Below are 46,654 nucleotides of genomic sequence, written 5' to 3'. Positions count from 1 at the left end.
CGGAGCGCCTCAACGCGCAGCGCGTCACCGAGCCGGAAGACAACCCCTTCCTGGGCGCGTTCTACGACGGCGAGCCCGGCGCGGCCTTCCAGGCGCAGTTTTCCTTCCTCATCCAGCGTTTCGAGCAGCTGCGCGCGCTCGAGGTCGGCCCCAACACCCGCAAGGTCGTGGTCGCCGACTACATCATCGAGAAGGACAAGCTGTTCGCCAACATCAACCTCTCGGACGAGGAGCTGCGCGTCTACGACCAGTACTACCGCTACTTCCGCTCGCAGCTCCCAACGCCCGACCTCGTCATCTACCTGCAAGCGACGCCCGAGGTCCTGAAGAAGCGGCTGAAGAAAAAAGGCGCGGCCAACGAAGTGCAGATCTCGGAGGATTACATCGAGGAAGTCGCCAAGGCCTACGAGCACTTCTTCTTTCACTACACCTCGAGCGACCTGCTGATCGTGAACACCAACGAGATCGACTTCGTCGACCGCCACGAAGACCTGCAGGAGCTGCTGCGGCGCGTCTCCGAGCCCATCAAGGGGACGCAGTACTTCCTGCCACTCGGCGCCGACGCCGCCAGCGCGTAACGCCACCGCCCACGAAATGAAAACAGGAGGAGGGGAGGAGAGGAGGGATTCTTGTTCTTTCCCTCACTTCCCTCTTCGTTCCGCGGGTGGATGGCGCTCCTCTCTCCTCCTGTTGTCACTGGCAGATTTCGGTTGCGCCGGCGGAAATGGGAGTTGAAGATTGTGGTGTCGCTCCCCAGCCGTCTTGAGGTCGGCCCGTGCCGGCGGCGGCAGCTCCCGAAACAGTCGCCAAGCTGATCCAGGACTTCCTCGGAGAAGCCCCGCGGGCCGTGGTGCGCGAGGACGGCGAGGTCGTCTTCGACTTCGCGAGCGCCCGCTACTCGCTCTCCACCGAGCACGGCAAGTGCGTGCTGCACCTCTGGTCGCAGGAGCGCAACGCCGTCCGGCGCGTGCTCGACGCCGAGCAAAAGGAGGGCACGCTACGACTCGAGGTCCTGCGCTTTGGCCGCTCGGCGCCCGACCGGCTCGAGCTCTGCCGCGACCGCGACGAGCGCACCCCCAGCGCCCGCCGCGCCGCCCGCACCCGCTACCAGAAGCTGCTCGAGCGCGCCTTGCTGAGGCATTTCCCCGGCGCCAGGCCGGAGCGCTTCACCACCGCGATGGACCTGGAGCGCTCGTTCGGCCCCATCCACACGCGCGGCCTGCTGCGCCACGGCAACTCGTCGTTCGCCGTGCTGGGCGTCAACGCCGGCGAGATGCAGGCTGCGGTGGACGCCTCGCTCACCTTCGGGCTGCTGTGGCTCGACCACTGCCGCCGCGACGCGCGCGCGCTCGTCGAGGGACTCGCGCTGTTCGTTCCCCCGCAAAGCTCGGCCGTGCTGCGCGAGCGCATGGCGCAGCTCGACCACGCCGCCGCCAAGTTCCGCCTCTACGAATTCCACGAGGGCGACCTCGCGCTCGAAGAGCTCGACTGCCGCGACCGCGGCAACATCGCCACCCGGCTGGTGCGCTGTCCCGACCAGGTGGCGGTGCGCGACCGCTTCGGCGCGCAGATCGAGCAGGTGCGCGCCATCGTGCCGGACTGCGAGGTCGCCGTCCTCAGCTCCTACGAGCTCTCGTTCCGGCTGCGCGGCCTGGAGTTCGCCTGCGCGCGCCTCGCCGCCGACCCGCATGCCTTCCGCAACCCGGCGCAGCTCGTCTTCGGCGCGCCGCCCCAGGAGACCGTCGTCAGCGAAGAGAACCTCGGCGACTTCCGCGCGTTCGCCCGCATGTTGAGCGCCGCGCGCTGTTCCGGCGCCGACCAATCCAACGCGCTCTTCCGCATGCATCCCGAGCGCTGGCTGGAATCGCTCGTCATCCAGGACCTCTCGCGGCTCGACCACCGCCTGCTGCCCGCGCCGGTCTACTCGCAGGTGCCGGCATTCTCCGCCAGCGACCGCGCCATGATCGACGTCCTCGGCCTCACGCATGACAAGCGCCTGGCCGTCATCGAACTGAAGGCCGACGAAGACATCCACCTGCCGCTGCAGGGGATCGACTACTGGGCGCGCGTGGCGTGGCACCACCAGCGCCGCGAGTTCCGCCAGTTCGGCTACTTCGCCGGCTGTGAGCTCTCCGCGGAACCGCCGCTGCTGCTGCTGGTCGCGCCCGCGCTGCGCGTCCATCCCGCCACCGACGCCCTGCTCCGCTACATCTCGCCGGAGATCGAATGCGAGCTGCTGGGCATCGACGAACGCTGGCGCGAGGAGTTGAAGGTCGTGTTCCGGAAGCGGCCGCAACCTCTGTAGCGCGGCTCCCTATCCCCCCGCGGCGTCGTTGGTCAGCGCGGTCTCGAGCGAATCGAGTTCCTGGCGCAGCTCGTCCACCTGCGACTGCAGCAGGTTGCGGATCGACAGGATGCCCAGCAGGCGCGTCTGGTCGTCGACCACCGGCAGGTGCCGGATGTGCTTATCGACCATCACCTCCAGCGCCTCGCCCGCCGAGGTGTGCACCGTGGCCATCATCACCGGGGTGTTCATGAACTCGCGGATCTCGGTCTTCTGCGGGTTCTTCCCGCTGAGCGCGAACTTCTTCAGGACGTCGCGCTCGGTGAAGATGCCGGCGACCTTGTTGTCCCTGTCGACTACCGCGACCGCGCCCACGCGGCTCGCGATCATCAGGTTGATGGCGTCGGCGATGGTGGTCTCGGGATTGACCTTGGCCGGAACTTCGTCGCAAAGGTGCAGAATGCTCATCGCTCGCTCCTGCGCCGGCCCGCTCCGATAGCCGGCGGCCTGCGGAATGGCCCGCCATTATGTACGCCGGACGAACGATGTCAACCCCTATCGGTACAATCCTCGGAGCATGCGCTGGCGCATCCTCCTCGCTCTCGCCCTGGCCGAGCTGCTCGCCATCTCGCCCTGGTTCAGCGGGACGGCGGCCGCTTCTGAGCTGCGCCTGCTCTGGGGGTGGGACCCGCTGCGCGCCTCCTGGATCACCGTCGCCGTGCAGCTCGGATTCGTGGCCGGCGCGCTGGTTTCCGCCTGGTGCAATCTTTCCGACGTCTTCCCCGCGCCGCGCGTGATGCTCGTCTCCGCGCTGCTCGCTGCCGCGGCCAACTGGAGCTTCGGCGCGCTGGTCGCGCACGGCCCGGCCGCCGCGCTCACCGCCCGTTTCTTCACCGGCGTCTTCCTGGCGGGCGTCTACCCGGCCGGCATGAAGATCCTCGCCGGCTGGTTCCGCGAAGGGCGCGGCACCGCGCTCGGCGTGATGGTCGGCGCGCTGACCATCGGCACCGCCTCGCCCTACGCGCTGCGCGCGCTCGCCGCCGGTGAGCGGCTGCCGTGGCAGCCCGTCATCCAGTCGTCGACCGTGGGGACTCTGCTGGGCGCTGCCATCATCGCGCTGTTCATCAAGGAAGGCCCGTTCGCCGCGCCCGCCGCGCGCTTCGACATCCACCAGGCCGGCGAGACCTTCCGCAACCGCCGCCTCCTGCTCGCTAACGCCGGCTACTGGGGACACATGTGGGAGCTCTACGCGATGTGGGCGTACCTGGGGATCCTGATGGTCCCGCGTTACGATGCGTCTCACTCCGGATTCATCGAACTCCTGAGTCGGACGCAATGGTGGGCCTTTGCCGCGATCGCGATGGGCGCCTTCGGCTGCCTGGCGGCGGGAGTGTGGGCTGACCGCGACGCCATTTCCCGGCTGAGACAACGCTCCAACGTCACCATTGCAGCGATGGTGATCAGCGGCTTGTGCTGTCTGGTAGGCGCCGCGCTGGTGCACCGCACCGATTGGTTCGCGGCCGTGGCCCTGGTCTGGGGCTTCAGCGTCGTCGCCGACTCCGCCCAGTTCTCGGCCATCGTGAGCGAGGTCTCCGACCCGCGCTACGTCGGCACCGCGCTCACCATGCAGACCGCCACCGGCTTCGCGCTGACCGCCGTATCGCTGCAAGCTTTCGGTTGGATGCTCGGCCGCGGGCACATTCGCGAGGCCATCGCCTCGCTCGCCCTCGGCCCCGTCGTCGGCATCTGGGCGATGTGGCGGCTCAAACAGCTCAGCGCCGCTGAGACCTCAGCCTAGCGCTGCTCGTTCCGCCACACCTTCCCGTCTTTCATCACGAACTTCACGTTGCCGAGCGCTTTCACGTCCTTGGTCGGATCGCCCGCCACCGCGACGACGTCCGCGTACGCCCCCGGCGCGACCACGCCGATCAGCCCCTGCATGTCGAGCATCTCCGCCGGCCGCGAGGTCGCCGACACCATCGCCTCCTGCGGCGACATCCCGAACTCCACCATGCGCGGGAACTCCTGCGCGATGGGCTCCTTCCAGTCGAAGCCTCCGACGTCGGTGCCGAACACGATCTTCACCCCCGCCTTCAGGGCCCTGGTGAAGCTCGGACCGTGCAGCTCCACGCGCTTGCGGTCGCGCATGCCGGCCGGGGTGTTCGCCGGCGCCCAGTGCCCGTAGTAGACGCTGAGCGTCGGGCAATACCAGGTTCCCTGCCGCACCATCTGCGCGATGTTGGCGTCGGTGAGCTCCAAGCCGTGCTCGATGGAATCACACTTGCCGTCGAGCGCGCGCTGCATCCCGACGCCGTTGTAGGCGTGGCACGCCACCTTCTTGCTCCAGCCGTGCGCCTCGTCCACGATGGCCGCCAGCTCCTCGACCGTGAGCGTGGGCTGCGAGAACAGGTTGCCGTCGCGGTCGAGCCACGAGCGGTGCGTCATGTAGACCTTGATCCAGTCAGCGCCGTTCTCCAGCTGCTCGCGCACCGCCTTGCGCGCCTCAACGGGCCCGTCGATGATCTGCGCGCCCTTCGGCAGCCCAGGCTGGATCTCCGGCGCGTAGCCCTCCAGGTTGTAGCCGCCGGTGGTCGAGATCGCGCGCGTCGACGCGAAAATGCGCGGCCCGGGAATGTATCCCTTCTCCACCGCGAGCTTCAGCTCGGCGTCGCCGTAGCCGGCGCCTTCGGTCTCGACGTCGCGGATGGTGGTGAACCCCTGGTCGAGCGCGCGCCGCAGCGACATGGTCGCGCGCGCCGCGCGGTAGTACAGCCCGCCGTACAGCAGGTTCGCGTCGTAGCCGCCGTCTTCCGGCGCCTCGCCCTGCAAAAAGATGTGGGTATGCGACTCGATCATGCCGGGCATCACCGTGACCTCGGGCCCGAAGGCGATGCGCGTCTTTGCGCCCTTCACGTCGGGATGGTCGAGCCCGGCGACCGCCACGATCTTGTTGCCGCGGATGAGGATGGCGCGGTTGTGCGTGACCGCCTTACCGTCGAACAGGTTCGCCGCCGTGATCACGGTCAGCGGCGCGACGTCGACCGTCGCGGTCTGTGCCGCCGCGCAGCCGAGCAGCAGTAGAAAAGAGATCAGGAACTTGCGCATTCTCTGTGCCTCTGTGTTGGGTTCTAGTCCTGGATGTACGCGTCGGCCTCGATCTCCACCAGCATCGCGGGGTCGATGAGCGCTTGGACCTCGACCATCGAGGTCGCGGGGCGGATCTGGCCGAAGAACTCGCCGTGCGCGCGCCCGACATCTTCCCACTGCGAGATGTCGGTCACGTACATGCGCGTGCGCACCACGTCCGCCAGCGTGGCGCCAGCTTTTTCGAGCGCGTCCTGGATGTTGCGCAGCGCCTGGACGGTCTGGCGGTAGGCGTCGCCGCGCACCAGCTTGCCGTCCTTGCCGGTCGCGGTCGTCCCCGAGACCCACACCATGTTGCCGACGCGCACCGCGCGCGAATATCCGACCACCGGCTCCCACGGAGTTCCGCTGGAGATGTTCTGGCGTGTCATGAGGCTGCCGATTGTAGTCGCGGCGGAAGCGCGCCTCAAAAGAAAAGCGGCGAGCCGAGGCTCGCCGCTTGAAACGACTGACCGGCTACGGCTTCTCGCCCGCCTGCACGTTGGCTTCGCGGAAGCTCTGCCGCACGCTGGCCAGGAACGGCTGCGCGTCCGCCGGCACCGGCTTGGCGCCCTGCAGGATCGAGCCGAAGCTCACGTTCTTCCCATAGAAGGCGTCCTGCGACTCGTCGTCCTGCTGCACGACCGCGCCGTTCAGGTCCAAGCCCGCGAACAGCCCGCGCGAACGCGAGTAGGTCAGGATGCCCGACTTCATGGAGATGTCGGTGTTCGCGGAGGCCTCACGGCCGACCGGTCCGGCCGCGACCGAACCCGACGCGCCCAGCTTGAACTTCGAGCTCATCAGGTCCTTCATGCCTTGGTCGTTCATGACCAGCATCACGACGTCGACCGCTTCGGCGCCGATCTGCGCGCCCCAGCTTCCGCCCGACAGCGTGAAGAACGCCGGCGCGCTCCAGGAGTTGCCGTTGCGGCAAGTCGCCACGCCGCGCCCGTGCTGGCCGCCGAAGACGAACCCGCCCTTGATCATCGAAGGCACGATGGCCACGCACTTCGCGTCTTTCAGCACGCTCTCCGGGATCTCGGCGTCCTGGGCTCCGGTGAGCTCTTTGAGGATCTGCGCCGAGTCGTTGAGGCGGTCGATCGCCTCCGCCTTCGGCCCCTGCGCCACACCCTGCGCCGCCGCGCCACCCGTCGAGGCGCTGTTCTCGCGCTGCGAGCAGCCCGCGACCGCGAGCAGGCCGGCCAAAATGAGAATTGCCACCAGTTTCTTCATGTCCAATGCACCCTTTCCCCATGCCGCGGCGTCCGCCGCTGGAATCCGGGACTACGGCTGCTTGGATGCCTCTCCCCGGGCGGGGTTTGGCAGCCGGAATGCCCCTTTCCAGCAGCTCCGGCCTGAGCTCCTGAAGGTATAAACCTGTGGCGCGCCGCCCTCGGCCGCGGCCTTCCGACCCCTGCCGACGACCTGTCCTGAGCGGGCTTCGGCCCGCGAAGGGACCTATGCATCCCCGCACTGGGCCCTGTTTTCCACCTCATCCACAACAAATCCCCGAATCGCACAGGGCCTCGCGGATTCACCCGATTGCTTCCTCCGCCCGGCGGCGGTACAGTCCGAAGCAGACACTCTCGTGAGCGCAAGCCCACAAACCTGCCCGCTCTGCCAGGGCACCGGCTGGAAGCCGGTGGCCAACGGTGGCGCCCGCAAGGTCGCGCGCTGCGACTGCCAGACCGCCGCCCGCGCCGAGCGCCTGCTTGCCGCCGCGCACATCCCGGCGCGCTACGAGCACTGCGAGCTCGAGAACTTCGAGACGCTCGGCCGCCAGCCCCTCGCCTCCGGGCTGCTCGCCGCGCGCCGCTTCGTCGAAGAGTACCCCGTGCATCGCGAGGGCCTGCTGATCGTCGGCGACATCGGCGTCGGCAAGACGCACCTCGCCGTCGGCATCTTGAAGCTGCTCATGCGCGACAAGAGCATCGGCTGCCTGTTCTACGACTACCGCGAGCTGCTCAAGGACATCCAGAACTCGTTCAACCCCTCCGTCGCCGAGACCGAGATGGACATCCTCCGCCCGGTGTTCGAGACCGAGGTGCTGCTGATCGACGAGCTCGGCGCCGTCAAGCCCACCGACTGGAAGTGGGACACCATCTCCGACATCATCAACCGCCGCTACAACGCGCAGAAGACCACGCTCTTCACCACCAACTTCCCCGACGAGGCCGAGTCCGGCATCAGCGGCAGCCACGACCTGCGCGGCCGCTCCGCCGCCGAGCGCGCCGCCCGCCGCGAGACCCTGGGCGACCGCATCACCGAGCGCATGCGCTCCCGCCTGCACGAGATGTGCAAGCTGGTCGAGATGCACGGCGACGACTTCCGCGTGAAGGTGAAGTCCGCCAGCTTCCGGTAACCCCTTTTTCACCACGGAGACACGGAGAACACGGAGATTTTTCTTTTCGCATTTCTCCGTGGATCTCCGTGCCTCCGTGGTGAAATGAGGCCGTGGAAGCCGTCCACATCGAGTTCTCGCCCGAGCGCGACGCCGCCATCTTCGAGGCGCTGCCCGCCAAGCCCGCCGTCTTCACGCTGCGCGGCGAGGAAGGGAGCGAGCCCTACGTCTCGAAGACCGCCGACCTGCGCCGCCGCCTCAAGCGCTTGCTTGCTCCGCCCGAAGGCCAGTCCAAGCGCCTGAACCTGCGCGACCGCGTCCGGACGATCGACTACCAGCTCACCGGCTCCGATTTCGAGTCGCGCTGGGCGCTCTACCAGGCGCTGCGCCGCGAGTTCCCCAAGGACTACGCCGACCGGCTGAAGCTGCGCCCCGCACCGCTGGTGAAGCTGAACCTCGACAACCCCTACCCGCGCGCCTATGTCACGCGCCGCATCACCAACCTGAAAGGCAAGTCGCAGTTCTACGGGCCGTTCCAGTCGCGCGCCGCCGCCGAGAAGTTCCTCAACGACTCGCTCGACCTCTTCAAGATGCGCCGCTGCGACTTCGACCTCAACCCCGACCCGCAGTTCCCCGGCTGCATTTATTCCGAGATGAAGATGTGCCTGGCGCCCTGCTTCCAGGGTTGCACCGACGAGGCCTACGTGGAAGAGGTCGCGCGCGTGCGCCGGTTCCTCGATACCGCCGGCGAGTCGCTCACTCGCGAACTCGAGGCCGAGCGCGAGAAAGCCTCGGCCGAGCTGGCCTTCGAGCAGGCCGCCGCGCTCCACGCCAGGCTCGAGAAAGTCCACGCCGCCGCGCACCAGCGCCCCGAGATCGCACGCCGCCTCGACCTGCTTCGCGGCCTCATCATCCAGCCGTCGTCGGAAAGCGGCTGCGTCGCGTTCTTCCTGCTCGAAGCCGGACGCCTGGCCGGCCCGACGCCGTTCCCCGTGCAGGACCAGGGCGAGGGCAAGCACCTCTCGATGGAGTCGCGCATCCTCGCCGCGCTCGACGCCGCGCCGCATCCCGCCGCCGGCCCGGCGAGCGAACTGGTCGAGCACCTCGCGTTGCTCAAGCGCTGGGTCTTCCGCACGCAGCGCGTCGGCGAACTCTTCCTCGCCGACGACTCCGGCGAGCTGCCCATGCGGCGCATCGTTCGCGGCGTCTCGCGCGTGTTTCGTGGCGAGAAGGAAGGCTCGTGGTCGGTGCCCGCCGGCCAGCTCCGCATCGAGCCGACGCTGGAAGAGCCGCAATAGGGCTTCCTCGACTCGCGCTTCGCGCTCGCTCGGAATGACAACCCGATTGAACTGTCATTCCGACCGACACGCGAGTCCCGCAGGGCGGGATGAGCGTGAGCGGAGGAAGCCCTATATAATCGCGGATTGTCCTCATGCGAACGAACCGTCTAGTCCGCTCCACCACCGTGCTGGCGGTGCGCCGCAACGGCAGCGTCGTCATGGCCGCCGACGGCCAGGTCACGCTCGGCGACAGCGTCATCAAGCACTCCGCCAAGAAGATCCGCCGGTTGCACAACGAGAAGATCATCGCCGGCTTCGCCGGCTCCACCGCCGACGCCTTCTCGCTCTTCGCCCGCTTCGAGAGCAAGCTCGACCAGTACCACGGCAACCTCGGCCGCGCCGCCGTCGAGCTCGCCAAGGAGTGGCGCACTGACAAGGTGCTGCGCCATCTCGAGGCGCTGCTGCTCATCGCCGACAAGGAATCCATGTACCTGGTCTCGGGCCAGGGCGACGTCATCGAGCCCGACTCCGACGCCTCGGCCATCGGCTCCGGCGGGCAGTACGCGCTCGCCGCCGCCCGCGCCCTGCTCGACAACACCGACCTCCCCGCCCGCAAGATCGCCGAAGAGGCCATGCGCATCGCCGGCAAGATCTGCATCTACACCAACGACACGCTGACGGTGGAGGAGCTGTGAGTTGAACGCCGTGACCAACGGCGCCGCCTGATTTTTATTACACTCTCTTGAGCCCGGCCACTGTGGACCGTGGACTGTGGACTGTGGACTAAGCATGGCCATCTACCTGCCCGCCACCGCCGAAGAGCAGCACGTCACGCTCGACGAGCTGACGCCGCGCGAGATCGTCGCCGAGCTCGACAAGTACGTCGTCGGGCAGAAGGACGCGAAGCGCGCCGTCGCCATCGCCTTGCGCAACCGCATGCGCCGCCAGAAGCTCACGCCCGAGCTCGCCGAAGAGATCATGCCGAAGAACATCATCATGATCGGCCCCACCGGCGTCGGCAAGACGGAGATCGCGCGCCGCCTGGCCAAGCTCGCGAGCTCGCCCTTCCTCAAGGTGGAAGCCTCGAAGTTCACCGAGGTCGGCTACGTGGGCCGCGACGTCGAGAGCATGATCCGCGACCTCATCGAGATCGCCATCGACATGGTGCGCGAAGAGAAACTGGAAGAGGTCGAGGACAAGGCCGAGCTCAACGCCGAGGAGCGCCTGCTCGACCTGCTCTTGCCCGGCTCGCGTGCCGGCGAGACCGGTGCCTCGGCCGTGTTCCTCGAGGGACAGGTCGAGCCGCAATCGCGCACCCGCGAGAAGCTCCGCCAGCAACTGCGGGAGGGCAAGCTCGACGACCGCATGGTCGAGCTCGACGTCCGCGAAAAATCCTTCCCCGCCTTCGAGATCATCTCCAACCAGGGCGTCGAGGAGATGGACATCAACGTCAAGGACATGCTGCCCAACCTCTTCGGCCAGCGCACCAAGAAGCGCAAGATGAAGGTCTCGGAAGCGTTCGAGTACCTCATCCAGGAAGAGGAGCAGCGCCTGATCGACATGGACCAGGTGCAGCGCACCGCGGTCGAGCGCGCCGAGAACTCCGGCATCATCTTCCTCGACGAGATCGACAAGATCGCCGGCCGCGAATCCGGCCACGGGCCTGACGTCTCGCGCGAAGGCGTGCAGCGCGACATCCTGCCCATCGTCGAAGGCACCACCGTCAACACGCGCTACGGCATGGTGCGCACCGACCACATCCTGTTCATCGCCGCCGGCGCGTTCCACGTCTCCAAGCCGAGCGACCTCATCCCCGAGCTCCAGGGCCGCTTCCCCATCCGCGTGGAGCTGCAGTCGCTCACCATGGAGGACTTCGTCCGCATCCTCACCGAGCCCAAGCTCTCCATCGTGAAGCAATCGACCGCGCTGCTCGAGACCGAAGGCCTGAAGCTGGAGTTCACCGAAGAAGCGCTCTCCGAGATCGCGCGCTTCGCCTTCCGCGTGAACGAAGGCACCGAGAACATCGGCGCGCGCCGCCTGCACACCATCATGGAGCGCGTGCTCGACGAGATCAGCTTCAACGCCCCCGACATGAAGGAAAAAGACGTCAAGGTCGACGGTGACTACGTCCGCAAGATGCTCGCCGACATCGTCAAGGACCAGGACCTCTCCCGCTACATCCTGTAGCGCCCAACGAAGTTGTCGCCCGGCCGCCCTCGGCCGGGCATTTGTTTCGGGTTACAATGCAACCGTCTCCCAAGGCTGCGCCCGTCGGTGCGCCTCTCCTCCAACCTCTCCATTTTTTGGCTGCGCTCGCGTGCAAATTCCCCTGCCTCCCTCGTTCTTAGACAGGGCCGGCTGCGCAAACCGGCACGGAGGAGAAAGTGGAAAGCATTCCGCAAGCAGCAGTGAATCCCCCTGTCCCGCACAAACGGAACTATCTCGTCGGAGCTCTTGTCGGGCTCGCCTTGCTGGCGGTCCTGGTCGCCATCTCAGTACCGAACCTGCTCAGCGCGCGCCATTCAGCCAATTCCTCGTTCGCCTTGGGGCGCATGCGCACGACACAAGAAATGGCGGCTGCCGACCTGCCGAGCGCCGGAAGGGCCGAATTCAGGAAAGTCATCCAAACGGTCTCGCTCGACATGCGGGTGGAGGACCCGGCCAGGACCCTCGACCGCATCGAGGAACTGGTGGCCTCGGCCGGCGGGTACATCGAGAAGTCGGAGCTGCTCGGCTGGGAATCGAGCGCTCGCAGCGCCAACGTCGTCCTCCGCGTGCCCGCGGCGCGGCTCGATGCGATGCGGCGCAGCCTGCGCGCGCTCGGTCTGCGCGTTGAGAGCGAGAGCGTCCAGAGCACGGACGTCACCGCGCAATACGTCGACCTCGAAGCCTCGCTGCGCAACTTCCGCGCGGAGGAGGAAAGCTACCGCACCATCATGCAGCGTTCGGGCGCTATCAAGGACACGCTCGCAGTGGCCCAACAGCTCGCCGACGTGCGTGGCCGCATCGAGCGCACCCAGGCGGAGCTGGCATTGCTTTCGAAACGCGTCGAGATGGCGACTATCTCGGTCTCGCTGCGCCCCGAGCTGCCCATCATGGAGCGCGCTTTTCGCTGGCATCCGCTTCAGGTCGTGAAGGAGTCGTTCTACGACGGCCTCGAGGGCTTGGCGGGATACGCCGACACGATGATCGCCATCCTCTTCCGCCTGCCGGCGATCCTGCTGTGGCTCGGCACGTGGCTGCTGGCTGGCTGGGTGGCGTGGCGCCTCGTGCGCTGGGCGTGGCGGCGCTTCTTCGGCCCGGCGGCTCCCGCGCCTGCGGCGGCGTGATTCCGGGTCGTGTGGGCGCGGAAGCTGTCCCGCGCCCATACTTCGTCTCACGCGGCGCTTCTGATACGCTGTTGCGCTTCCCATGCGAGTCTCTGTCGTCGTCCTCATGCTCGCTGCTGCTGCGCTGCTCGCCGGATGCGGCGTGCCGGGCGCGCCGCTGCCGCCCTCGCTCGACCTGCCCCAGCCGCCCGCCGACCTCAAGGCCACGCGCAAGGGCGACAAGGTCACGCTCACCTGGACCGCGCCCGCCAAGACCACCGACGGCGCCCTGGTGAAGCACGTCGGCGAGATCAAGGTCTGCCGCTCGCTCCAGCCCGCGATGGACAAGTGCTCCGAAGCCGTCGGCGACCTGCAGCCCGGCTTCTTCAAGCCCGGCGCGGAGGCCTCCTACATCCACACGCTCGCGCCCGACCAGCAGAGCGAGGCCTTCGCCACCTACGCGGTCGAAGTCCTGAACTCCCGCGGCCGCTCCGCCGGCCTCTCCAACCAGGTCCGCGTGCCGCTCGCGCGCACCTTCCCGGCGCCGCAGGTAAGTGGCCGCGTCACGCCCGACGGCCCCGAGCTGCGCTGGCGCCCGATGCAGGGCTGCGCCGCGCCTGATTGCGTCTTCCGCGTCCGCCGCCGCCTGAAGGATGATCCGCCCGCGAAGGAAGCCGTGCTCACCGACGTCGAAGACCGGCGCGCGGACTCGCGGCCCGACGTCGACTACGACCTCAAGCTCACCGACCAGCTCGCCGAGTGGGAGAAGACCTACGTCTACCGCGTCACGCCCATCACGCGCGTCCAGCAGTCCTCGGGCGCGGTCGAGGTGGAAGGCGAGGACTCGCAGCCGGTCGAGGTCTTCGCGCACGACAGCTTCCCGCCAGCGGCGCCCTCGGGCGTGCAGGCCGTCTACTCCGGCCTGGCACAGCAGAAGTTCATCGACCTGACCTGGGCGCCCAACACCGACCCCGACCTCGCCGGCTATCACGTCTATCGCCGCGAGGAAGGCGGCCAGCTCCGGAAGATCTCGACCGAGGTGGTGAAGACGCCCGCCTTCCGCGACGGCGACCTCCAGCCCGGCCGCACCTACTTCTACAGCGTGACCGCGGTCGACCTGCGCGGCAACGAGAGCGCGAAGTCGCCGGAGGCGAGCGAGCAGGTTCCGCAATGAGATACTGTCGTTTCCAATCGCCGAGTGGCCCCGCCTGGGGGATGATCGAGCGCCTCGAAGGCAAGGACGTCATCACACGCCTGCTCACCATGCCGGAAGACGTGGCGAGCTTCAGCGTGGCCACCAACGGCGCCCACCTCACCGCCATCCCGCTCGACCAGGCCAGGCTGCTCGCGCCCGTCATGCCGTCGAAGATCATCGGCGTGGGCCGCAATTACAAAGACCACGCCAAGGAGCTCGGCAACGAACCGCCCGCCGAGCTGCTGACGTTCCTCAAGGCGCCCTCGACCGTGATCGCGCCGGGCGCCACCATCGTGCTGCCGAAAATATCGGAGCGCGTGGACTACGAAGGCGAGCTGGGGGTGATCATCGGCCGCCGCTGCCGCAACCTCGCCGACGACGAGGACGTGAAGCCCTACATCCGCGGCTACACCTGCGTGAACGACGTCACCGCCCGCGACCTCCAGCACAAGGACGCGCAGTGGACCCGCGCCAAGGGCTTCGACACCTTCTGTCCGGTCGGCCCCATCGTCACCGACGACCTCGACCCCACCGCCGTCCAAGTCACTACCAAGCTGAACGGCGAGACTAAACAGTCCGGAAACACGAAAGATTTCATCTTCCCGGTCGCGCTCGTGATCCGCGCCGTCAGCCGCGTGATGACGCTGCTCCCCGGCGATCTCATCACCACCGGCACGCCCGCCGGCGTCGGCCCCATGAAGCCCGGCGACGTGGTCGAGGTCACCATCCCGGGCGTCGGGACGCTGAAAAATCCCGTCGCCGCCGAGTGAAGCGCCGCGCGCGAGTCGTGCGACAATAAGGGCACTCCCATGAAATTCTTCATCGACACCGCCAACCTGGACGAGATCCGGAATGCCGCCGCCATGGGCATCCTCGACGGCGTGACCACCAACCCGTCGCTGATGGCCAAGGAAGGCAAGCCCAACAACAAGGAAACCATCCGCGAGATCTGCGAGGTCGTCGGCGGGCCCGTCTCGGTCGAGGTCCTCGCCACCGACTCCGGCGCGATGTGCCGCGAGGGCCAGGAGTACGCCTCGTGGCACAAGCACGTCGTCGTGAAGCTCCCCACGACCAAGGACGGCGTGAAGGCGTGCAAGTGCCTCGCCGGCCAGGGCATCAAGGTCAACATGACGCTCTGCTTCTCGCCCAACCAGGCGCTCATCGTCGCGAAAGCGGGCGCGGCCTACGTCAGCCCCTTCATCGGCCGCCTCGACGACATCAGCGAGAACGGCATGGAGCTCATCCGCCAGATCCTCACCATCTACCGCAACTACGGCTTCCAGACCGAGGTCCTGGCCGCCAGCATCCGCCATCCCATGCACGTGGTCGAGTCGGCCATGGCCGGCGCGCACGTCGCCACCATCCCCTTCAAGGTGCTCGACATGATGTTCAACCATCCCTTGACCGATAAGGGGCTGGCGGCGTTCTTGAAGGATTATGAGAAAGTGAAGAAGTAGGGTTATCGCCGGATACCAGCCGACCGGCGTCTCGCATACAGTTTCTGGGCCCCAGCACCTGGCAGCTATGACCTCCCTTCGTCTGCTTCCCTATTACCTCGGCGGCGCCGCCGCGATCGCGGCCATCGCCGGCTACACCATCGCGCGCATGCGGCGCAAGACGCCGGAACAGCGCGAGCGCGAGCGCCGCACGCGCATCGCGCAGCTCGGCCGCATCACCGACGGCACCGTGATCGACGTCAGCGAACTCCAGCACAACGGCTCCGGCGCGCTCCAGTTGCTCATCTACCAGTACGACGTGGCCGGCGTGTCGTATGAAGCCTCGCAGGACGTCACGCACCTCCGTCCCTTCGTCGACCTTCACACCTGCCGCATCGGCGTGCCCGCATCGGTGAAGTACGACCCGCAGAACCCCGGCAACTCCATCGTCATCGCGGAGAGCTGGAGCGGCCTGCGCAACGCCGCCGCCTCCCCCCGCGGCGTGTAGCGCCCTCGACGCCACCGGATTGCCGGCGTCTCGCCGGCAGGGCGGCGGCATCCTGCCGCCGCTCGCATCCCGAGCTGCGCGATTGGTCGCCAACCTGCACCACGCGCGGGGCGTCTCTAGTTACAGGGAGGACTCCCACAGGAGGTTCCATGGCACGCAAGAAAGGCAGCAGCCGCAGGTATGGCAAGAAGGCCGCGAGCGAGGTGCGCACCGAGATGCGCCACTACAAGCGCGGCAAGCATGGCAGCCGCGTAAAGAGCCGCAAGCAGGCCATCGCGATCGGTCTCTCCAAGGCGCGCAAGAAGGGCGCCAAGGTCCCGCGCAAGAAGGCGGCCTAGGCTTCTACATCATTCGGATGTGTAGCGCCCTCGACCCGAGGGCGCTTGTTTTTTTCGGTCACCTCCCAAAGTAACGCCGCAATTCTTACCTGCTCTCATTCCTTTTGACGGGTGCGGCTCGCCGGCCGGCCTCGATAACCCGCCACTTTCCAGCTACTTACGATTGGAACCCAAGCTGCTCCTCTTCCTACGGACCCCAGGGCAACTTCATGTCTTCCGGTAGCGGAGGAGAACCATGCAGTCCCGCAACAGATCTCTGTTCGTTTCTGTAGTGACTCTTATCACCGCCGCGCTGGTGCTTGCCGGCTGCGGCGGCGGCAAGGCCACCGTCAACGGCTCGCTCCCCATGGGCACCGTCAACACCAGCATCAGCGACCCGCCGACCTGCTCGAGCGCAAGCGGCGGCCCCTACCAGCACGTCTATGTCACCGTCCGTTCCGTGATGGTGCACCAGAGCGCGACCGCCGATGCGAACGCCGGCGGCTGGCAGGAGTTGGCCCCCGGCCTGGCGAACGCGCCCAGGCAGATCGACCTGCTCGGCAATCCTTCGAACCAGTGTTTCCTGGCGCAGCTCGGCGCGCAGCAGATCGCGGCCGGCAGCTACCAGCAGATCCGCATCATCCTGCTGGGCAACAACCAGGCCAGCCAGCTCACCACCAACGCCTGCGGAGCGAACGCGGCGAACTGCGTGGTGCTGAACCCGAGCGGCTCGGTGCAGCCGCTGCAGCTTTCGAGCGAAGCCAATACTGGCATCAAGATCCCGTCGGGCCAGATCGCCGGCGGGCGCTTCACCGTTCCGGACGGCGGCGTGGTCGACCTCAACGTCGATTTCGACGCCTGCGCTTCCATCGTGGCGCAGCCCAACGGGCAGTTCCGGCTGAAGCCGGTGCTGCATGCGGGCGAGGTCTCGTTGCAGACCAACATCATTAGCGGCAAGGTGGTGGACTCCGCGACGTCGCAGCCCATCACCGGCACCACCATCGTCGCGCTCGAGCAGCGTGACGCCGCCACCGGCGTCGACCGCGTCATCATGCAGACGCTCGCCGACGCCCAGGGCAACTTCAGCTTCTGCCCCGTGCCGGAAGGCGCCTACGACCTTGTCGCCGTCTCCATCAGCGACACCGGCGTCGCCTACGCGGCCACGGTCACGACCGGCGTCACGGTCGGCACTGCGATGGGGAATATTCCCATGGTCGCGCAGACAGGAGCGAACACCACGCAGGGCTCGATCACCGGCCAGGTCAGCACGGCGGGCGCATCGGGCGGCGTGGCGGCCGACATCACGCTCGCGGCCACCCAGCCGCTGACCATCGGCGGCTCCTCGACGCTCGTCACCATCCCGCTGGTGCAGCAGTCGTCGTCCACCGCAACCTTGACGACGGCGAGCGACGCGGCCTGCCCCGCAGGCACGTTCTGCGCCACCTACACCGTCAGCGTGCCGGCGGCGAACCCGAACGTCGGCGCCTTCAGCGCCGGCGGCACCACCTACACGCAGGACACCGCCAACCCGGTGAACTACACGATGGACGCGCTGGCGTTCGTGCCGCTCTCCGGCTCGACGCCTGACTGCTCGCCGTCTGACGTACAGGTCAACACGCTCCAGGGCGGAGGCGCGCTCGCGGTCACCGCCGGCAGCAGCGTGACGGCAGCGACCCTCGCCTTCACCGGCTGTTCGTAGTCTGTGGGAGCGCCGGCTTCAGCCGGCAGGAGCGGCGGCATCTTGCCGCCGCTTCTGTTTTCGGAGGGGCGGCGTTCAGCGCCGCCTTCCAGCCCGCAAAAGAAGACAGGGCGCGACCGAGCGCCCGCCGCGGACGCGAAGGAGCACCCGAGAAAGCTATTTCTTGTGCTTCTTCTCCGGCTTGTGGTCGGGCTTGGCGTCCGGCTTCGAGTCAAGCTTCGCCTCGCCCTTCGTCTCTTTGGACGATTCCGCGGACGACTCCCCGCCCTTCGCGCCCTTGCGCGCGTAGTCTGTCACGTACCAGCCCTCGCCCTTGAAGTGCGCGGCGGGCGCCGTAAGCAGTTTCTCCACCGCGCCGCCGCATTCCGGGCACTTCTTGATCGCAGGGTCGGAGAACTTCTGGATCTTCTCGAAGCGGTGCCCGCACTTCTTGCACTGGTATTCGTAGATCGGCATCGCATGGGATTTTAAAGCATGGGTGGGCGCCGGCGACTCGCCGGCGCAAGGTGTATCCTGCGCTCGATGGCTGCTTCGTCCAGCAACGGCCGCGGCGTGCTCTACATCGTCGCCACGCCCATCGGCAACCTCGAGGACATCACCCTGCGCGCCCTCCGCGTGCTCAAGGAGTGCGACCTGGTCGCCTGCGAGGACACGCGCCAGACTCAGAAGCTCCTCAACCACTACGGCATCGAGAAGAAGACGGTCAGCTACCACGAGCACAACGAGCTGACCCGCGCCGCCGAGCTGGTCAAAGACCTGGAAGAGGGCATGTCCATCGCCGTGGTCTCCGACGCCGGCATGCCCGGCATCTCCGATCCCGGCTATCGCCTGATCTCGCTCGCCATCCGGCACCACATCCCGGTCATCCCGATCCCGGGCGCGTCGGCGTTCGTGGCCGCGCTCGCCGCGAGCGGCCTGCCCACCGATTCTTTCCGCTTCTCCGGCTTCCTGCCGGCCAAGCAGGGACAGCGGCGCTCGCTGCTGGAGGAGATCAAGGCCTCGCCGCGCACGCAGGTCTTCTACGAGGCGCCGCACCGCATCGTCGAGACGCTCGCCGACGTGGTCGAGCTGCTGGGCGCGTCGCGCCCGGTGGTGGTCGCCCGCGAGGTCACCAAGCTCCACGAGGAGTTCCTGCGCGGCCGCGCCGACGAAGTGCTCGAGCAGCTTCGCGCCAAGGGCGACGTGAAGGGCGAGATCACCCTGATGCTCGGTCGCGCGTCCGAAGTGGTCGACGTCCTGCCGGAGAAGAAGAGCATCGCCGCGCGCGTCCGCGAATTGCAGTCGGCCGAGCAGCTCGACGAGAAAGACGCCCTCAAGCGCGCCGCCAGGGAGTTCGGCGTCTCCAAGAGCGAGGCGTACCGGGAACTACAACGGACCAAGTAGCCGTGTCATGCTGAGCGCCCGCAGGCGCGAAGCATCTCACCGGTGAGATCCTTCCCCTCGACTTCGCTCGGGGTCAGGATGACACGGGCAACATTCCTGCATCCGCCATCGCACCCTGCCAATCAAACGCTGCATGGAACACGACCTCTCGCTCACCATCGCCGTCATCTGCCGCACGCCCGCTGCCCTCAACGCCCTGCTGCGCGACCTGCCCGAGCCCTGGACCCACGCCAACGAAGGCGGCAACACCTGGACCGCCTACGACGTCGTCGGCCACCTGATCCACGGCGAGCGCACCGACTGGATCCCGCGCGCACAGCGCATCCTCCAGCACGGCGAGTCCAGACCCTTCGACAAGTTCGACCGCACCGCGCAGGAGCGCGAGAGCAAGGGCAAGCCGCTCGCGCAGCTGCTCGACGAGTTCGCCGCGCTGCGCGCCGAGAACATCCAGAAGTTGCGCGGGATGAAGCTGAAGCCGGAAGACTTCGAGCGCCGCGGCACGCATCCCGCGCTCGGTCCGGTCACGCTCGGCCAGCTCATCGCGGGCTGGCCGGTGCACGACCTCACGCACCTGCACCAGCTCTCCCGCATCCTCGCGCACCAGTACCGCGAGGCCATCGGTCCGTGGGTGGTTTACATGGGCGTGATGCGCTGCGCCGGGCACAGCGACTGACGAGTGTCATGCTGAGCGCCGTCCGGCGCGAAGCATCTCACCGGCTGAGATCCTTCGCCCGCGACGGGCTCAGGATGACACCTGGTCAGGGTTTTACCGCCGCCAGCACTTCCTCCGCGTGCCCGTCGGCCTTCACGTTCTCGAACACTCGGACGATCTTCCCGTCGGGTCCGATGACGAACGTCGTGCGCGCGATTCCCTTCACCTTCTTGCCGTACATGTTCTTCTCTTTGATCACGCCGAAGGCGTTCGCGACCTTCTTGTCGGAATCGGCGAGCAGCGGGTAGTTCAACTCGTACTTCTGCTTGAATTTCATTTGCGCGGCCGGCGTGTCGCCGGAGATGCCGTACACGGTGAGCCCGGCCTTCTGGAGCTTTTGGAATGCGTCGCGGAACCCGCACGCTTCGATGGTTCAACCGGGGGTGTCGGCCTTGGGGTAGAAGAACAGCACCACGTTCTTCCCTTTCAGGTCTTTCAGGCGTACGTCAGCGCCGGTCTCGTCCGGCACGGTAAAATCAGGAGCCTTGTCGCCCGCTTCCAGCATGACTGGTTTCTCCTCAGCTCGCCGGTTATACCGCAAAGCCGCCGTCGCCGTCATCTGCGGCGCGCTTCTTACGGCCGCGTGCGCCCAGATGAAGCGCTCGCACCAGCTGCGCGCGCTCGCCATCGTCGAGCTCTACGGGCCGAAGGCCAGCCCGACCGGCGGCCGCCTCATCCCGGTCGCCATCCTGGTGGGCGACAAGTGGTACGACGCCGGCACGTACAGCGCGACGCCGCGTCCGCTGGCGCTCGACTACGGCACCGTCTACGAGGCGCTGCGCGACGGCACGCCGGAAGGCTTCTTCACCGTCGGCGCCGCCAAGCAGCAGAAGGGCGAGTGGTACGGACTGGGAAAGTGGGAGTCGCGCGCGCAGCTCGAGGCCGCGGAAAAGGCGCGCTCCGCCGCCGAGCGCGAGCGCACCCGCACGCTCAACGACGACGACGGCCCGCCCAGGCTCCGCAAGCCCGGCTCCTCCGACACGGCGAAGCCCGCGCCGGAAGCGCCCGTTTCCAGCGAGCCCGGCGGCAAGCCCAGCTCGCCGCGCGCCGAGGCCGAGCGCGTCCACCCGGTGCAGCCCGAGCAGCCCATCACGCCGCACGATCTCGACCCCGACCGCCCCACGCTGCGCCGCGGTGGCTCCAGCTCCGCCAGGCAGACGCTCGAGCTTCCCGCCCAAACCCCGGCGAGCACAGCCGGTGCCCCGAATGCCCCGGCCCGCGAAGTCCTCATCGGCGTCTCCGACCCCGACGGCACCGGCAACACCCGCGACTACCGCTTCCCATGGAAGCCCGAGGAAGAGAAGGCGCTCAAGGCCAAGGCCGTCACGCTCGCCGAAGCCGAGCTGAACAAGTACCTGGCAGCGCGCGCGCCGGCGGCGAAGGCGATAAAGAACCCGAAGTCAAAGGCCGCGGGCGCGGGCGCCCGCGCTGCCCATTTCTCGCGCGTCGAGGTCGCCGCCTACGACTTGAACCTCGACAACAACGCCGAGCTGGTCGTGACCGGCGTCTCCGGCGACACCTACGTGACCTTCATCGCGCGCACCGACCTCAGCTTCGTGCCGCAGAAGGTCTTCGCCAACGTCACCGACAAGGACCACCTCGACGCCGTCCCGCGCATGGAGCTGGTCGGCCCCATCGACGCCGAGGGCCGCGGCCGCGCCGAGCTGCTCTTCCGCCTCGTCTCCGACGCCGGCTACCGCTACGCCCTCTATACCGTCTTCCGCGAAGAAGCGTTCCCCATCTGGAAAAGCAGCCTCTACAGCTCCGAATGATGTGGCGCGCTCGCCCTCGAGCGCGCGGCGCGGCCTAGCTCATCCAGTCGCGGAACGTCTGCGCCAGCAGCCACACGTTCAGCGACGCGATGAACACCGCGACCGTCCACGCCAGCGCCTTGATCCAGGCCGGGTTCACGAAGCGGCCCATCTTCTCCTTGTCGCTGGTGAACATCACCAGCGGGAAGACCGCGAAGCTCAGCTGCATGCTCAGGATGACCTGGCTCAGGATCAGCAGCTTGGCGGTGCCGCTCTGCCCGTAGAGCGCGGTCACGATCACCGCCGGCACGATGGCGATGCCGCGCGTGATCAGCCGCCGTGCCCACGGCTTCAGCCGGATGTTCAGGAAGCCTTCCATCACCACCTGGCCGGCGAGCGTGCCGGTGAGCGTGGAGTTCTGCCCGGAGGCGAGCAGCGCGATGGCGAACAGCGCGCTCGCGCCCGTCACCCCCAGCAGCGGCGTCAGCAACTGGTAGGCCTCCTGGATCTCGGCCACCTCGTTGTGCCCGCCGCGGTGGAAGACCGCCGCGGACAGGATGAGGATGGCGGCGTTCACGAACAGCGCGAAGGTGAGCGCGACCGCCGAGTCGATGTTGTGGAACTTGATGGCCTCGCGCTTCGATTCGTCGTCCGGCAGCACCTGCCGCGTCTGCACCACCGCGGAGTGCAGGTAGAGGTTATGCGGCATCACCGTCGCCCCCAGGATGCCGATGGCGATGTACAGCATCTCGCGGTTGGAGAAGATCTCCGGCGTCGGCACCAGGAAGCCGCGCGCGATGCCCGCCAGCTCCGGCCGCGAGAAGAAGATCTCCAGCGCGAAGCACGTCCCGATGATCGCGGTCAGCGCGATCACGAACGCCTCGATGTACCGAAACCCCTTGTTCTGCAGGAACAGGATGATCATCACGTCGAGCGCCGTCAGGCACACGCCCACGATCAGCGGGATGTCGAACAGCAGCTGCAGCGCGATGGCCGAGCCGATGACCTCCGCCAGGTCGCACGCCGCGATCGCGACCTCGCACAGCACCCACAGGCCGAACGAGACCGGCTTGGAGTAGTGGTCGCGGCAGGCCTGCGCCAGGTCGCGCCCGCTCACCACCCCCAGCTTCACCGACAGGCTCTGCAGCAGGATCGCCATCAGGTTCGACAGCATGATCACGAACAGCAGCGAGTAGTTGTAGCGCGAGCCCGCCGCCAGGTCGGTGGCCCAGTTGCCCGGGTCCATGTAGCCGACCGCCACCAGGAACCCCGGGCCCGCGAACGCGAGCATCTTGCGCCAGAAGCGCGCGTCCTTCGGGATCGGCATGGAGGCGTAGACCTCCGGCAGCGACGGCGAGGCCGCCGGGTAACGCCATCCGTTGATGCGGGCCGCGGGTGTGCTCATGAGATCGGGAACGTGCAGCAGCTTAGGCTGGGTATAGTAACACGAGTAAACTATAGTTAACTAGCGGCGCGTGCGGGCGCCGTTCTCCGCCGGGCCGGCCACCCACACCTTCTCCGCCACCGGCTTGCCCACCGAGACCTGCCCCGAGTCGGTCGCCACCGTGACCGTCTGGTCGTAGTTGGTGGCCACCACGCGCAGCCGGCTGCCCGGCCGCAGCTTGCGGTGCTCCAGGAACTCCAGCAGCTTGCGGTCGCGCTCGTACACGCTCCCGATGCGGTAGGTGCGGCCCGCTTCCGCCTCCGCCAGCGGGATGAGCCCGCGCTTGCGCCGCGCGGGCGCGCTTTCCGGCACCGTCAGGTTGCCGTGCGGGCACAGGCCTCCCGGCCCAAGCTTTTCCGCCAGCTTCTGCTCGAAGGCCGCCGAGACGGCGTGCTCCAGCCGCTCGGCTTCGTCGTGCACCTTGAACCACTCCATCCCGAAGATCTCCGAGAGCATGCGCTCGATGAGGTGGTGCCGCCGGATGGTCCCTTGCGCGATGCGGCGCCCCTGCGCGGTGAGCTGCACCCGGCCGTCGCGCGCCACCGAGACCAGGCCGTCTTTCTTCAGGCGGCGCAGCGCCATCGTCACCGCCGGCGGCGAGACGCTCAGCCAGTGCGCCAGCGTCGCCGAGATCACGCTCAGCCCTTCGCTCTCGGCTTCCATGATCGCCTTGAGGTAGTCCTCTTTCGAGATGGTGATACGCGGCACGGTGCGAGCATTATAGCCCCCACCTTAAGCACGGTTAACGGCGATTGACACTCCGGCGCGCCGCCCAATAGCCTAGTCGCTTCCATGTTGAGGCGTCTTGCGGGCATGGGGCCCGGGAGCCCGCAGCCGAAGTCCCGGGCGGAGCGAGGGAACTCAGTGAAGGTGCTGGTCATCGGCGGAGGCGGCCGCGAACACGCGCTGGCGTGGGCGATCCGCAAGTCTCCGCGCGTCGAGCAGGTATGGTGCGCGCCCGGCAACGCCGGCATCGCGCAGGACGCCGAATGCGTGCCGCTCGACGTGGCGAGCGTGGACGCGGCGCTGGCGCTCGCGCAGCAGCTCCAGCCGGACCTCACCGTGGTCGGCCCGGAGGTGCCGCTGACCGCCGGCGTGGTCGACGCCTTCCTCGCGCGCGGCTTGCGCATCTTTGGACCCACGCGCGCCGCCGCGCAGCTCGAATCGTCGAAGAGCTTCGCCAAGGAGTTCATGCGGCGGCACAACATCCCGACCGCCCACTACGCGGTCATCCCGGACGAGAAGGAGCTGAAGGACGCGCTGGCGCACTTCTCCGCGCCCATCGTGGTGAAGGCCGACGGCCTGGCGGCCGGCAAGGGCGTGGTCATCGCGCAGACCAAGGACGAGGCCGCCGCCACCGCGCGCGAGATGCTCTCCGGAAAGCTGCTCGGCGCCGCCGGCGCGCGCGTCGTGCTGGAAGAGTTTCTCGAGGGCGAGGAGCTTTCCTTCCTGGTGATGAGCGACGGCGAGCGCGTGGCGCCGCTGGTCGCCGCGCAGGACCACAAGCGCGTCGGCGACGGCGATACCGGCCCCAACACCGGCGGCATGGGCGCCTACTCCACCGATTCCCTGCTCGAGCCCGCGATGCGCGACTGGCTCATCCACCACGTCGCGCAACCGGTGGTCAGCGGCATGAAGGCGGAAGGCGCGGAGTATCGCGGCATCCTTTATTGCGGCCTGATGATGACGCCGCGCGGCCCGATGGTGCTGGAGTTCAATTGCCGCTTCGGCGACCCCGAGACGCAGCCCATCCTGATGCGGCTGGAGTCCGATCTCGTCGACGCCTTCGAGGCCTCGGTCGACGGCCGCGTCTCCGACGGCGACTTCAAGTGGTCGCCGGACGCGACCTGCTGCGTCGTGCTCGCCTCCGGCGGATACCCCGGCGACTTCGCCAAGGGCAAGGTCATCACCGGGCTCGACGCCGCCGCTCAGGTCGCAGGCGCCATGGTCTTCCACGCCGGGACCGCGAGGAACGCTGCCGGCGACGTGGTCACCGCCGGCGGACGCGTCCTGGGCGTCACCGCGCGCGGCGCCTCGCTCGAGCAGGCCGTCGCGCGGGCCTACGAAGCCTCCGCGCTCATCAAGTTCGACGGCATGCATTATCGAAAAGACATTGCGGCGCGAATGTTGCAACCGGCCGCGAAGAAATGATTCAACGCAGAAGCGCAAAGCGCGCCGAGGATAAGGAAGAAAGGCCTCGGCGAACTCCGCGCCTCGGCGTTGAAGAAAAACTAGAGAGAGGAACGAATGTCAGATAAGCCGCAAGTAGCGATTGTGATGGGCAGCGACTCCGACCTGGAGATCATGAACGAGGCCGCCAAGGCCCTCGAGGGCTTCGGCATCGCGTACGAGATCGACGTGACCTCGGCGCACCGCGCGCCGCGCAAGACGGGCGACTTCGCGCGCTCGGCCGCCGGCCGCGGCATCAAGGTCATCATCGCGGGCGCGGGCGGCGCCGCCCACCTCGCCGGCGTCATCGCCGCCGAGAGCACCCTGCCGGTCATCGGCGTGCCTATCCCGAGCGTCCTGAACGGCCTCGATTCGCTGCTCTCGACCGTGCAGATGCCCGCCGGCATCCCGGTCGCGACCGTCGCCATCGGCAAGGCGGGCGCCACCAACGCCGGCATCCTGGCCGCGCAGATCATCGCGCTCGGCGACCAGGCCATCGCCGAGAAGATGAAGGCGCACAAGGAGAAGCTGGCCAAGGGCGTGGAGGAGAAATCCGCCAAGCTCAAGGCCGCGCGCGGAAAATGAGCGAGCCCGGCCTCAGCTTCCGCGAGCTGCTCGACTACACCGACGCCGAGTCGCGCCGCTGGAAGGAATACTTCCAGAAGAACCCCGCGGCGTTCGAGCTCGCCACCGATGTCCGCGGCGCGAAGAACGTGCGCGAACTGGTCGCGCACATCTTCATCGCCGAGCTTATCTTCGGCTGCGCGGCGCTGGGCGAGCCGCGCCCGGATCTCGAGCAGCTGCCGCAGTCGACCGTGGACGAGGTCTTCGCCATCGGCGAAGCCGCGCGCAAGAAGATGCGTGACTTCATCGCGCAAGCGGGCGAGAAGGAACTCGCGGAACAGGCGCCCTTCGGTCCCGCCGGCCAGGTCAGCAAGCGCAAGATGCTGGGGCAGGCGCTGACGCACGGCATGCGCCACTGGGCGCAGCTCGCCACCGACCTCCGCCGCGCCGGCTACCCCACCGACTGGATGCACGATTGGATCATGAGCCCCGCGGTCCGATAGCCGGCATGAACAATCGTGAGACCACGATGAACGGTTCAGGGCGTTACAGCTTGAGGTTCTTCAGGTACTCCCGCAGCCCGTCACCCAGGTCCGGCCGCTTGAGCGCGAACTCCACCGTCGCTTTCAGGAAGCCGAGCTTGTCGCCGGTATCGTGCCGCACGCCCTCGAAGCGATAGCCCAGCAGCTTCCCCTTTTTCGCCAGCCCACGCAGGCCGTCGGTGAGCTGCAGCTCGCCGCCGGCGCCCAGCGGCGTCTTCTCGAGATATTCGAAGACGTCGGGCGTCAGGATGTACCGCCCGATGACGGCCAGGTTCGACGGCGCATCCTGCGGCTTGGGTTTCTCGACCAGGTCCCTGATCTCGTACAGCCGCCCGCCGAACTTCCCCGGCACCGGTTGCGCGTCGAGCACGCCGTACGCCGAGATGCCCGGCCCATCCACCTGCTGTGTCGCGATGACGGCCGAGCCGGTCTGCTCGTAGACCTCGGCCATCTGCTTGAGGCAGGGCGTGCGCGCGTCGATCACGTCGTCGGCGAGCAGCACGGCGAAGGGCTCGTCGCCCACCAGTTCGCGCGCCATCAGCACCGCGTGGCCGAGCCCCATGGCTTCCTTCTGGCGCACGTACGCGACGTGGATCATGTCGCTGATCTGCCGCACGATGGTCAGCAGGTCGTGCTTGCCGCGCTCCTCCAGCATCTTCTCCAGCTCGTAGCTGACGTCGAAGTGGTCTTCGATGGCCGACTTGCCGCGCCCGGTGACGATGATGATCTGGTCGCAGCCCGCCGCCAGCGCTTCTTCCACGCCGTACTGGATGATGGGCTTGTCGACCAGCGGCAGCATCTCTTTCGGCTGCGCTTTCGTCGCGGGGAGAAAGCGCGTGCCCAGACCGGCCGCCGGAAACACCGCCTTGCGAATCTTCTTCATTGCCGATCGCCAATCGCCGATTGCCGATCTTCACGGCGCTTGGAAGTCTTACGAGATGCGACCAGAATGGCCGTGAGTTGGCGAGCTTCGTCCATCAGCTTGACGAGCTTGGCCGCAGGCAGCAATCCGGCCTCAATGATCATCTCCAGCCAGAATACGGTCTCATCGGCTTCGTCTTCGGCGACGCCGAGGCGCGCGATGAACTCTGCGTGCGAACGCGCGCGACATGCCGAGCGATAGTTCGCGGCCACCGAACTGCTCGATCGGAGCACTTGTCGAGCAATCACCTGCGATGCGGCGGAGCGCGGAAGCGCATCGGCCATCTTGAACACCCGCACGGCAAACTTCCTGGTTCTTTGCTTCAACTCGGCTGGATCCATGGCGCGGCCATTCTAGTCCTGGGGCCCACCCAATCGGCAATCGGCGATTGGCAATCGGCAATCAGGCGACCCTGACTTCTTCCGCAGCCAGGTCGCTCAGCAACTCTTTCAGCCGCGTGAGCACATCTTCGGGCCGCGTCGATTTGAGCTGGAATTTCAGGATCCCTGCCGGCGTGAACTGCGCGCCGCGCTCCTGCGCCACGAAGTGCGCGAGCTTGTCGGCGTCGATGTTCGCCTTCTCGGTGAACTTCACGTTCACGACGTCGCGCCGGCGGTCGATGCCGGCCACGCCCACGCGCTCGGCCGCGAGCTTCAGCTCGGCGTAGGCTAGCAGGTTGCGGACCGCGGCCGGCATCTCGCCGTAGCGGTCGGCGAGCTCGTCGCGCACGTCGCCGAGCTGCTGCGCGGTCTCGACCGCCGCCACGCGCTTGTACATCCGCAGCCGCTGGTTCTCCTCCGCGATGTACTCCGGCGGGATGCGGATGTTGAGGCCGAGGTTCAGCTGCGTCTCGGCCGCTTCCTCGCTCACCTCGCCCTTCAGCTCGCGGATGGTGCGCTCCAGCATCGAGGTGTAGAGCTCGAAGCCGACGGCGTCGATGTGCCCGCTCTGCTCTCCGCCCAGCAGGTTCCCGGCGCCTCTTAGCTCCAGGTCGAGCGCGGCGATCTTGAAGCCGGCGCCGAGGTCCGAGAATTCCTTGAGCGCGGCCAGCCGGCGGCGCGCGATGGCGGTCAGCTCCTGCTCCGGCGGCACCAGCAAATACGCATACGCGCGGCGGTTCGAGCGCCCCACGCGCCCGCGCAGCTGGTAGAGCTCCGAGAGCCCGTGCCGGTCGGCGCGGTTGATGAGGATGGTGTTGCACAGGGGGATGTCGAGCCCGTTCTCGATGATGGTGGTGGCGATCAGCACGTCGGCCTGGTGGCGCACGAACGCATACATCACCTTCTCCAGTTCGTGCTCGCTCATCTGTCCGTGCCCGACGAGGATGCGCGCCTTCGGCGCCAGCTCGCGGATCTTCTCTGCGATCTCGTAGATGGAATCCACGCGGTTGTGGACGAAGTAGACCTGGCCGCCGCGGTCGAGCTCCTGCTCGATGGCATTCTTGATCAGCTTCTCGTCGAACGCAGCCACGACCGTCTGGATGGCGATGCGGTCCCGCGGCGGCGTCTCGATCACGCTCATGTCCCGGAGCCCGACCACCGCCATGTGCAGCGTGCGCGGGATGGGCGTCGCGCTCATCGTCAGCACGTCCACCTCCTTGCGCATCTGCTTCAGCCGCTCTTTGTGCCGGACGCCGAAGCGCTGCTCCTCGTCCACGATCAGCAGCCCGAGGTCCTGGAACACGATGTCCTTCGAGAGCAGGCGGTGCGTGCCGATGAGCACGTCGACCTTGCCCTGCGCCACGCGCTCCACGATCTCCTTCTGCTGCTTGGGCGAGCGGAAGCGCGAGATCATCTCGACCGTCAGCGGGAACTGCTTGAAGCGGTCTTGGAACGTCTCGTAGTGCTGGAAGGCGAGGATGGTGGTGGGCGCGAGCACCGCGACCTGCTTGCCGTCGCTCACCGCCTTGAAGGCCGCGCGCATCGCGACCTCGGTCTTGCCGTACCCCACGTCGCCGCACAGCAGGCGGTCCATGGGCTGCGGCGACTGCATGTCGCGCTTGATGTCGGCGATGGCCAGGTCCTGGTCCTCGGTCTCGGCGAACTCGAACGCGTCCTCGAATTCCTTCTGCCACTCGGTGTCGGCGGGGAAGGCGTGGCCTTGCGCGGTCTTGCGCGCGGCGTAGAGCTTCAGCAGCTCGTCGGCCATGTCTTTCATGGCCTTCTTCACGCGCGCCTTGGTCTTCTGCCACGCCGCCGTGCCCAGGCGGCTCAGCGCCGGCTTCGCGCCCTCCGCCGAGCGATATTTCTGGATCAGGTCGAGGCGCGTGAGCGGCACGTAGAGCTTCGCGCCCTCGGCGTACTCCAGCACCATGAACTCGGCCTTCGCGCCCTCCTGGTCGATCTCGCGCAGCCCCACGTACTGGCCGATGCCGTGCTCCACGTGCACCACGTAGTCGCCGACGGCGAGGTCGCGAAAGTCCGACATGAACGCCGCGGTCTTCGACTTCTGCTTCAGCGGCCGCGCGGCGGCAGCTTCCGATTCGTCGAACAGGTCGCGCGACCCGAACACGGTGAGCTTCGCTTCGGGCAGCTGGACGCCGTCGGGCACATACGCGCGCACCAGCACCGTCGCGAACACGTCTTCGGTGAAGTACGCGGCTTCGTCGAGGAAAGTCTCGCCGCCGGCGGTGCCGGTGCGCATCCCCATGCGGAACGGCACGTTGTATTCGGTGAAGATGTCGGCCAGCCGCTCCATCTCGCCGGTGGAGCCGGCGCAGAACAGCACGCGGCGCCCGTCCGCCGTCAGCCGCTGCACCTCTTCCACCAGCGCCGGCACGGCGCCATGAAAGCGCGGCGTGGGCTGCGATTGCAGCGTGATGGTCTCGGTGTCGCCGGTCTCGATACCGAGATGTTCCAGCGCCCCGCCGGCGCGCTGCGCGAGCGCGGCCTGCCACTCCTCGGCGGAGAGAAACAGCTCCTCCGGCTTCACCAGGTTCCCGACGCCCGACTGCTCGTGCGCGCGCTCCAGTTTCTCCCAGAAGACGTCGATCTCGGCAGTCACTTCGCTTGGCTCGTCCACGAAGACGACCGCTTCCGGCAGCAGGTCGAGCAGCGTCGCCGGAGCGCCCGCGACCGGCGCGTACAGCTCCCAGCCGGGAAAGACGCTCACGCCGGTCGCGACCACGGCCTCTTCCACCGTGGCCTGCGCGCCCGTGATGCGCCCGCCCGAGAGGCGCGCGTGGATGGCGGCCAGCGTCGCTTCGCTCACGGCGGTCTCGGTCAGCGGCAGCAGCACCGCCTCGTCCAGCGGGTTCTGCGAGCGCTGCGACGCCGGATCGAACTTCCGCAGCGACTCGAGCTCGTCGCCGAAGAACTCCGCGCGCACCGGCCGATCCATCTCGGGCGAGTACACGTCCAGGATGCCGCCGCGCACGGCGTACTGCCCCGGCATCTCGACCACGTCCACCTTCACGTAGCCGACCAGGTTCAGGTGCTCGACCAGGAGGTCGCTGTCGACGCTCTCGCCTTTGCGCAGCGTGCGCGCCAGCGCCGCGTAAGCCTCCGCCGGCCGCATCCGCATGAGCGCCGACTCCAGCGGCGCAAGCACGATCTCCGCCGCCCCCGTGGCGATCTTCCACAGCGTCGCCGCGCGCTCTTCCTGGATCTCGGGATGCGGCGACTGGTTCTCGAACGGCAGCACGTCGTAGGCCGGCAGCGCGATGGCGGCCTCCGGCTCCGCCGCGCCGGTCAGCTCGCAGAACGCGCGCACTACCGGCAGCAGCGCCTCCGCCGCCTTGTTGTTCCGGACGACGACCAGCAGCGGCTTCTGCCCCGCGCGCCGCAGCAGCGGAAGATGCAGGGCTTTGGCAGTCGGGGTGAGTCCAGCGACACGTATCCGCCCCGCGCGACCCTTCAGAGGGGGTATCGCACGCTTGAGGGCGTCAGACTTTTCCACGTCCACGAACAGTTCGCGGACGAATGGCTGGACCATGACTCAGCTTTGATTCTACCAGTGTGGCGCACGACGACGCCTGTAGGGTTTAAGATGCGGCCGCGTGAAACGCGTCATTAGAATCCGCTCCAGCACCATCCCCGGCTGGGTATGGGCATTGGTCGTGGCAAGCCCCTCGGTAGCACTCGCCGGCTACGAAGTTTGGCGGCGGACGCGCTTCGGCGAGAGTGTTCAGTGGGACATCGTTGGTTTCCTCATAGTGACCGCAGCCGTCTTGGGGCGCTGGATCATTCGGCGATCCGGCTTTGGCAGGTTCGAGGTAGACGCGCAAGAACTGAGATTCGTGCGTCCGTCCTTGTTCGGTACTAGTTCGCTGGCTGTAGGCCGTGCCGGGCTTGTCTCCCTGGCATTCAGGTTCGTGGAAAACTTCGGCAGTAGGGAAGCACTCGAGATAGTGACGGTATCCCACGGCGGCGATGAAAGGGTCTTGTCTCACACCAGCTACTATCCGCTGCTGCACGACTTGCCGGCTGTGGCGAGCGAACTCTCCGATGCCCTCGGAGTTCCAACGCGGCTCGTAGTCCGCGACACCGGAACCGGAGAGGTTGACAGACCTTGGAATGCGCCGCCTCCCACCCCGATCGGACGTAAGCTCGTCGCGCTGTCTTCTGCTGCATTGCCTTGGGTAGGAGGGTTCCTTATTTCATCTCTCTTTCCGAACCCCGGAACCGTGGCGGCTTGTGGAGCGGCCATACTCGCCGGCCTTGACGTGCTGCTCTATCGCACCCTTAAGGCCGATGCAGCCGCTCATGCTGAGCCGTTTCCCGCCGCCTCATTCTGGTCTTGGGTGATTCTCTCCCCGCTCTATTACACGGTAGCAGCGGTCCTCGCCCGCCATGCCTTCACGCGCTGATCGCGCTGCTATAGTGTTCCGTTCCCCATGCCCCGCAAGACCGACCTCTCCCGCAAGCTGCAAGAGCGCGCCGAGCGCGTGATCCCCGGCGGCGTCGATTCCCCGGTGCGCGCCTTCCGCGCCGTGGGCGGCGACCCGCCGTGGATCGTCCGCGGCTCCGGCTCGCACATGTGGGACGCCGACGGCAACGAGTACATCGACTACGTCGGCTCTTGGGGTCCGCTCATCCTCGGCCACTGCCATCCGGAAGTGACGCGCGTGATCGAGGCGGGCGCGCGCTCGGGCGCGAGCTTCGGCGCTTCCACCCCGCTCGAACTCGAGCTCGCCGAGGCGGTGCTCGACGCCTTCCCGTCGTGCGAAAAAGTCCGCTTCGTCTCGTCCGGCACCGAGGCGACGATGTCGGCCATCCGCCTGGCGCGCGGCTTCACCGAACGCAAATACCTGGTCAAGTTCGAAGGCTGCTACCACGGCCACGCCGATTCCCTGCTGGTCAAGGCCGGCTCCGGCGTGGCGACGCTCGGCATCGCCGGCTCCGCCGGCGTGCTCGACGAACTCGCGCAGTTCACCCTCGCGCTCCCCTACAACTCCGTCACCGCGGTCGAGCAGGCGTTCACGAGGTTCAAGGGGCAGATCGCGTGCGTCATCGTGGAGCCGGTGGTCGGCAACATGGGCTGCGTCCCGCCCGCGCCGGGGTACCTCGAAGCGCTGCGCGAGATCACGCGGCGCGACGGCGCGGTGCTCATCTTCGACGAGGTGATGACCGGCTTCCGCGTCTCCTACGGCGGCGCGCAGCAGCTCTACCGCATCAAGCCCGACATGACGACGCTCGGCAAGATCATCGGCGGCGGGCTGCCGGTGGGCGCCTACGGCGGCCGCGCCGAGATCATGAACACGGTCGCGCCCCTCGGCCCCGTCTACCAGGCGGGCACGCTCAGCGGCAACCCGCTCGCCATGGCCGCCGGCCTCGCGACCCTGAAGCACCTGAAGGCGCACCCCGAGCTTTACACGCGCCTGGAATCGCTCGCCGGCGTGCTGGTCGAGAAGGTCTGCGCCGCGGCAGAAGAAGCGGGCGTGAAGCTGATGGCCAACCGCGTCCGCTCGATGTTCACCTGGTTCTTCCAGCCGGGGAAAGTCACGGACTGGGATTCGGCGGCGAAGTCCGACACCGCCGCCTTCGGCAAGTGGCATCGCGCGATGCTGGAGCGCGGCGTCTACCTGCCGCCCTCGCAATTCGAGGCGGCGTTCCTCTCCGGCGCGCACACCGAAGACGAGGTGCGGCTCACGGTAGAAGCGGCGCGGGAAGCGTTTCCTTCCCTATGACTTGTCATTCCGAGGAGCGTAGCGACGAGGAATCTGCTTCTTCGTCACGAAAAGCAGATTCCTCGCTTCGCTCGGAATGACAAGCCTAAGAGTCTGGTGACGCCCGCATCTCCGGCACCGTCACGAACTCGAACCCCTCGCCCTGGTAGCGCCGGATGAGTTCATCCGTCGCCGCCACCGTGTGCACTCGGTCGGCCCCGAACGCCAAATGCCCGCCATCGTGCAGCAGGATGACGTCGCCGCCGCGGATCCGCCGCGCGGCCTTCTTCACGATGGCCTCCGGGCTCTTCGCCGACCAGTCCCAACAGGTCACCGACCACAGGATGGGCTCGAGGCCCAGCGCGCGCGCGGTCTTCAGCGTCGCTGGCCGCCGCGCGCCGAACGGCGGCCGGAACAACCTCGAGTGCGCGCCCACGGCCTGCGTGAGCGCGGCTTCCGTCTTCTTCAGCTCCGACTCGAGCGTCGCTTTCGAGGTGAACACCAGGTCGGGGTGCGACCAGGTGTGGTTGCCGACCACGTGCCCGCGCGCCGCGACCTCGCGCGCGATCTCCGGGCGCAGCTCCACGTACCGCCCGATCAGGAAGAACGTCGCTTTCACGCCATGGCGGTCGAGCACGTCCAGCAGCTTCTGCGTCCACGGATCGTTGGGGCCGTCGTCGTAAGTGAGCGCGAGCTGCTTCCCCCTTCCCGGCGTCCCGCAGAAAGCCGGACCGAACAGCTGCGACTGCGGCGCCCGCGCCCCGTAGGCGAACACACCCGCGGCGGCGCCCGCCGCTGCGACTCCGGTGATCAGTTCGGAAAGCACTGGAAGGGATTCTATTACGCGCGTTCCGGGGGCGAGCGCGCTCCACGCTTATTGCCTATCGCTTATTGCTTCCATCACACCCGCTTGTTGCGCTGCACGTCGCGCACCCCCGGCAGCTTCCGCAGCCCCGCCACGATGCGCTCCAGGTGCTTCAGGTCCTCGGTGTCGATGGTGACGTCGATGGTCGCCTGCGAATCCGCCGAGCGCGCTTCGATGTTGCGGATGTTGGTGTTGTCGTCGGAGATGACGGCGGTGACCTGCTTCAGCATGCCGGCGCGGTCGTCGCAGTAGAGCGTGAGCTTCACCGGGTAGGTGGCGGTGCCGTCCGACTTCCGCATCGCCGCCCACTCCACCGCGATGCGCCGGTCGGGCTCGTACATCAGGTTGAGCACGTTGGGGCAGCCCTTGGAGTGCACCGCGACGCCCTTGCCGCGCGTCACGTAGCCCACGATCTCCTCGCCGCGGATCGGGTTGCAGCAGCGCGCGCGATAGATCAGCAGGTCGTCGGAGCCTTTGACCTTGAGCGCACCCACCTCGGGCGTGCCGCCGAAGACCCGCCGGATCACGCTGCCCAGGCCGGAAGGCTGCGTGTCGTCGGGCGTCTGCCCCATGGATTCGGGGACGAGCCGCCCCAGCACCTGCCGCGCCGAATACTTGCCGAAGCCGATGCCGGCGATCAGGTCGTCGGGCCGGCCCAGGCCGTAGTCGCTCGCCAGCTTCTGGAAGCTCTCTTCCGAGATCTCCTTGAGCGCGACCCGGTATTTGCGCGCCTCTTTCTCAATCAGCTTGCGCCCGATCTCGATGGCGCGCTCGCGCTGGTGGATGTTGAGCCAGTGCTTGATCTTGTTGCGCGCGCGCGAGCTGCGCACGAATCCCAGCCAATCGCGGCTCGGCCGGTGGCCTTCCTTGGTCAGGATCTCCACGATGTCGCCGTTGCGGAGCTTGGTGCGCAGCGGGACCATCCGCCCGTTCACCTTCCCGCCGGTGCAGCTGTTACCCACCTCGGTGTGCACGGCGTAGGCAAAGTCCACCACCGTCGCGTCCCGCGGCAGGATCACCACCTTGCCCTTGGGCGTGAAGGTATAGACCTCTTCGGGATAGAGCTCGACCTTGAAGGTGGAGAGGAACTCGCCCGGGTCGGCGATGTCGCGCTGCCAGTCCACCACCTGGCGCAGCCACGCCAGCCGCTGCTCGTCCTTGGCGGAGACGGGCGCGCCGTCCTTGTACTTCCAGTGCGCCGCGATGCCCTCTTCCGCGATCTTGTGCATCTCCTCGGTGCGGATCTGCACCTCGAAGGGCGTGCCGCTCTCCGACATCACCGTGGTGTGCAGCGACTGGTAGAGGTTGGCGCGCGGCATCGCGATGAAGTCCTTGATCCTGCCCGGCACCGGCCGCCACATCTGGTGGATGGCGCCCAGCACCGCGTAGCAGTCCTTCACCGACGCGGTGACGATGCGGATGGCCAGCAGGTCGTACACCTGGTCCACCGCGATGCGCTGCCGCTGCAGCTTCTGGTAGACCGAGTAGAGCCGCTTGATGCGGCTCTCCACCTTGGCCGCGATGCCGTTCTCCTTCAGCTTCTCGCGGATGACGCCCTCGATCTGGTCGAGGAACTGCTCGCCGCGCTTGCGGCGCGCCTCCACCGCTTCGCGGATCTGCTTGTAAGCGATGGGGTCGAAGTACTGGAAGGCGAGGTCTTCGAGCTCGCCGCGCACTTTGCCCATGCCCAGCCGGTGCGCGATGGGCGCGTAGATCTCCAGCGTCTCCTTGGCGATCTGCTCCTGGCGCTCCGCCGGCAGCGCGGCCAGCGTCCGCATGTTGTGCAGCCGGTCGGCCAGCTTGATGAGGACGACGCGGATGTCGTCCACCATCGCCAGGATCATCTTGCGCAGGTTCTCGGCCTGGCGCTCCTCGCGGGTCGCGAAATCGATCTTCGAGATCTTGGTGACGCCCTCCACCAGCTGCGCCACCTGCTCGCCGAACTCCTTCTTGATGTCCTCGGTGGTGACGGTGGTGTCTTCGACGGAGTCGTGCAGCAGCGCGGCGGCGATGGCGGTGGGGTCGAGCTTCAGCTCGGCGAGGATGCCGGCGACTTCCAGCGGATGCGTCAGGTACGGCTCGCCCGAGGCCCGTGACTGGCCCTTGTGGTGCTCGAGCGAGTAGTCGTAGGCCTTGCGAATGATCTCCACGTCGTCGTTGGGACGGTTCGCGCGCACCTTCTTCAGCAGGTCGCGGAACTTGGTGACCGTGAGTACGTTCGTGGCGATCTGATGACGGAGCGTCGCCATCTAGAAGATCTCCACCGAGGCGGCGAGGCCGGCTTGCCCGCCGAGCCGCCTGCCCAAAGGCCGAAGGGCAGCTCGCGCCGCGAGATCGCTCAGCGGTTCTAAGGAAAAAGAAGCCGCGATCGGATGTCGCAACGTGGCCATACTGGATTATAGCGAGTAAATCTGCGGCTCCCCGCGATTCCCTCTTGCCGGAACCGCCCACAGCACGGATAATCCCGCCGCTCCCGGGGGAGGATCCGCCCTATGTTCTGCGCGAACTGTGGAACGAAGAACGCCGATTCTGCCGCGACGTGCACGACCTGCGGCAATACGCTGGCCCGGCCCGTTTTGGCGCTGCGCCGCGAGGGAGACAACCTCGTCATCCCTATCGGCGCCTCGCTGCCGCCCTATTGCGTGAAGTGCGGCCAGCCCTCCGCCGGCGTCGTGAACAGGAACTTTGGCTGGCACCAGCCCTGGCTGTATCTGCTCATCCTCTTCCCCGGACTGCTGATCTACGCCATCGTGGCCACCATCGTGATGAAGCGCCAGAAGATCCAGGTGCCGCTCTGCGACCCGCATCGTCAGCGGCGCCGCATGTACCTCGGCATCGGCTGGCTCCTGTTCCTGGGCTGCATCCCGGCGGGCATCTGGGTCGGCACCAGCGGCCCGGACATGGACGGTTGGGGAATGCTGGTCGGCTTTGGCGCATTCTTCGCCTCGCTGGTGCTGTTCGTCCTTGGCTCGCGCGTGATGGCGCCGAAGGTGATCACCGACGTTGCTGGTACGTACGGCGGCGTGAGCCCGGCGTTCCTGCAGTACGTCGAGATGCAGCCCCAGACCGCCGGCGCAGGCCGGTAGCGCAGGGGTTCAACTTCTGGAGGCGCGCTCCAAGCGCGCGTTCAACTCTTTGCGCGCGGGGCGCGCCGCGTTCGACAATAGCTCATGCATATCGCCGTGACGGGAGCTGCGGGATTCGTAGGGTCGGCCCTGGTGCCGGCGCTGGTGTGCGACGGCCACCAGCTCATCCGACTGCGCCGCGAGCCCCCCGCCCCCGGCGCGCCCGAGGTCTACTGGGACCCCGCCGCGGGGCCGCTGCCCTCGCTCTTCGAGGGCTTCGACGCCGTCATTCACCTCGCGGGGGAGAACATCGCCGGCCGCTGGACGAGCGAGAAGAAGCGGCGCATCTATGAGAGCCGCGTCACCGGCACGCGCCAGGTCGCCGAGTCGCTCGCCGAGATGGTGAAGCCCCCGCGCGTGCTGGTGATGGCCTCCGCCATCGGCTACTACGGCGATCGCGGCGACGAAGCGCTGACCGAGCAGAGCGCGCCGGGCAAGGACTTCCTGGCGCAGGTCGTGCAGGGATGGGAAGCGGCGGCGGAGCCGGCGGAGCGCGCCGGCATCCGCGTGGTCAAGCTGCGGCTCGGCGTCGTGCTGGCGAAGCACGGCGGCGCGCTGCCGCGCATGCTCACGCCCTTCAAACTCGGCCTGGGCGGCAACATCGGCAGCGGCCGCCAGTACTGGAGCTGGGTCACGCTCGCAGACGTGGTTGCCGCCTTCCGCTTCGCGCTCGCGACGGAAGCGCTGCGCGGCCCGGTGAATGTCGTCGCGCCCGAGCCCGCGCGCAACGCCGACTTCACGCAAGCGCTCGGCAAGGCGCTCCATCGCCCCACCATCTTTCCCATGCCCGCCTTCGCGGCGCGGCTCGCGCTCGGCGAGATGGCCGAAGCGCTGCTGCTCGCTAGCCAGCGAGTCGTGCCGGCCAAGCTCGCGGCCGCAGGATTTCAGCCCCAGCATCCTCGACTGGACGAGGCGCTGGCGCGTATCCTGAGCGCTTGAAGGAGCGGCCATGCCCGACGAGCGCTTTCCCGAGTGGGAGTTCGATCCCGACAGCCTGCGGGTGAAGGTCGACGTGACCGTCGCCGCGGACCTGGAGCACGTCAACGACGTGGTCGACGGCGTGCTCGGCATGATGCGCGCCATGCAGTGCGGCTGCGGCAAGGAGTTCGAGGTCGAGACCGCGCTGCGCGAATCGCTCGCCAACGCCATCATCCACGGATGCAAGAACGATCCTGGCAAGAGCGTGCAGTGCACGATCGCGTGCGACGAGGAGCGCGGCATGCTCATCGTGGTGCGCGATCCCGGCGAGGGCTTCGACCCGGCGCAGCTTCCCAATCCCACCCAGGCCGAGAACATCTTCGCCGACCACGGCCGCGGCATCTTCATGGTCAACCGCCTCATGGACCGCGTCTCGCACCACGCCGGCGGCACCGAGATCCGCATGCTCGTCAAAGGCGGCAAGCCGTGCGCCGAAGCCGACGTCTTCGAGAAGAGCTAGAAAGAAGACTTCAGACCTCAGTCTTCCGCTAGAGCGATGGCCGCGGCTGTGAGCGGTCTTCGGCTGAAGCCTGAAGTCTGACGTCGGAAGACTTATTTTTGGAAGAACATCTTCACCGCGACCGCGGCCAGCACCACCGCGAAGGTGCGCCGCAGCGCGACGTTGGAGAGCGTCTGCGCCCAGTGCCCGCCGAAGTAGGCCCCGATGAGCACCCCGACGGCCATCAGCAACCCGACTTTCAGGTTCACGTTGCCCGCGCGATAGTACTCCATGATGGCAAAGATCCCGCTGGGGCCGAGCAGCATCACCAGCGACGTCCCCTGCGCCATCTTCTGGTCCATGCCGAAGGCGTACACCAGGAGGGGGACGGCGATGACGCCGCCACCCACGCCGATCAGCCCGGCGAACATTCCCACGCCCAGCCCTGTGAGCAATGCCATCACGATGAGCAGCATGTCTTTCCTCCTTTACGCGAGCGAGCGGTAGAGCCCGCCGATCAGCTCTGCGCCCTTGTCGAGCAACTCCTGGTCCGGCATGCCGGCCGTAGCCCAGCCCTTCAGGATGCGGTCGATGGTGATCGCTTCCGTGCGGCCGTACTTCTCGTCCTTCAGGTCGGCGTCGTGGACCATCTCGGCCAGCAGCCGCAGCCCCCGGCCGCGCAGCTTGAATCCGCTCACCAGCGTCTCGAAGGTGCAGTGGTCGCCGCGATGGCCGAACCCGCCCGGCTGGTACATGTCGAACGGGATGGCTTCCGGCACGGCCGCCGCATCGCCCGCGAAGCGGAAGCGCGCCTTCGGGTCGATGAAGTTGCGGATCAGCCAGGCGGACGAGCAGCGGTCGATGCCCGGCCGCGGACGCGTGAGCCACACGCGCCCGGTAAACCCTTTCCTGGACGCCTTGCCCGGCGCCACCCTGGCCGGCGCCCCGCCCGCCAACTGCTGCAACGCTGCTTCCGCACGTTCGCGCATCGGACCTCCAAAGTAGTCGGTGTCGGTGATCTCCTGCATGCGCTTGCGGAGCCGCGCCAGCCCCGCCTGGCGGGAACGCGCGTCGGCGCGCGCCAGCGCCTTCGCGTCGCCGAGCAGGCGGGCGTAGTCGGCGCGCCGCGCCGCGACAAAGCGCGCGCGCAGCGCCCCGGGCTCCAGGCCGCCGACGGTGCGCACCCCCAGCACCGACGCCTCCCCGCGGTAGTGCCGCACCGCCTCCGCCAGCCACTCGAAGCGCTCGCGGTTCTCCGGCGAGTCGGGCAGCAGGTGGCCGCCGGGCCCGAGCGGCAGCGCGCCGGCGCGCTTCAGCCGCCGCCACACGTCCACGCGCCCGCTGGCCTGCTTGCTCGGCAGGCGAAACAGCAGCACCAGCCAGGTCGGGATCGCCTCTGCCATAGACTGATAGTACTATATCGTTTTGTGTTATATATCTAACATTCACGGAGCCGCCCATGCAGACCCAGCTCCTCCTCGTCAGCAACTCCACCGTGTTCGGCCGCGGATATCTCGACCATGTCGCCGAGGAGCTCCGCGAGCTGCTGCGCGGCGTCCGCCGCGTCCTGTTCGTTCCCTACGCGCTGTTCGACATGGACGCCTACGCCGCCAAGGCCCGCGCGCGCTTCGCCGCGCTCGGCATCGCGCTCGACTCCATCCATGACGTCGCGCCCGAGCGCCGCCCCGCCGCCGTTCAGCAGGCCGAAGCGCTCTTCATCGGCGGCGGCAACACCTTCCGCCTGCTCAACGCGCTCTATTGCGACGATCTGCTGGTGCCCATCCGCGAACGCTTCGCCCAGGGCATGCCGTATGTCGGCTCGAGCGCCGGCGCCAACGTCGCGGGTCCCACCATCAAGACCACCAAGGACATGCCCATCGTCCAGCCGCCTTCCTTCGACGCGCTCGGCCTCTTCCCTTTCCAGATCAGCCCGCACTTCCTCGACCCCGACCCGAACTCCCGGCACATGGGCGAGACCCAGGAGGAGCGCATCATCCAGTTCCTCGAAGAGAACACGACGCCGGTCGTCGGGCTGCGCGAAGGCTCGTGGATCGTGCAGTGCGGCGAGGTGGCGGAGCTGCGCGGGCCGCTGCCGGCGCGCACCTTCCGCCGCGGGCGCGACCCGTTCGAAGCCGCTCCCGGAACGGACCTGGTGCGGCTGCTGCGGAGCTGACCATGGCGAGACCGACCCTGTTGCTCTCCGCCGCCGAGACCGCCGCGGCCCTCGACATGGCCGCCTGCATCGCCGCGGTCGAGGAGGGTTTCCGCGCGCTCGGCGAAGGGCGCACGCCGCCTTCGGAAGTCCTCGCCCTCCACAGTGAGCAGGGCAGCATGCACGTGAAGGCCGCGCGCTGGCAGGGCTACTTCGTCGTGAAGGCGAACGCGAACTTTCCCGGTAATCCTGCGCAGCACGGGCTGCCGGCGATCCAGGGCGTCGTCGTGCTGTGCGACGCCGCCACCGGCGAGCTGCTCGCGCTGATGGACTCGAGCACGCTGACCGCGCTACGCACCGGCGCCGCCACCGCGGTCGCAGCGCAGTATCTCGCGCGCCGTGATGGGCGGGTCGCGGCCATCTGCGGCTGCGGCAAGCAGGCGTGGTGGCAGCTCCAGGCGCTGCGCGCCGTGCTGCCGCTGGAGCGCGTCTTCGCGTTCGACACCGACCCCGCCGCCGCCGAGCGCTTCGCCGAGCGCGTGCGACACGAGACGCAGCTCGAAGCGCGCGCCGCGCCGTTGGACGAGGCCGTTCGGTCCGCCGACGTCATCGTGACCTGCACCCCCGCCCGCCGCTTCTTCCTGCTCGCCGACGACGTGCGCCCCGGCGCCTTCGTCGCCGCCGTGGGCGCCGACAACGAACACAAGCAGGAGATCGAGCCGCGCCTGTTCTCGCGCAGCAAGGTGGTGTGCGACAGCGCCGCGCAATGTGCCCGCATGGGCGACCTGCATCACGCCCTCGCCGCGGGCGCCATCCACCCCGGCGCGGTGCACGCCGATCTCGCCGAGGTCGTTGCCGGAAAGAAGAGCGGACGCCTCTCCGGCCAGGAGATCACGCTGTTCGACAGCACCGGCATCGCGCTCGAAGACGCCGCGGCAGCAGCGCAGATCTACGAGCGCGCGCTCACTGCACGCGCAGGAACCGAATTCCGCTTCTGAAATCTGCTGAGGAACCCCAGGAACGCGGCCGAACGTCAAAGGCCGCGGCCGAGGGCGGCCGCGGTATCCCATCATGCTGCGCGCCGCGCCGGTCTCACGCCGCGACGCGGCTTCCGCTTGTGCCACCACCACGCTCCCAGCGCCGCCAGCGCGCTCACCACGGCCAGCGCGATGCCCGCCCACAGGATGGGCTTGTAGTAGCGCGAGAAGAACCCGAGCAGCTGCCTGCTGTAGTGCGCTCCCAGCCAGGCAACGAGGAAGTAGCGGATCCCGCGGCCGATGGCGAGCGAGGCGAAGAAGCGCCGCAGCGGCAGCTGGAGCGCACCCGCGGCGGCCAGGAAGGGTGACAGCGGGAATGGCGGCGGGATGAGCGCCGGCACGATCAGCGCCCACGGCCCGTGCTTCTCGAAGCTGTGGTTGATCTTCTTCAGGCGCTCCTTCGATACCTTCTTCTCCAGCCCTTCCTTGCCGCCCTTGCGTCCAAGGCGATACGTCGGGTAGGCGCCGGCCATCCCGCCGATGGTCGCCATGATCGCGTAGTACCACCACCAGCTGGGATGACCGGCCGCGAGCACGATCGTCAGCAGGTCCATGCTGCCCGGCATCGGGATGACGGAGTTATCGAGGAAGGCGAGCAGGATGAGCCCCGGTCCGCCGAGGTGGACGAGCCATCCCCAGGCGGACTTCTTCGCCGCTTCGGTGCCTGCCGCCGCGAGCCAGTACATGGCTGCTTAGAGGTGCGCCGGGCGCGGGATGTTGGCGGCTCAGAAGCTGACGCGGTAGAGCACAGTGAGGGAGCGCCCGGGGGCGTCGACCCCCCAGCTGATGCCGCGGTACGTGCGGTCGCCGATGTTGCTGAAGTCGAGCATCAGGCTCTGGCGCTCGCCCAGGCGCACGCCGCCGCGGAGATTGAACGTCACGTAGCCGGGGACCGCGGCATAGAGCGGCGCCGCGAGCAGGCCCGGCCCGAGCACGCGGAGCTGCACCTCCGCCAGCGTCTCGCCGGTCGCGAGCAGCACGTCGTCGGGCGTGCCGAAGGCGAGGTCCGGGCCGGGGCCGGTCCAGCCGCGCACGGTGGCCCCGCGGCGGAAGAAGTTGGCGATCTGTGCGGCGCTGCGCATCGCGCCGGTGCGGCGGTCCTCGAGGTCGAGGGTCGAGAGGCGGTCCTGGCGCGCGGCGGCGTGCAGGTAGGGCTCGACCCACCAGCGCGACTTGGCGTCGCTGTAGCGGACGTGGAAGTAGCCGTCGGGCGCAGGCGTCCCGCCCTCGATGTTGGGCGGCGATCCGGTGCGCTCGTCGGCAGCGTGCAGGTACGTGGCGAGCCCGCCGAAGGACCAGCGCGCGTTCAGTGTGACCTCGGTGCGGTGCTCCACACCCCAGATGCGCGCGTCGTCGAAGTTCGCGCGCACCAGCACCGGGTTGGTGGCGGCGGCGACGAAGACGGCGCCGCCCGGCGTCTGCGCCGTGATGGTCTCGCCGCCGATCGCAGTGCCGACCGCGCCCGCCGGCAGGATGAGCGCCTGCTTGGTGATGTTGTCGTCGATCTGGTTGACGAACACCGCGGTCGAGGAGTTGAGCCAGCGCGTGGAGATGCGCACGCCGCCCTCGTAGCTCATGCTGGTCTCCGGCTCCACCTGCACGACCGGCCGCCCGGTGGAGAGGGCGGTGGCGGCGGCGGAGTCGCCGATGGTGGCGCCGAGGCCGGCGACCTCGGGCGCGGCGACCTCGAAGCCGGAGCCGGTGAGGCCGAGCGTGCCGAGGTCGGTGATGTGCGGCGCGCGGAAGCCGCGGCTGAAGTTGCCGTAGAGGCTGAGCCAGGGCGCCGGCGTCGCGAGCACGGCGGCGCGGAAGGTGACGTCGCTGGTGCGCAGCGCGTCGTTGGGCCAGAGCGGCGGCGCCAGCGGGCTGTCGGCCGCGCGCGCGCGGTACGAAGCCGCGCTGTAGCGCACCGCGCCCACGAACTGCAGCTTCTGCGGGATGGCCTGCCACACGTCCTGCAGGTACGCGCCGCCGCTGCGGTAGAGCGCGTTGTCCGGCACGCGGCCGCGGCGGACGGCGACCGTGCCCGTGACCGGGTCGAAGGCGTAGGCGGGCGCGCGCACGCGCTCGTGGTAGTACTCGGCCCCGAAGATCAGGTCGTGGCGCGCCAGCTTCTTGTCGAGCAGTCCGTGGACGCCGTGCACCGAGGTCCGCTCGCGCTCGTGCGTGATGGCGCCGCTGGGATTGCCCTGCCCGCCCTGGTTCACGCGCTCCTCACGCTGCGCGTTGAAGGAGTAGCCCACGCTGGCGCGCGTGAACCAGCCGGCGTTGAGCCGCTCGAAGCGCGCGTAGAAGAAGTCGTCCATCAGGTTGCGCAGGTCGGCGACCAGGTTGCCGTCGCCGCCCAGCAGTTGGTCGTAGCGCTCGCCGCCGTCCTGCTGCCCGCGGCTGTAGTGCGCGGTGAAGTAGGAGTCGGTGGCGGGCGTCCAGTAGAGCTTGGCCATGCCGCCGTAGGCGGTGAAGGCGGTGTCGGGCAGGCGCGGGCCGAAGAACAGGTCCGAGGGCAGCCCGAAGAAGCGCGTGACGGCGGCGTGCGAGTCCACGCCCTGCCCGGGACGCAGGCGGTTCGCGCGGCGCGCATCGAGGTTCGCGACCACGCCGGCGCGCTTGCCGCCGGCCGTGACCTGCGCGCTCGAGCCGTAGCCGGCGTCGGCCACGCTGGCCAGCGCGGTCCACGCGCCGTGGAACTGCAGCCCGTCGGTCCCGATCGGCGGCGCCAGCGTGAGCAGCTGCACGGTGCCGCCGAGCGAGTCCGAGCCGTACTGCGCGCTGTTGGGGCCGCGCAGGACCTCGATGGCCTCCAGGTTCGAAACGCTGTTCAGGTTGAGGAAGGTGTTGACGCCGCCGCGCGCCGCCGCCGTGGAGTAGCGGACGCCGTCCACGAACACGTTGACCTTGTTGCCCGTGAGCCCGCGCACGAAGATGCCGCCCATCACCGGCGCGGTGCGCTGCATCGCCAGGCCCTCTTCCTCCTGCGCCGCCTGCACCAGCACCAGCGGCGCGCGCAGCTCCATCTGGCTCGCGCTGATGACGTTGGTCGCCTGCGAGACGGCGGAGATCTCCTCCACCTCACCGGCCAGCGCCGTGACCGTGACCTGCTGCGCGACCGGCGCGATCGTCAGCCGGACCTCGAGCGCCTTCCCCTGCGGCACGCGCACCGCCAGCCGCTGCGCGCTGAATCCCGGCGCTTCTACCTGCAGCACGTAGTCGCCGGCGTGGATGGCGGTGAGGCGAAAGCGTCCGTCGCTCGCGCTCGAGGCTTCGGCGACCTTGGCGGTGCTGGACAGCAGGCTCACGCGCGCGCCCGCGACCGGGGCCTCCTCGCCCGAGGTCACGCGGCCCTGCACGTCATCCGCGAAGGCCCCGGGCAGGGCGGCGAGGCAGAGCCACAGGCCGGCACAGAGGCGTCGCAGCATGGCCTTCAGAGTGTCAACCAGCCGGCGCGCGGCGGTCAAACGCCGCGAGGCAGCATGGCTGCTGCTCTGCTCATCAGATTGGGTGCGGTCCTGCCCTCATGTCGGAACACGAGATCGGCTCTCTTACCCTCGTCCTGCTGTTGATCCTCGGCCTGGCACACCTGCTGGGGTGGCTGTTCGTGCGCCTGCGCCAGCCGCGCGTCGTCGGCGAGATCTTGGCCGGCGTGCTGCTCGGCCCCTCGCTGCTGGGACATTTTGCCCCCGGCCTGTTCGCGCGCCTGTTCGAGACCGGCACGCCCGCCGGGGCGAAGTACCAGGTCGTCGTCGGGTTCGTCTACAACCTCGGACTGCTGCTGCTGATGTTCCTCTCGGGCGCGGAGACGCGCCAGCTGTTCTCGCGCGAGGAGCGCAAGGAGGTCGGCTGGCTGGTCTCGGTCGGGACCGGCACGCCCTTCCTGCTCGGCCTCGCCATCGCGCCGTTCCTGGCGCTCGACGCTCTCAGCGGACCCAACGGCAATCGCTGGTCGGTGGTGCTGGTGCTGGCCATCGCGGTCGCCGTGACGTCCATCCCGGTCATCTCGCGCATCTTCGCCGACCTCAAGATCCTGGGCACGCGCTTCGCGCGGCTCGTGCTGGGTGTTGCGGTGATCGAGGACATCGTGCTGTGGGCGGCGCTGGGAGTCGCCACCGCGCTCGCCGGCCAGGCCGCGCTCGACGCGCTCGGCATGGGCGCGCACGTCGCCAAGACGCTGGCCTTCTTCCTGCTCGGCCTCACCGTGGCGCCGCGCCTGGTGAAGCGCTTCAACAAGGCGCGCTTCAACGTCTTCGCCTCGAACTCGCCGGTCGGCTACGTGATGGCCGTCCTGCTGGCCTACTGCGCCGTCGCGGGCGCGCTCGGCGTCAGCCTGGTGTTCGCCGCCTTCCTCGCCGGATTCGCCGTCGTCCACAAGAAGCGCCGGCTGTTCGCGGAATCGCTTGAGGCCATCGGCAAGTTCAGCTTCGCGGTCTTCATCCCCATCTACTTCGCCATCGTCGGCTGGCGGCTCGACCTCTCGAAGTCGTTCGCCTTCGGCATGCTGGCGCTGTTCCTGGTCGGGAGCTGCGTGCTGAAGCTGGTCTCGGTCGCGGCGGGCGCGCGCCTCGCGGGCTTCCGCGGGCTCGACATCGTGAACCTCGCCGTCGCCACGAACGCCCGCGGCGGCCCCGGCATCGTGCTGGCCTCGGTCGCCTACGACGCCGGCATCATCAACGCGGCCTTCTACACCACGCTGGTCCTGTCGGCGGTGCTCACCTCGCAGGCCGCGGGCGCGTGGCTGGAGTACGTCCTGCGCAAGGGCTGGCCGCTGCTGAAGGACGAGAAGGTGGAAGCCGCTCCGGCCGCGGTTCCCGCGCCCGAGATCGCGGCCTAGCTCCGCCCCTTCGGGGCTCGAATCCTCGTCGCCCTGTCCTCCCAGCCCTTCCGGGCCGGGCTATTGGCGACCGCGACTTCGGCGCTCGCTCGTTCGCCCATCAGAATCTTTGCCCAGGCGAGAACGCGCGTAGCTCGACCGGCAGCTCC

45 protein-coding genes are annotated in these 46,654 nt (G+C 68.0%); 28 read left to right on the top strand and 17 right to left on the bottom strand.

Annotated elements, in window-relative coordinates; genetic code table 11:
- Together VLA96_10260 and VLA96_10255 are read left to right on the top strand one after the other, a co-directional pair.
- Positions 1-578: deoxynucleoside kinase (locus tag VLA96_10260; GenBank protein ID HSE49578.1), on the top strand; the 578-nt coding region annotated here is incomplete at its 5' end.
- Between the two features lie 197 nt (positions 579-775).
- Positions 776-2,305 carry a hypothetical protein gene (locus VLA96_10255; GenBank protein HSE49577.1) on the top strand — a complete coding sequence of 510 codons (1,530 nt, stop codon included), beginning with the start codon at positions 776-778 and terminating at the stop codon, positions 2,303-2,305.
- A 9-nt stretch (positions 2,306-2,314) separates the two neighbouring features.
- Here the strand turns inward: VLA96_10255 and VLA96_10250 are convergent, their stop codons facing one another.
- On the bottom strand, positions 2,315-2,752 hold the full coding sequence (locus tag VLA96_10250; GenBank protein HSE49576.1) for a CBS domain-containing protein: 438 nt from the start codon (positions 2,750-2,752) through the stop codon (positions 2,315-2,317).
- 109 nt (positions 2,753-2,861) lie between these two features.
- Between VLA96_10250 and VLA96_10245 the strand changes: the two genes are divergently transcribed.
- Positions 2,862-4,082 (top strand): MFS transporter, encoded by a 1,221-nt coding sequence (locus tag VLA96_10245; GenBank protein ID HSE49575.1) that lies wholly within the window; start codon positions 2,862-2,864, stop codon positions 4,080-4,082.
- Here VLA96_10245 and VLA96_10240 read toward each other — a convergent pair.
- The 3 genes from VLA96_10240 to VLA96_10230 all read right to left on the bottom strand — a co-directional run bounded on the left by VLA96_10240 (position 4,079) and on the right by VLA96_10230 (position 6,640).
- On the bottom strand, positions 4,079-5,389 hold the full coding sequence (locus VLA96_10240; protein HSE49574.1) for an amidohydrolase family protein: 1,311 nt from the start codon (positions 5,387-5,389) through the stop codon (positions 4,079-4,081). The genes VLA96_10245 and VLA96_10240 overlap by 4 nt on opposite strands.
- Before the next feature lie 23 nt (positions 5,390-5,412).
- Entirely contained in the window at positions 5,413-5,799 is a 387-nt protein-coding gene (locus VLA96_10235; GenBank protein ID HSE49573.1) for a RidA family protein, read from the bottom strand.
- An 85-nt stretch (positions 5,800-5,884) separates the two neighbouring features.
- Complete coding sequence (locus VLA96_10230) at positions 5,885-6,640, bottom strand: lipid-binding SYLF domain-containing protein (protein ID HSE49572.1); 756 nt, start codon at positions 6,638-6,640, stop codon at positions 5,885-5,887.
- 355 nt (positions 6,641-6,995) lie between these two features.
- On the opposite strand from VLA96_10230, the gene VLA96_10225 reads away from it, so the two are divergent.
- From VLA96_10225 to VLA96_10175, 11 genes are all read left to right on the top strand, one after another.
- Complete coding sequence (locus VLA96_10225) at positions 6,996-7,769, top strand: ATP-binding protein (protein ID HSE49571.1); 774 nt, start codon at positions 6,996-6,998, stop codon at positions 7,767-7,769.
- Positions 7,770-7,861: 92 nt separating this feature from the next.
- Positions 7,862-9,046, top strand: coding sequence for a hypothetical protein (locus VLA96_10220; GenBank protein ID HSE49570.1), 1,185 nt, complete (start codon positions 7,862-7,864; stop codon positions 9,044-9,046).
- Between the two features lie 134 nt (positions 9,047-9,180).
- A complete protein-coding gene (hslV, locus tag VLA96_10215; GenBank protein ID HSE49569.1) occupies positions 9,181-9,723 on the top strand; it encodes an ATP-dependent protease subunit HslV in 543 nt (180 codons plus the stop codon).
- 94 nt (positions 9,724-9,817) lie between these two features.
- Complete coding sequence (hslU, locus tag VLA96_10210; GenBank protein ID HSE49568.1) at positions 9,818-11,215, top strand: ATP-dependent protease ATPase subunit HslU; 1,398 nt, start codon at positions 9,818-9,820, stop codon at positions 11,213-11,215.
- Positions 11,216-11,412: 197 nt separating this feature from the next.
- A complete protein-coding gene (locus VLA96_10205; GenBank protein ID HSE49567.1) occupies positions 11,413-12,357 on the top strand; it encodes a DUF4349 domain-containing protein in 945 nt (314 codons plus the stop codon).
- Between the two features lie 82 nt (positions 12,358-12,439).
- A complete protein-coding gene (locus tag VLA96_10200; GenBank protein HSE49566.1) occupies positions 12,440-13,510 on the top strand; it encodes a hypothetical protein in 1,071 nt (356 codons plus the stop codon).
- The gene (locus tag VLA96_10195; GenBank protein HSE49565.1) at positions 13,507-14,301 is read left to right on the top strand and encodes a fumarylacetoacetate hydrolase family protein; all 795 of its coding nucleotides are present in this window, start codon (positions 13,507-13,509) and stop codon (positions 14,299-14,301) included. Before VLA96_10200 ends, VLA96_10195 begins: the two co-directional genes overlap by 4 nt.
- Before the next feature lie 39 nt (positions 14,302-14,340).
- On the top strand, positions 14,341-14,988 hold the full coding sequence (fsa, locus tag VLA96_10190; protein HSE49564.1) for a fructose-6-phosphate aldolase: 648 nt from the start codon (positions 14,341-14,343) through the stop codon (positions 14,986-14,988).
- 67 nt (positions 14,989-15,055) lie between these two features.
- Positions 15,056-15,475 carry a hypothetical protein gene (locus VLA96_10185; protein ID HSE49563.1) on the top strand — a complete coding sequence of 140 codons (420 nt, stop codon included), beginning with the start codon at positions 15,056-15,058 and terminating at the stop codon, positions 15,473-15,475.
- A 149-nt stretch (positions 15,476-15,624) separates the two neighbouring features.
- A complete protein-coding gene (locus VLA96_10180) occupies positions 15,625-15,813 on the top strand; it encodes a DUF6496 domain-containing protein (GenBank protein HSE49562.1) in 189 nt (62 codons plus the stop codon).
- Between the two features lie 235 nt (positions 15,814-16,048).
- Positions 16,049-17,491 (top strand): DUF4382 domain-containing protein, encoded by a 1,443-nt coding sequence (locus VLA96_10175; protein HSE49561.1) that lies wholly within the window; start codon positions 16,049-16,051, stop codon positions 17,489-17,491.
- A 156-nt stretch (positions 17,492-17,647) separates the two neighbouring features.
- Here VLA96_10175 and VLA96_10170 read toward each other — a convergent pair whose 3' ends face one another.
- Positions 17,648-17,947, bottom strand: coding sequence for an FmdB family zinc ribbon protein (locus VLA96_10170; GenBank protein ID HSE49560.1), 300 nt, complete (start codon positions 17,945-17,947; stop codon positions 17,648-17,650).
- Positions 17,948-18,013: 66 nt separating this feature from the next.
- Here VLA96_10170 and rsmI point away from each other — a divergent pair, with 66 nt between their 5' ends.
- Positions 18,014-18,874: a 16S rRNA (cytidine(1402)-2'-O)-methyltransferase gene (rsmI, locus tag VLA96_10165; protein HSE49559.1), complete on the top strand. Its 861-nt coding sequence runs from the start codon at positions 18,014-18,016 to the stop codon at positions 18,872-18,874.
- 133 nt (positions 18,875-19,007) lie between these two features.
- Positions 19,008-19,547 carry a DinB family protein gene (locus VLA96_10160; GenBank protein HSE49558.1) on the top strand — a complete coding sequence of 180 codons (540 nt, stop codon included), beginning with the start codon at positions 19,008-19,010 and terminating at the stop codon, positions 19,545-19,547.
- A gap of 85 nt (positions 19,548-19,632) precedes the next feature.
- Here the strand turns inward: VLA96_10160 and bcp are convergent, their stop codons facing one another.
- Positions 19,633-20,091 carry a thioredoxin-dependent thiol peroxidase gene (gene bcp, locus VLA96_10155; protein ID HSE49557.1) on the bottom strand — a complete coding sequence of 153 codons (459 nt, stop codon included), beginning with the start codon at positions 20,089-20,091 and terminating at the stop codon, positions 19,633-19,635.
- Between the two features lie 88 nt (positions 20,092-20,179).
- Between bcp and VLA96_10150 the strand changes: the two genes are divergently transcribed.
- On the top strand, positions 20,180-21,358 hold the full coding sequence (locus VLA96_10150) for a hypothetical protein (GenBank protein ID HSE49556.1): 1,179 nt from the start codon (positions 20,180-20,182) through the stop codon (positions 21,356-21,358).
- A 34-nt stretch (positions 21,359-21,392) separates the two neighbouring features.
- On the opposite strand, the gene VLA96_10145 is transcribed toward VLA96_10150, so the two are convergent.
- Positions 21,393-22,742, bottom strand: a complete 1,350-nt coding sequence (locus VLA96_10145; protein ID HSE49555.1) for an Nramp family divalent metal transporter — start codon at positions 22,740-22,742, stop codon at positions 21,393-21,395.
- Positions 22,743-22,802: 60 nt separating this feature from the next.
- A complete protein-coding gene (locus tag VLA96_10140) occupies positions 22,803-23,489 on the bottom strand; it encodes a metal-dependent transcriptional regulator (protein HSE49554.1) in 687 nt (228 codons plus the stop codon).
- A gap of 156 nt (positions 23,490-23,645) precedes the next feature.
- On the opposite strand from VLA96_10140, the gene purD reads away from it, so the two are divergent.
- The 3 genes from purD to VLA96_10125 all read left to right on the top strand — a co-directional run bounded on the left by purD (position 23,646) and on the right by VLA96_10125 (position 26,017).
- Complete coding sequence (purD, locus tag VLA96_10135; protein ID HSE49553.1) at positions 23,646-24,932, top strand: phosphoribosylamine--glycine ligase; 1,287 nt, start codon at positions 23,646-23,648, stop codon at positions 24,930-24,932.
- Positions 24,933-25,028: 96 nt separating this feature from the next.
- Positions 25,029-25,535: a 5-(carboxyamino)imidazole ribonucleotide mutase gene (gene purE / locus VLA96_10130; GenBank protein ID HSE49552.1), complete on the top strand. Its 507-nt coding sequence runs from the start codon at positions 25,029-25,031 to the stop codon at positions 25,533-25,535.
- On the top strand, positions 25,532-26,017 hold the full coding sequence (locus VLA96_10125) for a DinB family protein (GenBank protein ID HSE49551.1): 486 nt from the start codon (positions 25,532-25,534) through the stop codon (positions 26,015-26,017). The genes purE and VLA96_10125 overlap by 4 nt, the downstream gene beginning before the upstream one ends.
- A 43-nt stretch (positions 26,018-26,060) precedes the next feature.
- Here the strand turns inward: VLA96_10125 and galU are convergent, their stop codons facing one another.
- The 3 genes from galU to mfd all read right to left on the bottom strand — a co-directional run bounded on the left by galU (position 26,061) and on the right by mfd (position 30,911).
- Complete coding sequence (gene galU, locus VLA96_10120; protein HSE49550.1) at positions 26,061-26,939, bottom strand: UTP--glucose-1-phosphate uridylyltransferase GalU; 879 nt, start codon at positions 26,937-26,939, stop codon at positions 26,061-26,063.
- Entirely contained in the window at positions 26,936-27,319 is a 384-nt protein-coding gene (locus tag VLA96_10115) for a four helix bundle protein (GenBank protein HSE49549.1), read from the bottom strand. The genes galU and VLA96_10115 overlap by 4 nt, the downstream gene beginning before the upstream one ends.
- Before the next feature lie 61 nt (positions 27,320-27,380).
- Positions 27,381-30,911 carry a transcription-repair coupling factor gene (gene mfd, locus VLA96_10110; GenBank protein HSE49548.1) on the bottom strand — a complete coding sequence of 1,177 codons (3,531 nt, stop codon included), beginning with the start codon at positions 30,909-30,911 and terminating at the stop codon, positions 27,381-27,383.
- Between the two features lie 64 nt (positions 30,912-30,975).
- On the opposite strand from mfd, the gene VLA96_10105 reads away from it, so the two are divergent.
- Positions 30,976-31,785 carry a hypothetical protein gene (locus VLA96_10105; GenBank protein HSE49547.1) on the top strand — a complete coding sequence of 270 codons (810 nt, stop codon included), beginning with the start codon at positions 30,976-30,978 and terminating at the stop codon, positions 31,783-31,785.
- 27 nt (positions 31,786-31,812) lie between these two features.
- Complete coding sequence (hemL, locus tag VLA96_10100; GenBank protein HSE49546.1) at positions 31,813-33,105, top strand: glutamate-1-semialdehyde 2,1-aminomutase; 1,293 nt, start codon at positions 31,813-31,815, stop codon at positions 33,103-33,105.
- A gap of 85 nt (positions 33,106-33,190) precedes the next feature.
- Here the strand turns inward: hemL and VLA96_10095 are convergent, their stop codons facing one another.
- Both VLA96_10095 and VLA96_10090 read right to left on the bottom strand, forming a co-directional pair.
- On the bottom strand, positions 33,191-33,910 hold the full coding sequence (locus VLA96_10095; GenBank protein ID HSE49545.1) for a polysaccharide deacetylase family protein: 720 nt from the start codon (positions 33,908-33,910) through the stop codon (positions 33,191-33,193).
- 74 nt (positions 33,911-33,984) lie between these two features.
- Entirely contained in the window at positions 33,985-36,198 is a 2,214-nt protein-coding gene (locus VLA96_10090) for a bifunctional (p)ppGpp synthetase/guanosine-3',5'-bis(diphosphate) 3'-pyrophosphohydrolase (GenBank protein ID HSE49544.1), read from the bottom strand.
- A gap of 243 nt (positions 36,199-36,441) precedes the next feature.
- On the opposite strand from VLA96_10090, the gene VLA96_10085 reads away from it, so the two are divergent.
- The 3 genes from VLA96_10085 to VLA96_10075 all read left to right on the top strand — a co-directional run bounded on the left by VLA96_10085 (position 36,442) and on the right by VLA96_10075 (position 38,512).
- Positions 36,442-37,035, top strand: coding sequence for a zinc ribbon domain-containing protein (locus VLA96_10085; GenBank protein ID HSE49543.1), 594 nt, complete (start codon positions 36,442-36,444; stop codon positions 37,033-37,035).
- Positions 37,036-37,119: 84 nt separating this feature from the next.
- Positions 37,120-38,013: a TIGR01777 family oxidoreductase gene (locus VLA96_10080; GenBank protein HSE49542.1), complete on the top strand. Its 894-nt coding sequence runs from the start codon at positions 37,120-37,122 to the stop codon at positions 38,011-38,013.
- A 10-nt stretch (positions 38,014-38,023) separates the two neighbouring features.
- A complete protein-coding gene (locus VLA96_10075; GenBank protein ID HSE49541.1) occupies positions 38,024-38,512 on the top strand; it encodes an ATP-binding protein in 489 nt (162 codons plus the stop codon).
- A gap of 92 nt (positions 38,513-38,604) precedes the next feature.
- On the opposite strand, the gene VLA96_10070 is transcribed toward VLA96_10075, so the two are convergent.
- Both VLA96_10070 and VLA96_10065 read right to left on the bottom strand, forming a co-directional pair.
- Positions 38,605-38,967 (bottom strand): sulfite exporter TauE/SafE family protein, encoded by a 363-nt coding sequence (locus VLA96_10070; GenBank protein ID HSE49540.1) that lies wholly within the window; start codon positions 38,965-38,967, stop codon positions 38,605-38,607.
- A 12-nt stretch (positions 38,968-38,979) separates the two neighbouring features.
- The gene (locus tag VLA96_10065) at positions 38,980-39,894 is read right to left on the bottom strand and encodes a chromate resistance protein ChrB domain-containing protein (protein HSE49539.1); all 915 of its coding nucleotides are present in this window, start codon (positions 39,892-39,894) and stop codon (positions 38,980-38,982) included.
- A gap of 56 nt (positions 39,895-39,950) precedes the next feature.
- On the opposite strand from VLA96_10065, the gene pepE reads away from it, so the two are divergent.
- Together pepE and VLA96_10055 are read left to right on the top strand one after the other, a co-directional pair.
- The gene (pepE, locus tag VLA96_10060; GenBank protein HSE49538.1) at positions 39,951-40,664 is read left to right on the top strand and encodes a dipeptidase PepE; all 714 of its coding nucleotides are present in this window, start codon (positions 39,951-39,953) and stop codon (positions 40,662-40,664) included.
- 2 nt (positions 40,665-40,666) lie between these two features.
- Positions 40,667-41,641 (top strand): ornithine cyclodeaminase family protein, encoded by a 975-nt coding sequence (locus tag VLA96_10055; protein ID HSE49537.1) that lies wholly within the window; start codon positions 40,667-40,669, stop codon positions 41,639-41,641.
- 71 nt (positions 41,642-41,712) lie between these two features.
- Here VLA96_10055 and VLA96_10050 read toward each other — a convergent pair whose 3' ends face one another.
- Both VLA96_10050 and VLA96_10045 read right to left on the bottom strand, forming a co-directional pair.
- Positions 41,713-42,366, bottom strand: coding sequence for a VTT domain-containing protein (locus VLA96_10050; protein HSE49536.1), 654 nt, complete (start codon positions 42,364-42,366; stop codon positions 41,713-41,715).
- Between the two features lie 39 nt (positions 42,367-42,405).
- On the bottom strand, positions 42,406-45,096 hold the full coding sequence (locus VLA96_10045) for a TonB-dependent receptor (protein HSE49535.1): 2,691 nt from the start codon (positions 45,094-45,096) through the stop codon (positions 42,406-42,408).
- A gap of 98 nt (positions 45,097-45,194) precedes the next feature.
- On the opposite strand from VLA96_10045, the gene VLA96_10040 reads away from it, so the two are divergent.
- Positions 45,195-46,505, top strand: coding sequence for a cation:proton antiporter (locus VLA96_10040; GenBank protein ID HSE49534.1), 1,311 nt, complete (start codon positions 45,195-45,197; stop codon positions 46,503-46,505).
- Positions 46,506-46,654: the final 149 nt, after the last annotated feature.

The sequence above is a fragment of the Terriglobales bacterium genome (genome assembly GCA_035457425.1).
In the GTDB taxonomy this organism is placed as follows: Bacteria; Acidobacteriota; Terriglobia; order Terriglobales; family Acidobacteriaceae; genus JACPNR01.
Note: the sequence above shows the minus strand (reverse complement) of the source record. Positions and strands in the feature narration are given on the sequence as shown.

Coding starts and splice junctions, on each gene's coding strand:
- VLA96_10040 (HSE49534.1), top strand. CDS start 45,195: ATGTCGGAACACGAGATCGGCTCTCTTACCCTCGTCCTGCTGTTGATC.
- VLA96_10200 (HSE49566.1), top strand. CDS start 12,440: ATGCGAGTCTCTGTCGTCGTCCTCATGCTCGCTGCTGCTGCGCTGCTC.
- purE (HSE49552.1), top strand. CDS start 25,029: ATGTCAGATAAGCCGCAAGTAGCGATTGTGATGGGCAGCGACTCCGAC.
- VLA96_10160 (HSE49558.1), top strand. CDS start 19,008: ATGGAACACGACCTCTCGCTCACCATCGCCGTCATCTGCCGCACGCCC.
- rsmI (HSE49559.1), top strand. CDS start 18,014: ATGGCTGCTTCGTCCAGCAACGGCCGCGGCGTGCTCTACATCGTCGCC.
- VLA96_10180 (HSE49562.1), top strand. CDS start 15,625: ATGGCACGCAAGAAAGGCAGCAGCCGCAGGTATGGCAAGAAGGCCGCG.
- VLA96_10115 (HSE49549.1), bottom strand. CDS start 27,319: ATGGATCCAGCCGAGTTGAAGCAAAGAACCAGGAAGTTTGCCGTGCGG.
- VLA96_10050 (HSE49536.1), bottom strand. CDS start 42,366: ATGTACTGGCTCGCGGCGGCAGGCACCGAAGCGGCGAAGAAGTCCGCC.
- VLA96_10235 (HSE49573.1), bottom strand. CDS start 5,799: ATGACACGCCAGAACATCTCCAGCGGAACTCCGTGGGAGCCGGTGGTC.
- VLA96_10150 (HSE49556.1), top strand. CDS start 20,180: ATGAAGCGCTCGCACCAGCTGCGCGCGCTCGCCATCGTCGAGCTCTAC.
- VLA96_10175 (HSE49561.1), top strand. CDS start 16,049: ATGCAGTCCCGCAACAGATCTCTGTTCGTTTCTGTAGTGACTCTTATC.
- galU (HSE49550.1), bottom strand. CDS start 26,939: ATGAAGAAGATTCGCAAGGCGGTGTTTCCGGCGGCCGGTCTGGGCACG.
- hslU (HSE49568.1), top strand. CDS start 9,818: ATGGCCATCTACCTGCCCGCCACCGCCGAAGAGCAGCACGTCACGCTC.
- VLA96_10195 (HSE49565.1), top strand. CDS start 13,507: ATGAGATACTGTCGTTTCCAATCGCCGAGTGGCCCCGCCTGGGGGATG.
- fsa (HSE49564.1), top strand. CDS start 14,341: ATGAAATTCTTCATCGACACCGCCAACCTGGACGAGATCCGGAATGCC.
- VLA96_10070 (HSE49540.1), bottom strand. CDS start 38,967: ATGCTGCTCATCGTGATGGCATTGCTCACAGGGCTGGGCGTGGGAATG.
- VLA96_10045 (HSE49535.1), bottom strand. CDS start 45,096: ATGCTGCGACGCCTCTGTGCCGGCCTGTGGCTCTGCCTCGCCGCCCTG.
- hemL (HSE49546.1), top strand. CDS start 31,813: ATGCCCCGCAAGACCGACCTCTCCCGCAAGCTGCAAGAGCGCGCCGAG.
- VLA96_10250 (HSE49576.1), bottom strand. CDS start 2,752: ATGAGCATTCTGCACCTTTGCGACGAAGTTCCGGCCAAGGTCAATCCC.
- VLA96_10170 (HSE49560.1), bottom strand. CDS start 17,947: ATGCCGATCTACGAATACCAGTGCAAGAAGTGCGGGCACCGCTTCGAG.
- VLA96_10125 (HSE49551.1), top strand. CDS start 25,532: ATGAGCGAGCCCGGCCTCAGCTTCCGCGAGCTGCTCGACTACACCGAC.
- VLA96_10080 (HSE49542.1), top strand. CDS start 37,120: ATGCATATCGCCGTGACGGGAGCTGCGGGATTCGTAGGGTCGGCCCTG.
- VLA96_10230 (HSE49572.1), bottom strand. CDS start 6,640: ATGAAGAAACTGGTGGCAATTCTCATTTTGGCCGGCCTGCTCGCGGTC.
- VLA96_10245 (HSE49575.1), top strand. CDS start 2,862: ATGCGCTGGCGCATCCTCCTCGCTCTCGCCCTGGCCGAGCTGCTCGCC.
- VLA96_10055 (HSE49537.1), top strand. CDS start 40,667: ATGGCGAGACCGACCCTGTTGCTCTCCGCCGCCGAGACCGCCGCGGCC.
- VLA96_10090 (HSE49544.1), bottom strand. CDS start 36,198: ATGGCGACGCTCCGTCATCAGATCGCCACGAACGTACTCACGGTCACC.
- VLA96_10065 (HSE49539.1), bottom strand. CDS start 39,894: ATGGCAGAGGCGATCCCGACCTGGCTGGTGCTGCTGTTTCGCCTGCCG.
- VLA96_10240 (HSE49574.1), bottom strand. CDS start 5,389: ATGCGCAAGTTCCTGATCTCTTTTCTACTGCTGCTCGGCTGCGCGGCG.
- VLA96_10075 (HSE49541.1), top strand. CDS start 38,024: ATGCCCGACGAGCGCTTTCCCGAGTGGGAGTTCGATCCCGACAGCCTG.
- pepE (HSE49538.1), top strand. CDS start 39,951: ATGCAGACCCAGCTCCTCCTCGTCAGCAACTCCACCGTGTTCGGCCGC.
- VLA96_10085 (HSE49543.1), top strand. CDS start 36,442: ATGTTCTGCGCGAACTGTGGAACGAAGAACGCCGATTCTGCCGCGACG.
- hslV (HSE49569.1), top strand. CDS start 9,181: ATGCGAACGAACCGTCTAGTCCGCTCCACCACCGTGCTGGCGGTGCGC.
- VLA96_10185 (HSE49563.1), top strand. CDS start 15,056: ATGACCTCCCTTCGTCTGCTTCCCTATTACCTCGGCGGCGCCGCCGCG.
- VLA96_10145 (HSE49555.1), bottom strand. CDS start 22,742: ATGAGCACACCCGCGGCCCGCATCAACGGATGGCGTTACCCGGCGGCC.
- mfd (HSE49548.1), bottom strand. CDS start 30,911: ATGGTCCAGCCATTCGTCCGCGAACTGTTCGTGGACGTGGAAAAGTCT.